The following is a 56,298-nucleotide window of genomic DNA, read 5'->3' on the forward strand; positions in this document are numbered from 1 at the left end:
TCGGACCTGCCGCACCCGAGCTGGTCGTAGAAGACGACGGCACGCCCGTCGCCGTCGGCGAGCGCCGCGAGATCCTCCAGGTAGTCGTGCGGCAGGCCGGGGCCGCCGTGCACGACGAGGAGCGGCAGCTTCCCGTCGGGAGCGGGCAGCCTGCCGACGACCTGGTACCAGGTGTGGAAGCCGCGGAACGGCACGGTGCCTTCGGTGACGGCCATGGCGCCTCCTGGGGAGATCCGGCGTTCCCTCCCATGATGGGCAGGCCCGGGAGGGGGCGCCACGCGATGGGCCGCCGCCCGGCGCCGGTCTCCGACGGGAGCGGGCCGACCGGGTGGCGTCGGTCAGCCGGCCGGTTCCGCGGCCGCGCGCAGGGCGTCGAGCACCGGGCTGATCAGGGGGTGGTCCTCGGCCCCTCGCCGTACCGCCGCGAAGACACGGCGGGTGGGGGCGACGCCGTCGACCGGCCGGATCACCGCCGCGTCGGGTGCCATGCCGCTCAGCGCCGAGCGCGGTACGAGCGCCACGCCCGCCCCCGCGGAGGCGAGGGCGACCACGGCCCGGAAGTCGTCGGAAGAGTGCTCGAGGCGGGGTGCGAAGCCCGCGTACTCGCAGGCCAGGACGGTCACGTCGTGGCAGGGGTTGCCGGCGGACTGCCCGATCCAGGCGTCCTTGGCGAGGTCGGCGAGCGCGACCCGGTCGCCCGCCGCCAGCGGGTGCCCGGGCGGCAGGACGGCGTCGAAGGGTTCCGCGTACAGCGGCACGCGGGTGAGCCGGGCATCGTCCTCGCCGGGCGCGCCCCGGTACTCGACCGCGACGGCCACGTCGACCTGCCGGTCCAGGACCATCAGCAGGCTCTCGTCGCCCTCGGCGTCCCGTACCCGTACCCGGATGCCGGGCGAGGTGCGGGCGAGGCCGGTGATCGCCGGCGCGACGACCAGGCCGATGCCGGTGGCGAAGGCCGCCACCGTGACCGTGCCGGCCTCGCCGGAGCCGTAGGCGGCGAGCTCGGACTCGGCGCGCTCCAGCTGGGCGAGGACGGCGTTGGCGTGACTGAGCAGGATCTCGCCGGCCGGGGTGAGCCGCGCCCCGCGGGCGTTGCGCTCGACGAGCCGGTGGCCGGTCTCCTGTTCCAGGGCCGCGAGCTGCTGGGAGACCGCGGAGGGGGTGAGATAGAGCGCGGCGGCAGCCGCCGTGACCGTGCGGTGGTCGGCCACCGCACGGAGGATGTGCAGCCGCCGCGCTTCGATCATGCCCCTAGTGTCGCAGGCTGCGGGACTAGCTCCGCAGGGCTGCGCGGGCGTCGACGAAGGCGTCCACAGCGCGGTTCACGTCCTCGGTGGAGTGGGCCGCCGAGAGCTGGACGCGGATGCGGGCCTGGCCCTGCGGAACGACGGGGTACGAGAAGCCGATCACGTAGACCCCGCGCTCCAGGAGCAGCTCCGCCATCCGGCCCGCCTCGGACGCGTCGCCGATCATGACGGGCGCGATGGCGTGGTCGCCGGGGAGGATGTCGAAGCCCTCCGCGGCCATCCGGGTACGGAACAGTTCGGTGTTGGCGCGCAGCCGGTCGCGCAGGTCACCGGCCGACTCCAGCAGGTCGAGGACCTTGAGGGAGGCGGCGGCGATGACCGGGGCGAGGGTGTTCGAGAACAGGTACGGGCGCGAGCGCTGGCGCAGCAGGGCGACGATCTCGGCGCGGGCGGCGACGTATCCGCCGGAGGCGCCGCCGAGGGCCTTGCCGAGGGTGCCGGTGATGATGTCGACGCGGTCCATGACGCCGTGCAGCTCGGGCGTGCCGCGGCCGCCGGGGCCGACGAAGCCGACGGCGTGCGAGTCGTCGACCATGACCATGGCGTCGTAGCGCTCGGCGAGGTCGCAGATCTCCTCGAGCGGGGCGACGTAGCCGTCCATGGAGAACACTCCGTCGGTGACGACGAGCTTGCGGCGGGCGCCGCCCTCCGTGGCCTCCTTGAGCTGCTGCTCCAGGTCGGCCATGTCACGGTTGGCGTACCGGAAGCGGCGGGCCTTGGAGAGGCGGATGCCGTCGATGATGGAGGCGTGGTTGAGGGCGTCGGAGATGACGGCGTCCTCGGGGCCGAGGAGCGTCTCGAAGACGCCGCCGTTGGCGTCGAAGCAGGAGGAGTAGAGGATCGTGTCCTCCTGGCCGAGGAACGAGGACAGTCGCGCCTCCAGCTCCTTGTGTACCTCCTGCGTGCCGCAGATGAAGCGCACGGACGCCATGCCGTAGCCCCAGCGGTCGAGCGCCTCGTGAGCGGAGGCGATCACCTCGGGGTGGTCGGCGAGGCCGAGGTAGTTGTTGGCGCAGAAGTTGAGGACCTCACCTGGCCGGCCCCCGGCGGTGACGGCGACGGTGGCGGACTGGGGCGTGCCGATGACGCGCTCGGGCTTGTGCAGTCCGGCGGCGCGGATCTCGTCGAGGGTGGTGCGGAGGTCGTCGCGTACAGAATCGAACATGTTCAGGCTCCAGTGGTCCAGTCGAGGATGATCTTGCCGCCCTTGCCCGACGCGGCGTCGTCGAAGGCGGCCTCGAAGTCGGTGTACGCGTAGCGGCCGGTGATCACCGGGGCGAGGTCGAGCCCGCCCTCCAGGAGCACGGACATGGCGTACCAGGTCTCGAACATCTCGCGGCCGTAGATGCCCTTGATGGTGATCATGGAGGTGACGATCTTCGCCCAGTCGACGGAGAAGTCCTCGCTGGGCAGGCCCAGCATGGCGATCTTGCCACCGTTGGTCATGTTCGCGACCATGTCGCGCATGGCGCGCGGGTTGCCGGACATCTCGAGGCCGACGTCGAAGCCCTCCTTGAGGCCCAGCGTGCGCTGGCCGTCGGCGATGGTCTGCTCGGCGACGTTCAGGGCGAGCGAGACGCCCGTCTTGCGGGCGAGGGCGAGGCGCTCCTCGCTGACGTCGGTGATGACGACGTTGCGCGCGCCGGCGTGCTTGGCGACCGCTGCCGCCATGATGCCGATCGGGCCCGCGCCGGTGACGAGGACGTCCTCGCCGACCAGCGGGAACGACAGCGCGGTGTGCACGGCGTTGCCGAAGGGGTCGAAGATCGCGGCGACGTCGAGGTCGACCGGGACGCGGTGGACCCACACGTTGGACGCCGGCAGGGCGACGTACTCGGCGAACGCGCCGTCGCGGCCCACACCGAGGCCGACGGTGGCGCGGCAGAGGTGGCGGCGGCCGGCCAGGCAGTTGCGGCACTTGCCGCAGACGAGGTGGCCCTCGCCGCTGACCAGGTCGCCGACCACGATGTCCGCGACGTCACGACCGATCTCGACGACCTCGCCCACGAACTCGTGGCCGAGGGTCAGCGGCGTGGCGATGGTCTTCTGTGCCCAGCCGTCCCAGGAGCGGATGTGGAGGTCCGTACCGCAGATTCCGGTGCGCTTGACCTTGATCAGTACCTCTCCGCTGCCGATCTCCGGCTCCGGTACGTCCGTGAGCCAGAGTCCCGGCTCCGCCTTCTGCTTGACCAGCGCCTTCAATGCCTTGGCTCCCGACGTGCGTGTCCTGTGACCTACGGGGTTCGGGCACGGGTTCGCGCCCAAGATCCTCGAAGAGAATCTTCCGTATGTCCTGCATCGGGGTCCATCGAGGTTTTCTTAAGCGCGGCCACAGGTGAGCTTCACGCCACAGGCGGGGACGGCCCGGGCGACCCCTCTCATCGTCCCAGCACCGCCATCGCCGCGTTGTGGCCGGGGATGCCGCTGACTCCGCCGCCCCTGACGGCACCCGCGCCGCAGAGCAGGACGTTGGCGTGCGCGGTCTCGACGCCCCAGCGGCCGGTGCCTTCCTCCCCGTAGGGGAAGGAGAGGTCCCGGTGGAAGATGTGGCCGCCGGGCAGCCGCAGATCGCGTTCGAGGTCGAGCGGGGTCTTCGCCTCGATGCAGGGTCGGCCCTCCGCGTCGACGGCGAGGCAGTCGGCGAGCGGCTCGTCGAGTACGGCGTCGAGTTCGGCGAGTGTCGCCTTGAGGAGCGTGGAGCGCGCGGTGTCGTTGTCGGCGGCGAACAGCCGGGCGGGGGTGTGCAGACCGAAGAGCGTGAGGGTCTGGTAGCCGCGCTCGGCGAGCTCCGGGCCGAGGATGCTCGGATCGGTCAGCGAGTGGCAGTAGATCTCGGAGGGCGGCGCGCTCGGCAGCCGGCCGGCGGCGGCTTCGGCGTACGCCGTGGCCAACTGCCCGTACCCCTCGGCGATGTGGAAGGTGCCCGCGAAGGCCTCGCGCGGGTCGACGGACCGGTCCCGGAGCTTCGGGAGCCGGGTGAGGAGCATGTTGACCTTGAGCTGGGCCCCTTCGGCGGGCGGTGGCGGAGTGTCGCCGAGCAGGGCGGCGAGCGCCTGCGGGGAGGCGTTCACCAGTGCGTGGTCCGCCGCGACCACGCCTTCGCCCTCCGCCGTGCGGTAGGTGATCTCGGCGCGGGTGCCGTCGGTCTCGATCCGGGTGACCTCGTGCCCGGTGCGGATCTCCGCGCCCGCCGCGCGGGCGGCCGCCGCGAGGGCGTCGGTGAGTGCTCCCATGCCGCCGACGGGGACGTCCCAGTCGCCCGTGCCGCCGCCGATGACGTGGTAGAGGAAGCAGCGGTTCTGGAGCAGCGAGGGGTCGTGGGCGTCGGCGAAGGTGCCGATGAGCGCGTCGGTGAGGACGACACCGCGGACGAGGTCGTCGGTGAAGTTCTCCTCGACACCGACGCCGATGGGCTGCTCGAAGAGCATCCGCCAGGCGGTCTCGTCGGCCACCCGGGCGCGCAGCTCCTCGCGGGTCGGCAGCGGCTCCGTGAGCGTGGGGAAGACGCGCTCGGCGACCTGCCCCGTACGGCCGTAGAACGCCTGCCACGCCTCGTACTCCCGGTCGGAGCCGGTGAGCGCGGCGAAGGAGGCGCGGGTGCGGTCGGGGCCACCGCCGACGAGCAGTCCGCTGTCGCCCTTCGGGGTGTACGAGGAAATGGACCGCTTGCGCACGGCGAACTTCAGCCCCAGCTCACGCACGATCTTCGGCGGCAGGAGCGAGACAAGGTACGAGTACCGGGAGAGCCGGGCGTCGACCCCGTCGAAGGGCCGCGTGGAGACGGCCGCGCCACCGGTGGAGCCGAGGCGTTCCAGGACGAGGACGGTGCGTCCGGCGCGGGCCAGGTAGGCGGCGGCGACCAGTCCGTTGTGGCCACCGCCGACGATGACGGCGTCGTACGAGCGCTGTGGGGTCATGCCTCTTGCTAACACGCGAAGATCGCCCGCGGAACCCCGCGTCTAGGACGTGTTCCGCTCTCCGTCCGTCCGGCGGAGTGCGGCGACGCGCCGGTAGAGGTCGACGGCCTCCGCGTGGCGGCCGAGCTGTTCCAGACAGTGGGCCTCGTCATGGCGGCTGGCCAGGGTGTCGGCGTGGTCGGCACCGAGAACGCGCTCACGGGCGTCGGCGACCTGGCGGTAGACCGAGAGAGCGGCGGTCCAGTCGGCCAGCCAGCCGAGACCGACGGCGATCTCGCGGCGGCTGACGAGCGTGTCGGGATGATCTGCGCCGAGAACCCGCTCGCGGATCGCGCACACCTCCCGGGCCTCCTCGACGGCCTCCTCCCAGCGGGAGAGCCGGCCGAGGTTGACGCCGAGGCCGTGGCGGGCGCGCAGCGTCTCGGGGTCGTCGGGGCCGTGCACACGGGTGCGCGCGTCCACCAGGTCGCGGTAGAGCTCCAGGGCCTCGGCGCTCCGGCCGAGCCGGCCCAGACTGATACCCACCTCGTAGCGGGCCGCGAGGGTGTCGGGGTGGTCGGGACCGAGCACGGAACCACGCGCGGAGGCGACGTCCCGGTACGTCGCGAGCGCCTCCGGCCACCGCTCCAACTGCCCGAGGGTGTACGCCACTTCGTAGCGGGTCACCAGCGTGTCGGGGTGCTCGTCACCGAGCAGCCGGGTGCGCGCCTCGGCCACCTCCCGGGCCATCCGGTACGACTCGTCCAGGCGCCCGAGCCGTCCCAGGTTGAACGCCAGGTTGTGGCGGCAGCGCAGGGTGTCGGGGTGGTCCGGTCCCATGGTGCGCTCGCGCGAGGCGAGCACCGCCGCGTACACCTGGTGCGCCTCGAAATGCCGCCCGAGGCGCCCGAGCACGTACGCCGTCTCCTGGCGGGCGGCCAGGGTGTCGGCGTGGTCGGGCCCGAGGACGCGCTCGCGGGCCTCGGCGACCCGGGCGAAGGCGCGCAGGGCGTCGGCGGGGCGGGAGAGCCGGCTGAGCGTGAAGCCGAGCTCGTACCGGCTGGTGAGGGTCTCCGGGTGGTCGGGTCCGAGGACCCGCTCGCGGTCCTCGGCGACGGACCGGTGCACGTCCTCCGCCTCCTCCCAGCGGCCGAGCCGGCCGAGACTGAGCCCGGCCCTGTGCCGGCTGGCGAGTACGGCGAGCAGTTCGGGGGACGGGGTGGACCTCGGGACGACGCCCCGTGCGGGCGATTCGGGGGACGGGGCGGGCCCCGGGACGCCCCGGTCCGGCGCGGGAAGGGCGCGGGAGTCGGTCGTCCACTCCCCCGTGAGCCCGGCGGCCGGGTCGAAGGGCACGGTCCGCAGCGCGCGGGAGGCGCCCGTGGCCCGGTGGCCGTGGGTCATCCGGCCGGCCCAGGAGGGGAGCCGGGGCGCGGCCGCCTCATGCACCCGTACCTCCGCGGGGATCCGCTGCGGTCCTGTCCGTGCCGAGACGATCCGACGACGCAGGTCGGTCGCGTCAGTGGGCCGCCCCTCCGGCGTCTTGGCGAGGAGATCGAGAACGATCCGGTCCAGGTAGTCGGGGAGTTCGGCGCGGTGCGTGCGCAACGGCTCGGGTGGGGTGTCTCGATGGCCGACGAGGACGGCCCAGGCGTCGTCGAGGTCGAAGGGCGGGGCGCCGGTGGCGATCTCGTACAGGACGCATCCCAGCGAGTACAGATCGCTGCGATGGTCGACCTCACCGCCGCTGATCTGCTCGGGCGACATGTAGTGCGGGGTGCCCATGGCGATGCCGGTGCCGGTGAGGCGGGAGGTGAAACCGATGTCGGCGCCCAGTCGCGCTATCCCGAAGTCGCAGATCTTCACGGCGCCGTCGCCGAGCCGCATGATGTTGGCCGGCTTGAGGTCGCGGTGCACGATCCCCTGCCGGTGGGTGTAGGCGAGGGCGTCGGCGACCTGCTCGGCGATGTCGACGACGTCCGGCACCGGCAGCGGGTGCTGCTTGTTCTCCTCCAGGAGTTGGCTGAGGTTGTGGCCCTCCAGGAGCTCCATGACGAGGAAGAGGACACCGTCGGACTCGCCGAAGTCGTGGACGACGGTGACGCCGCGGTGCTGGAGCGAGGCGGCGACGCGTGCCTCGCGGCGGAAGCGTTCGCGCAGCACCGTCACGAAGTTCGCGTCCTGCTGCGGTCCCAGCGGCTTGAGACACTTGACCGCGACGCGCCGCCCGAGCGACTCGTCGGTGGCACGCCACACCTCGCCCATGCCCCCGCGTCCGATCACGTCGTGCAGCCGGTACCGGCCCTGGATCAGCCTGGTTTCCGCCATCGCGTGCTGTCGCCCCCGTCGATTCGCTGCGCCCTCCCCGGCTCGTCCAGTATGGCCGTCTGGCTGCGGAGTTTGTACGGGGCGGGGCGCGTGGCGGGGCCCAGACGGGCCATCGCGTTCAAGATGTGACCTGGCGGCAGCCGCCAGCGCAGCCGGGCGGGGATGCAGCGCAGCAGATTGGCCGCCACGGTGAGCTGATACGTGACGGTGTCGGGCGGCGGTGCGGGCCGTCCGTACAGCGCGTGGGCGTAGGGAGGCAGCGCGTCGTAGGCGAGTGCGGCCACGCGCCGCCAGATGATCTCGCGCGCCGGACGCAGGGCGGGTTTGACCGGGGGGCGGCGCAGGAACGCGTCGACGGTCCGCGCGTCCTCACCGGCGACGAGCCGCGGCCGTACGGCGTCGAAGTAGCCGGCGAGCTCATCGGCCGTGGCGGGAACCTCGCGCGGGTCGAGCCCGACGAGCCGGGCGGACGTGCGGTGTTCGTCGATGTAGCGGTCGGCCTGCGCGTCGGTGAGCGGGATGCCGGAGCGGCGGACGACGGAGAGGTACGAGTCGACCTCGGCGCAGTGCACCCAGAGCAGGAGTTCGGGGTCGTCGACGCCGAGCAGCCGGTGGATCTTCCGCACGCGGGCGCCTGCCGCCTCGGCGGCGTCGGTGGTGCCGTAGCTGATCGTTCCGACGAAGTTCGCCGTGCGCAGGAGCCTGCCCCAGGCGTCCTTCCTGAAGTCGCTGTTGATCATCACGCCGCGCACGGCGACAGGGTGCAGTGCCTGCAGATAGAGGGCACGGACGCCGGCGATCCACATCACCGGGTCGCCGTGCAGCTGCCAGGTGACGGAATCGGGACCGAAGAGCCCGGGGTCGGCGTCCTGCCTCATGCGCTTCAGGCTACGCGGAGGCCGGCCCCGGGGCACCGGCTCAGCGCCAGATCGTCTGGACCGAGTCGAACTGGACCCAGGTGATGGGGTTTCCGGCGTTGGCGCCGTAGACGCTCACGGATCCGGCGGTGTTGACCTCGAAGCGGCAGGCGTTGATGCCCTGGCTGTTGTTGCGGGGCGTCGCGGCACGCACGTACCAGGTGGGCTTGAGGCCGGCCGGCATGGTGGCGACCTTGGCGTCGGCGGCCAGGTTGCAGGTGATCGCGCCACGTGCCTGGAGGAACGTGGTGTCGGCGATGGTGATGAGGCGGACCTGCGGGGTGGCGCCGGCCTGGGCGGTGACGCCGGGCTCCAGGACGAGGTCGGTCCAGGCATCGGCCACGATGCCGGCCGCTGCGGCCGGGGTGGCGGCGATCAGGTTGCCGGCGGCCGCGGCGGCGGGCACGGCGAGGGCGGCGCCGAGAATGCTGCGGCGGTTGGGGGTCTTGGGCATGGCGGATCGGCTCCTTGGCCAGAAGAGTTGAACGAGGGGAGGAACGAGGGAGGTCAGCGCCAGACGGCGCTGAAGCTGTCCAGCTGCGCCCAGGTGATGACGTTGGTGGTGCGGCCGCCGTAGAGCCGCAGCTCGCGGTCGGTGTCCGCCTCGACGCGGGCGACGCAGTAGCCTCCGGCGTTGTTCCGCGCCACGTTCGCGCGGATCGGCATGCTCGGGGTGAGCGCGTCGGGCAGGGTGCCGATGACGGCGTCGCCGTCGAAGCTGCCCTTGACCCCGCCGCTGAGCTGCAGTGTGGTCGTACCGGCGATGCTGATGAGCCGCCCCTTGGGGGCGTTCTGGTCGGCGGTGACTCCGGCGGCGAGCGTGATCGGCTGCCAGTCGGTGAGCACCTTGACGCCGTCGGTCTCGGGCGCTGCGGAGAGCGACATGATCGTACAGGTGCGCGGGCCGGGATCGCAGGCGTAGCCGAAGTGGAGGTGCGGAACGCCGTTGCGTACGGAGACGGTGATGCCCTCGGGCTCGCGGTGATCCAGACCGGGGCCGGCGGTGATGTGTTGCCGGTCCAGCATGGTGCCGGTGGCCCACTCGAACGCGGTGAGGTAGTTGTCACCCGGCCACGCGACCTTGTTCAGCCCCCAGCCCTGCCAGGTGTAGAGGACGCCGCTGTGGGAGGCGAACCCCTGGAAGGTTCCCGCCGGAAGCGCCGGGGTGAGCCGCTGGATCGGCTCCCAGTCACCTGCTGCCGCCTTGGCCAGGTCGTACCGCTCGTAGTGCGTGCCGCCGTTGAGGGAGAAGCGCAGGACGAGCTCGTTGGCGCTGCGGTCGATGGTGGGGGTGATGAAGCGGGCGGCCGGGTCGGGAGTGTAGGGCGGCGTGTGCAGTGAGGAGCCGTGGTCGAGGACCGTGCCGGTGCGGAACTCGAAGCTGGTCACAGCCTTTCCGAAGCCCTCGGGCGGATTCGCCGAGTTCGGGGTGGAGTCCGTCTCGGTCCACAGCCAGATGGCCCCGTTACGGTTCTCCACACCGAGGTTCACTCCATGTCCGAAGCCACGCAGGTACATGTACCCGGTGATCGAGCCGGACGGGGAGAGCCGGGTGAGGCACAGGTCTCCCCGTTCGGACCGTGTGGCCCCGTTGATCGCCGAGGGCTCGCCGGGGAGCTGAAGTGCGCCCTCCATGAGTTGCAGCGCGAAGATGTCACCGGACACGGGTTCTATGCCGAACGACTGCATGACCGTGGCGTTCTTGAGCGGGCGCCGGTGGAGCAGCTTGCCCACCGGTCCCGCGATGTCTATCTGTCCTGCGACGCTGACGCTCAACGTGTGCCGCTCCTTGTCGTGACCGAGATCGGATCGGCGTCAGTGTGCCAAAGCCCCGCGGCCGGCTGTACGTCGGCCGCAGGTTTCCACGACCGGGGTCACGCCCGGGCGTCGTCGCGCTGTTCGGGATCGTCGGTCCAGGTGAGGGACCGGATGCGCCAGTCCCCTGATGCGTCGGCGGCGAGCTCGAAGTGCTGGCGCCCCCATCCGGCGAAGGGCTTGCCATCGCGGATGCCGCTCTTGTGGTAGAGCGAGGACCGCAGTGCGCGTCCCGCGCCGACGACGGTGGAGAAGCTGACCTCGAACTCCTCGAAGTCGGTCAACTCGGTTCCGTTCAGGTAGGCCTGACGGGGCACCAGGAACTCGTCGACGTTCATCCGGGTCACCTGCCCGTCCTGCGCCGCGTACTCGATCACCGCCTCGGGCGCGAGAACGGCCTTGGCCGCGTCCAGGCTGACCGGCTCGCCGGCGCGGCGGGTGAACGCGGCGAGGAAGACGGAGACCGCCGTGTCGACGGCCCGTTCGTCCGTGGAACGAGGCGGGGTCCTGCGCCACTCGTGGGCGAGGACCGCGAACACCGAGTCGCTGCACCAGGCGTTCTTGAAGAAGGTGCTGTCGCGGAGGACGGATTCGTGGCGCATGCCGATGCGGCGCATCAGGGCGGCGGACCCCTGATTGTGGATGTCGCAGATCCCGATCACACGGTGCCAGCCGAAGGATTCGAAGGCGATGTCGAGCGCGGCCGCGACGGCCTCGGAGGGGATGCCGGTGCGGTGCACGTCCGGGTGGAAGGCGAAGCCCACCTGGCCGGTCTCCGGTTCGTCGGGCTCACGCCGGAGCAGCACCTCACCCACGAGCCGGCCGTCCTCGTTCTCCACGGCCAGGTTGAGCCAATCGCCGGGGTTGGCGAGCGCCTCCCCCGCCATGACGCGCTCGATCATCTCGGCGGTCGCCTCGCGGGTGTGCGGCTCGTGCGGCAGGTAGAGCGCGACCTCGGGCAACGAGCGGTGGGCGTGGATGGCTTCGAGGTCGTCCTTGCGCACGGGTCGCAGCCTCAGCCGCTTCGTCCGGACCGGGTACTCCGGATGCGTCGGGGCGCCGGTACCTGCCGGCCCGGTCGGATCGGTCGGATCGGTCAGGTCGGTCGGGTCGGTCGGGTCGGTCGGGCCGGACATCGAGTCTCCGTTCGCGCGATGGACCCGCACAGTGTGCCGTGCCGCAGCACGCCGAAGCGACCAAGTTCTGTCGGCCCCGACGCAGACGAGCAGCGGTCACCGCTGCATGGCCTCGGCCCGTACGCCCGCCGTTCGCGCCACGGTGGGCCACTCCTTCGGCGGCCCTCGGCGCGCGCGGAACCCGCTGCGGCTCCCATGCTGGTCCGGGGGAGATGACCGCTGTCCGAGGCCGCCGTCGAACCCCGGCTCCCTGGGACCTGGCCGCGGAAGACCGGAGCACTGATGAGGCTTGTCGTCGATCTCAACAGATGCCAGGGATACGCGCAGTGCGCCTTCCTCGCGCCCGAGGTGTTCACGATGCACGGTGACGAGTCCCTCGTGTACGACCCGCATGCCGAGGACGAGCACCGGGAGAAGGTGGCGCGCGCGGTCGCGGCCTGCCCCGTGCAGGCCATCATGGCGGAGGGCCTGGGCGAAGCCGACCACGCCCCCGGGCAGCCCGGGGGGTCCGCTCGCTCCGCTCAGGCCGTTCAGTCCGGGCAGGAGCCGTCCGATGTCCGTTGAGGATTTTCACGAGTGGCTGAGACGCGAGGGCCGGATCGTGATCGTGGGGGCGTCGCTGGCGGGGCTGCGGGCGGCGGAGACCCTGCGAGCCGAAGGCTTCGCCGGTTCGCTCACACTGATCGGAGACGAGCCGTACGAGCCGTACGACCGGCCCCCGCTGTCCAAGGCGGTCCTGCTGCGCAAGGCCTCGCCGGTCCACACCGAGCTGCCCCGGCGCCGGGAGATCGACGCCACCTGGCGGCTCGGCGTCGCCGCGAGCGGTCTCGACGTGGCGGCCAAGCGGGTGCTCCTGGCGGACGGGGACGCGGTGCAGTACGACCGGCTGCTGATCGCGACCGGCGTGCGCGCCCGGCCCTGGCCGGTCGAGGCGGAAGCTCAGCTGGACGGGGTCTTCGCGCTGCGGACCCGTGACGACGCGGTGCGACTGCACGGGCGGATGGAGGCCTCACCCCGTCGGGTCCTGGTCATCGGCGCCGGGTTCACCGGTTCCGAGATCGCCTCGGCCTGCCGGGACCGAGGCATCGAGGTCACCGTGACGGAGCGCGCCGACGCTCCGCTCGTGGGCGCGCTCGGCGGCGTGATCGGCACGGTCGCGGCGGAGATGCACCGCGAGAGCGGCGTGGATCTGCGTACGGGCGTCACGGTCACCGCGCTGGAGGGCGACGCGGCGGGCCGGGTCCGGTCGGCCCAACTCTCCGACGGCAGCGTCGTCGAGGCGGATGTCGTGGTCGTCTCCCTCGGAGCGATCCGTAACACCGAGTGGCTGGCAGGCTCCGGGCTCGGCGCCGGCCCCCGCGGTATCGCCTGCGACGCGGGCTGCCGGGCCTTCGACATCCGGGGCATCGTCACTGACGACATCTACGCCGCCGGTGACGTCGCCCGTTCCCCGAACGCCCTGTTCAACTACCAGTTCCTGTCCTTGGAGCACTGGGGCAACGCCGTGGCACAGGCGGAGATCGCCGCGCACAACATGATCAGCGTCAGCGCGGAGCGCCGCCCCCACATGGGGGTGCCCGCCTTCTGGTCCTCCCAGTTCGGGGTGAACATCAAGTCGGTCGGCGTGCCCTCGATGGGCGACGAGATCATGATCACGCAGGGCTCTCCGGACGAGCGGCGCTTCATCGGGGTGTACGGCCATCAGGGCCGCGTCATCGCGGCCGTCAGCTTCGACAACTCGCGGTGGCTGGACTTCTATCGGCGGCTGATCGAGACGGGCGCGCCTTTCCCCCTGGACTTCCCGACGGTGGACCGGCGGCCCGAGGGCCGCAAGCCGGTCCCGGCCGAGTTCCCCGACCCGTCCCTGCCGACCCACGGCCCGACGGTGACCCTGAGCGGCTACTCGCCGACCGACCAGCAATTGGTCTTCACCCCGGCCCATCGCTGACCGACGCCCCTGCCGCCCCCTCCACCCCCACGGGCCCCGCAGAAGGACACCCCATGACGCATGCCACCCCGCTCCTGCGCCAGATCACCGACTACGCCAATCGCCCGAACCCCTACCCCCTCTACGAGAAGCTCCGCGAGACCCCGGTGCTGCAGGAGGAGGAGGGCGGACCCTTTGTCGTCAGTTCCTACTACGACATCCTCCAGCTGCTCCACGACCCACGGATCAGCTCGGACGCCGCCAACCTCGCCGCGCCGAGCGCCGACGACATGGGCGGTGCGGAGCAGACGGGGCTGCCGCCGAGCTTCATCCGGCTCGACCCGCCCGAGCACGACCGACTGCGACGGATCGCCAACCGCCCCTTCGGGCCGCCACACAGCCCCGACCGGATCGACTCCATGCGCGACGAACTGGCCGAGATCGTGTCCGGGCTGGTCGACGGCCTCGGGGACGCCGGAGAGATCGACCTGGTCGACCAGTTCGCCTACCCGTTTCCCGTGACCGTGATCTGCCGGCTGCTCGGGGTGCCGCGCGAGGACGAGCCGCGATTCCGTTCCTGGGTCGACCCGATCGTGGCAGCTCTGGATCCGGACGCGGGGGGTGACAACACGGAGCGACGGCAGGAGGCGCAGGAGGCACGGCTGCAACTGGGCATGTATCTGGCCGGGTTGGTCGAGCAGCGCAGCAAGGAGCCTCGCGAGGACATGCTGTCCGAGCTGGTGACGAGCCGGGGCGGCGACGGTCCCATGACGACGATGGAGGTGCTCAGCACCGCGGTCCTCCTGCTGATCGCGGGCCACGAGACGACGGTCAACCTCATCACCAACGGCATGCTCACGCTGCTCCGCCACCCGGACGTCCTCGACAGGCTGCGCGACGACCCGGGGCTTGCCGTCAACATCGTGGAGGAGCTGCTGCGTTACGAGCCGCCGGTGCAACTTGTGCCCCAGCGCACCTGTATCGCGGACATCGAGCTGCGCGGGGTCACGATTCCGAAGGGTTCGACGATCTGGCTCGTGCTCGCCTCGGGAAACAGGGACCCGGAGCGCTTCTCGGAGCCCGACCGCTTCGACCCGGACCGCAAGGACATCCAGCACCTCGGCCTGGGCAGCGGCATCCACTCCTGTTTCGGCGCTCCGTTGGCCCGGCTGGAGGCCCAGCTCGCGCTGTCCACGCTCGCCCGTCGCCTCGACAACCCACGACTGCTGGAGGACCCACCGCCGTACCGACACAACGCGGTGCTGCGCGGCCCGCGCCATCTGCGCATCGGGATCGACGGAGTACGTCCCTGAACCGGCACCCCTCAGCTCCGGCTCGGCGGGCGCTGATCGCGCCATCGGAGGATCGGACCTGACGGCCTCGCCGCATGCTGTAGGTGGGTCTTCGCAGTTGAGCGGTACGAAGTCGTCTGCAGGCGAAGGGTGGTGACGCAGCGCATGCGGACGCACTGGTTGCCGTCGAATAACAGTAGTCTTCGGCCATGGCCCTGCGACCTGACGAGTTCTACGCCCACGCACGTACCGCTACGGATGGTGAGCGACGGCTCCCAGTGGCCCGTATGACGGGGTGGGACATCAGTCCGTTCGAGCCGGACGGCCTGCGCGTCGCGCCGCTGCGCCCGCCGGTGCTGCCCGAACCTGCGCGACACGGCGAGGACCCGTCGGACTGCGACGCGTGCCGCAGCCGGGACGAAGGCATCTGGCTCAACGACCGTTGGCGGCTCACCCGGATTACAGGAGTCGGCGTGCCGTTGGTGCTGATGCTGCATCCACGCGATCACTTCGACCTGGCGGACCTGCCCGACGAACTGGCAGCCGAGTTGGGGGTGCTCACCACTCACATCTCCCGCCATGTGCAAGCACTGCCGCACATCGCGCGGGCCCATGTGTATCGCATCGGAGACGGTGGCGCCCATCTGCACATCTGGTTCTTCGCCCGCCCCGAGGGGCAAGCCCAACTGTACGGTTCGTGGATGGTCATCTGGGACGACCTGCTGCCGGAGTACCCCGCGGACGTGGCCGACGCGGACGCGGCGATTGTGGTGGACGCGTTGGTCGCCTCCTACGGAGGCAGTCGGTCGGCCGTCGGTGACCTGCCGCACGTCTGATCCACCGGAGCACGATCCTGAGGGACTTCGAAGTGCGAGCTGTCGGCTTCACGCCACCGCGGACCACACTCCCGTGACGGCCGAGACGCTGCGCATGCCGTACCCCCGGGCTTGGCCGGGCGCGAGGACGCGCTGAGCTCGGGACGAAGAGGAGCAGGCTCTCAGTCGGGCAGACCCCAGAAAGAGCCGTGCAAGCCGACCTCGGCGAAGTAGGCGGCGGCGGAGGCGGGCTCGCGGCGGGTGTATCCCGGGTCCAGGCGTCCGGTGTACCAGTCACTGGCGAAGCGCCACAGGGTGGCCAGATCCATGACGTAGCCGCGCTCCTGGCCGGTTTTGCGCAGCCAGGTGTCGACGCAGTCGGTGGAGCAGAACAGGCGCTGGTTGCCGCAGGTGTGTACGACATCGTCCCAGGCCCGGCTCATGGGAGTGAGGAAATGGGCCACCTGGTCGCCCTTCGGGGGTGCTTCTCGGCCGACCACCCAGGCGTGCGGGGTGTCGCACGCCGGACAGCGGGTGGCGACCAGGACATCGGGCTCGTCCCGGAGCAGGTGGGGCAGGGCGAACGAGTCCCAGGCGCAGCCGCCCCACCACAGGGTGTGGGCCCCCATGACCGAGAAGCCGAGAGGTACGGAGGCGAAGGGATGGGCCATCACGACGTGGTCGTTGTCCCGCGGGTCCAGGACCAGATCACGACTGCCGTGGAGGGTGCGCAGTTCCTGGCGCACCTGGTCGGGCGTGATCCCGGTGAGTGCGCCGAGTTCCGGCACACTCGGGGCCCGTCCGGTGCGCGCGAACCCGTGGTAGACGGCCAGGCGGACCGTCTCCGTCTCGTCGAGGTTCATCGGCGCTGTCGAGACGTTCTCGGGCATTCCTGTGGTTCCTCCGCTGGTTGAGGCGACGAGTCCAGCGTGCGCCTTCGGCGGGCCGGCACTCAGCCGCCATGCCGCGACGCCGTCGGCGCCGGCTGCGCCTACCAGGCCCACCTCACCCGATGGCCCACCCGGCGTCATCCCCGCCGCCTACCACACGGCGTGAAGCACTCCCCCGTACGCAGGACCACGCATACGGCACCGGCTCTGGCAGTAGCGCTGGTCACAAGGTACGGCCAAGGGGTCACATGTCCAGATGCTGTCGAACGAGTACATCGAGTCGACGCCATGCCGGGGACGATGCGTTGACGGTCCCCTGGATGAGGGCGGGGATGTCGGAGTCCGCGTCCACATGTGGCGGGTCCTCGGCACCGTAGCGATCATGGGTCGCCGCGACGATGCGGTGGGCGAGGTCGTCGATGCGGGGATCGTGGGGGTCCAGGTCGTGCGCGCGGTCGTAAGCGAGGAAGAGTTGGCGTAGCCGCGGGTCGGCGAGGCTCTCGGCCTGGTCGTGGAAGAGCGCGCTCGCCTGGTCCGGGTGGGTGGCGATGACCAGAATCCACAGGTCGCGCTGCAGGTCCACCCAGCGCGGGCTGAACCCCCACCCGGCCAAGCGTTCCAGATGGGCGGCGACCTCGTCGGGCACCGGTACCGCCTGCCCGGTGGCGAGCCCGCGCAGGCGGTGCTGTGTTGCCTGCAGGTCGCGGATACGGGCGGTGAGCTCGTCGTCGATCTCGTGGAGCGCCTGCTCGAACTCCTCCGCGTTCGCCGATCTCAGCTCACGGATGCGGGCCAGCGGGACGCCCGCCTCGGCCAGCGTCCGGATCTTGATCAGGTCGATGACGTCGCTCGCGCTGTACCGCCGGTAGCCGGAAGCGTCGCGGTCGGGTTCGGTCAGCAGACCCTTCTCGTGGTACACGCGGACGGTCTTGACCGACACACCGACGTACCTGGCCAGCTGCCCGATGGTGATCACTCGGCCATCGTCCCACTTGACCCTGCCCCTGGGGCAGGGTCGCACGATGGCGTCATGGAGAACATGAACATCGACCGGGAGACCCTGCGTGAGCTGGCCGACGCGGGCAACGAGTCGGCTCTGGACCGGCTGGCCGATCTCGCGGACGAAGCGGGAGACCTGGACGAACTGAGCGAGCTGCTGGACGAGGGTTCCCAGCGTGCGGGGCTCCTGCTCACCCGGCGAGCGGCCGCCGCCCGCGACCTGCGGGAGCTGCAGCGGATCACCGACGCCGGGTACGACGAGGCCGGGAGCGAGCTGGACCGGCTCCTGAAGGGGCACCGTCAAGAACCTTGAGGTGTCCTTTGGGACGCGAGCGGCGCCGACACCCCACGACAGCGCACACGGAACGCCGCGACCATCCGGGCCTCCAGCGACGCCGGTACGGCTCCAGGCACGGGGGTGACCAGGAACCGCCCCCGGCAGCGGCCGTGGGCGACAGGCCGGAACTCGATCCCCTCGTCGGGCCGGCCTTGCCGCTCCAGATCCCAGATCCCGCCCTCGACAAGCAACGTTCCGTCCCACGCGGCCCTCGCTCACGCGGCCCTGACACGGTTCCCTCGCGTCAGGACCGCGTGAAGACTTCGGACGTGCGCGCCTGCTCAAAGGCACACCGGCCTACAGTCGCGTCATGAGCCGATCCGACGGACGTCTGCCCGTCGACCGCCACGTGCGCCGCATGTCGGTGGCGCTCGCCGCCGCGGCCGTGCTCGTCAGCGCTCTCGGGGCCGTCGGTGAGAGCATGTGGGCGCTCGGGGCAGGGGCCTGGCTGCTGATCGCGGCCATTCTCCTGGACCCCGTGTACCGGCCCTGAGGCCCGCGCGCCGGCCAGTAGGTCCGCGGCCCGCGCGACCACCCGGCGGCTGCAGGTCGGCTCTCCCCCTTCAGGCATCCTCGGCCTCAACGTGATCGGCCACTGCAGACGCCGGCCCGTTCCGCGCGTCGGCCTGGGCAGGCCATGAACCCGTTTGTGACAGACCCAAGTTGATGGTCGGCGGAGAGGGGTGGTCCGGTCAGCCAGTACGAACAGCCGTGGACAGGTCCCGGAATTTTGGCTGGCCCAGATTCGCTCCGCCGCCCGTGTCGATGGGCGTCTGCCGCCACACCTCGCTCATGTGCACGACGGGCCGCACCTCTTGGGGTTCGCGGTCCGGCTGGCTGACGGCTAACGCGGCGAGCACGTGCCCGCGTTCGTGGGCGCCGAGCTGGGGTCGTGGGACGCGGGTGCGACAGCTCACTGGAGGGCATGAAATCCACTCAGCCGCAACCTTCCGGAAGTCATGTTTTTCTTCGACTCGCAAATTCACCAGAGGGCACAGAATTCTTCAGTCTGCAAATCCGAATGAGGGCATATTCCTCGTTCAGCCGCAACAGCATTGACAAGAAATTCCAAGGTTGACGGCGTCGCGGAGTTTACTTATGGTCCAGTCGTTCAACTTCCCGCCGATCGAGATCCGAAGGTGTTCATGACCGCGCCTCCAACGTTGCCGAAGCCCAGGCAGCAGATGATTCTTGCCGTTCTTATGATGTGTTCGCTGCTGATTTGGCTAGAAAATACCGTCCTGAGTACTACGCTGGAGACCCTTGCAGACCCGGTCCGCGGACTGGGGGCCAATCCCGGTCAGCTGCAATGGGCGACCGGTTCGTACACTCTGGCCTTCGCCACATTGATGTTCACTGCAGGCGCATTGGGCGATCGGTTCGGTCACCGGACTGTGTTTTCCGTTGGGTTGGTAATCTTCGCCGGGTCCTCACTGTGGGCGGCGTACGCAAGCGATGTGGGCCAGCTGATTGCAGCTCGAGCTGCTATGGGGGTGGGCAGCGCGCTGATCACGCCCGCCATGATGGCCATCCTCATGTGGACCTTTACCGGCCCCGCGCGGGCTGCCGCGATCGGTATTTTCTCGACATCGGCAGGTGTCGGAATGGCTACCGGACCGGTGCTGGCCGGGTTCCTGCTCGATCATTTCTGGTGGGGCTCGGTATTTCTCATCAATGTCCCGGTCGCGGCATTGACGTTGGTCGGGCTCGCCGTGCTGGTTCCGAATTTCCGCAGCCCCGCTCTGCGACCTTTGGACCCCGCTGGAATGCTGTTGTCGATCAGCGGGCTCGTGGCGTTGGCCTACGGGCTGATCCGGGCTGGGCAGGTAGCTGAGTGGAGTCGTACCGACGTCTGGGCTCCGATCGTTGCCGGTCTGGTCCTGCTGACAGTTTTCGTACTCGTCGAATTACGTGTCAAGGTGCCCAGCTTTGATCCGCGACTGCTCGCGCAACGCACATTCGGTGGCGGCAACATGGCGCTCGGATTGCTGCTCTTCGGCGTGGCCGCCATCACCTTCTACAACGCGTTCTATCTGCAAGGCGCGCTCGGATTTTCACCGATGAAGGCAGGTTTGGCCAATATCCCGACCGCATTCGGCGCGCTCGCGGCGGCGCCCCTTGCCTCGCGCCTGGTTCGCCGAATGTCGCTGCGCCTTGTCACCGTGCCGGCCCTGACCGTGGCTGCGCTGACCATGGGCGGGTACGGGTTCCTCGGACTCCACACTCCACTCGTCTGGATCGAGATCCTGTTGTTGATGCAGGGCCTCTCGATCGGCATGGTGATCGGCCCCGTTACGGCCGCACTGCTCAGCAACCTGCCGCTGGAACAGGCCGGTGCAGGATCGGCCGTCACCAACACCGTGCGACAAACCGGCAGTGTGATCGGAATCGCAGTAGGCGGCACGATCATGTCGATCACGTACCGACGTGCGATCGAACCTTCGCTGGAGGGGGCACCCGGTCCGGTGCAGGATCAGGCGCGAGTGTCCGCCGAACAGGCCCGCCACGTCGCCACCGCCATCCACCGGCCCACTCTTGCTCAGGCTGCTGATGATGCGTTCATCCACGCCATGCACGTCGGCGCTGGCTGGATCGCGGTCATCGCACTCCTCGGAGCAGCTGTGCTGTTGATTACCTTGCCCCCTGTCGAAAGAAAAAGGGCCCGATACCGGAGCCGGAGGCACGGGCCACATCCGCCACACCCGAGTCCGCAGCATGAGGCGGTTCACCGGGAGGCCGAGTGGCGACCGAACCCGCTGACTAATACTCCAGCCGTAGATCGCGATCTTGCTGTTCAGGGGCGGTGCGAAGACGGGTACGGCCACCGTCAGGGCCCCTCCCCCCGGCAGAGGTCTCAGGCCGACGACACCAGCTCCTCCAGCTTGTTGAGACTCTGAGTCCAGCCCTCCTCGTGAAGAGCTTGGCGCCCCTCAGTGGCGAAGTCACCCTGGCTGATGACCAACTCGGCCCGTGCACCGCCGATATCGCGAAGCGACAGCGTCACCACCGTCTCCCGATCCTCGGGATCGGGATCCTCCCATCGGAACGTGTAGGACAGGCGTTCCAGAGGGTCGACCTCAACGAATTCCCCCACCAGGTAGAACAGATCGCCCTCCGGAGGCTGCATGGCGATCCGATACCTACCACCTGGCCGAAGGTCGCTTTCCACACTTGGGATGGTGAACCCGTCAGGGCCCCACCACTTGGCCAGTTCCTGCGGTTCGGTCAACGCTCGGAATACGACCGAGCGCGGTGCGCGGAGGACACGCTGCAGATGCAGCCTCAGCCCGCCATCGTGTGTCATCGCGAACCTCCTCCAACCGAAGGCGCCGAGATTGACCAGCATGCTCATCGTAAGTATCCCAGCCGTAGACCGCGATCTAGCTGGCCAGGGGCGGTGTGAGGACAGGTGCGGCCACCGGTGATCATCGCGTGCTGTGTGGACAAACGAAGATCAAGAGCTGGCCGCGGGCCAAAGCGTAGACCTGGCTCGCTGGCGGGACATGTTCGATGCCCTTATGGGCCGGATCGCGGGCCGTTTCACGCGGACCGAGCCCCGACGCCGGGCGCGGTCGCTCGTTGTGGGACTGCTGTCCGGCCTGCCGCGGAAGAACTGCTGGACCATCGCCGAGCATGCCGGGCACGCCACTGTGGCCAGCAGAGGGTGCTCATTCTAGGAGTTGTCCGGCCGATTATGTGCGGAGCGAGATGACGAGGACTGCGGCAGTCGCGCGCTTCCGAGGAAGACGTAGCCGCGCTTCCCATAGCAGCCCGCTGAGCCACCGACGATCCGGCCCCGCCCTTCGTGTACCGGTGCGCCAAGAAGACTTCGTCGATCGGCCACGAGGCTACGAGGCTACGAGGCTACGAGGCTACGAGTGATTGTTGGCATCTCCCCAGGTCGGAGGCATTACCGTGTGCCAACCAGCGCTCGTGGCCACAAGGCGTCAGCGTCGGACGCGGGGCATTCCCAGGCCGATCCAGGAGATGATCTCGCGCTGGATCTCGTTGTTGCCGCCGCCGAAGGTGAAGATGACGGCGGAGCGGTAGCCGCGTTCGAGTTCGCCGTGGAGGACCGTGCCGGCGGAGCCTTCCTTGAGGGCGCCGGCCGCGCCGACGATCTCCATGAGCCAGGCGTAGGCGTCGCGGCGGGCCTCGGAGCCGTAGACCTTGACCGCGGAGGCGTCCTGGGGGGTGAGGGTGCCCTGCTGGACGGCGTTCACCATCTGCCAGTTGAGGAGCTTCATCGCGTCGAGCCTGGTGTGCGTACGGGCGAGGCTGCGGCGCACCCAGCCGAGGTCGATCACGCGGCGGCCGTCGGCGAGCTTGGTGTCCGAGGCCCACCGCTGGACGTCGTGCAGGGCTCGGATCGCCATCGTGCCGTGGGCCGCGAGGGTCACGCGCTCGTGGTTGAGCTGGTTGGTGATCAGCCGCCAGCCCTTGTTCTCCTCGCCGACGCGGTGGGAGACGGGGACGCGGACGTTCTCGTAGTAGCTCGCGGTGGTGTCGTGCGAGGCGAGGGTGTTGATGAGCGTGCAGGAGTAGCCGGGGTCGCTCGTCGGGACGAGCAGCATCGTGATGCCCTTGTGGGCGGGGGCGTCGGGGTCCGTGCGGACGGCGAGCCAGACCCAGTCGGCGGTGTCGCCGTTGGTCGTCCAGATCTTCTGCCCGTTCACGACGTACTCGTCGCCGTCCCTGACCGCGCGGGTCTTGAGGGCGGCGAGGTCGGTGCCCGCGTCGGGCTCGCTGTAGCCGATGGCGAAGTCGATCTCGCCGGACAGGATCTTCGGCAGGAAGTACGCCTTCTGCTCGTCGGTGCCGAACTGCATGATCGTGGGACCGACGGTGTTCAGGGCCATCAGCGGCAGCGGGACGCCCGCCTGGGCGGCCTCGTCGAAGAAGATGAATTGCTCCATCGGGCTCAGTCCCCGCCCGCCGTACTCGGTGGGCCACCCCACCCCGAGCCAGCCGTCGGTGCCGAGCCTGCGCACGGTCTCGCGGTAGAACCGCTTCTGGGCGGCGGGGTCGGCATACCGGGCGTGGACGTCCTCGGGGACGAGCTCGGCGAAGTACGCGCGCAGTTCCGCGCGCAGGCGGTGCTGGGCGGGCGTGTACTCGAGGTGCATGGGGGCCTCCCGTGGCAGCGTCCTTCGTACCGTGCGCGCGACGGCGGCCACGGTAGAACGTGTTCCACAAATGGGGAAGCCCCATGACAGGCACGGACCGCGAGCACGGACCGCCCCGGCCCGGCCGAGCGGCCGGACCGAGGCGGTGATGGCGCGGGGCCGGGGTCCGGTGGGTTCGAGTTCGTTCCCTGAACCCGTGGGACCACGGCCTGCCTGCGCGGTTCAGGGCAGGAGCTCGTCCAGGGAAGCGCGTCCCTTCTCCGCCATTCGGCGCTCCGCCCACGCGAGGCTCTTCGGATTCACGTCACGACCTGAGGCGAGGACCAGGTCCTCCGCCGTGTATTCGCCCTCCGACCCGGCATGCAAGAGGCGGTCGGGCGTCGGGCTCTCCCCCGGAGATGTCTTGTCGGACTCAGCGTTCATGCCGCCTCCTACTAGTTCTTCCGGCACTGGCCATTCTCGTGTCCGGCTCCCGGTCCCGCATCCGGGCCGGACCGGGCGCGGCCGCCGTGTCGGTTCCGTATCGGCGGCGTGTCGGCGGCGTGTCGGCGGGAACGGCGAGGGTGGACGGCCGAGCCACGACACACAGGAGCCCTCGATGCCGCAGCCCCAGTCATTTCCCCTCCGCCGAATCCGGGTCGCCGCCGTCCGGCGGGTCACCCCGCGCATGATCAGGGTCACCTTCGGTGGCGAGGACCTCTCAGGACTCCTGCTCGCCGGGCCCGACCAGCAGGTGAAGCTGTACTTTCCCCGGCCGTACGGCCGGTCCGAGCCCGTGCTGCCCGCTCCGGACCCGGACGGTGACGTGATGCGCTGGTACGCGGCGTACGGCGGCATTCCGGAGGCCGAGCGTCCGTGGATGCGGAGCTACACCCTCCGGTCCCACGATCCGGCCGAGGCCACGGTGGACATCGACTTCTTCGTCCACGGCGAGGCCGCCGAGGCCGGCGAAGGCGGCCCGTACGGGCCCGCGACACGCTGGGCGCTGGGCGCGCGGCCCGGCGACACGCTGGGGATGTTCGGGCCCTCGGCGTACTTCGCGAAGCCGGTCGTCCTCGGGGCGGCGGAGTGGACACTGCTCGTCGCCGACGGGTGCTCCCTCCCGGCGCTCGCCACCATCGTCGAGGCGCTGCCGCCGGGCCACCGCGCCCTCGCCTTCGTCCAGGTCCCCGACGCGGCGGAGGAGCAACCGCTGGAGACGGCCGGCGAACTGACCGTGCACTGGCTGCACGGGAACGCGTCGGTCGTGGACGCCGTGCGGGAGTCCGCGCTCCCGTCCGGCGCACCGTACGCGTGGCTCGGCAGCGAGGCCGGGGCCGTACGGGCTCTACGGCGACACCTGGTCGAGGACCGCGGGTACGACCGCCGCGCGGTCGACTTCGCCGGCTACTGGCGCCGCCGCCTCACCCAGGACGACGCGCCCACGCCGGAGGACCTGGCGGAGGCCCGGGAGCGGTTGGAGGAGGCGGGTGGAGGCACCGGGGCCTGAGGCACTGGCCGCTCGGCGGCTCGTGCGCGGGCTTCGGCCCTGGCGCGGGAGGCCTCGCACCGATCACCGATTCTTCAGGTCCCCGTGCGGGGGGCTTCAGCCCTGACCGGGGACAGCTCGCACCGATTCCTCAGGCCCCCGTACGAGGTCCGCCGCCTCCCTCACCGTCAAGGTGCCGCCCTCCTCGTAGCTGCGTGTGTACGCCTCCGGGGTCAGGGCCGCCCGGAGCGCCCGTTCCGCCTGTTCCCGTACCGACGCCTCGGTCTGTCCCGTGAACGGGCGGAAGCCGGCGCCTCCGGCGTCTGCTCGGTGCGTGTCGTACGCGCCCAGGAGCCGGGCGCCGTCCTCGGCATCGCGCCCCGAGTCCCGCCCCGCCCTCGCCCAGGCCGCCGTCACGAACTGGCAGACGACCAGGTACGGCGCCACGAGGTACGCGAGGGTCTCGACGTCCCGAACGGCACCGGCCAGGTGCGCCACGGCCTCGTCGTACGCCCCGTCGAGGCAGTCCAGCCAGCCGCGCAGTCCGCCCGTCAGACCGGCGAACAGGTCGGGCGCGTTGCCTGGGAACTCACCCTCGATGCGATGGAGTTGCTCCCGCGCCAGAGCCGTGCGCCCGGTGTGCGCGTAGTGCTGGGCGAGCAGCAGCCGGGCCGTGCCGACGGGCTCGCCGGTCGGTGCGCCGGTCTCCTCGGCGGCTTCGACCAGCAGGCGTTCGGCCTCCTTCCGTGCCGTCGCGTCGGTGGCCGGAAGGCGTAGCCGTACGGCGGCGAGGCGGGCCGTGAAGACCGGGACCTGAGAGCGGGCACCGAGGCGGGCCGAGGCCTGCGCGGCGCGCTCGAAGTCGACGGCTGCCTCGGAGAGACGGCCTGCCCGTTCGTACGCCTCTCCCCGCGCGCAGAGGGACTCGGCGACGGCCCATGGGTCCCGCTCCTGCTCGAAGAGCGCGAGCGCCCGCTCGGCGTCGTCGAGGCGGTCGCCGAGGAGCTTGGCCCGCAGGAGGATGGCGAGGGCGAGATCCCAGCGGGCGCCGTGGGCGCGGCAGGCGGAGACGACGGCCGCCAGTGTGTCGTCGAGGCTGTGGAACTCGCCGGTCATCAGGCGGGCGAAGTACCACATCAAGCCGGGCTGGCGACAGTTCTGCGGCATGCCGGGGTGGTACGCGGAGACGATGGCGGCCAGCCGGGCGCGGGTCTCGGGCCGCTCCATGGCCGTCGCGCCATCACCGCCTTCCGCCGCGAGGACCAGCATTCGGCAGCCACGCCGGGCCTCCCACAGCTGCTCCTCGCTCCACGGCGGCGGCGTGTCGGTGCATGGCGCTGCCGATGGCACGGCGCGCCGAACGGGCGACTCGAACGGGTCGGGGCCGAGGGCGGCCGCCGCCAGGGACCATGCGCGGGCGTCGGCCTGCCGGGCCCGGAGCTGCCAGAACCAGCTCATGGACAGGACGAGGCAGAGCGCCTCCTGCTCCTCGCCGCGGTCGACGGCGGTCCGCAGTGCCGCCGTCACGTTGTCGTGCTCGCTCTCGAAACGACGCAGCCACATGTCCTGTTCGGGCCCCCGGAGCGCGGCTTCTCCGGCGCGGGCGAGTTCCCGGTAGTGGACGAGGTGACGTCGCTCGGCCGCGGCGCGGTCCCCGCTCTCGTCGAGACGTTCGGCGGCGTACTCGGCGACGGTCTCGAGGAGGCTGTAGCGCATGGCCGCGTCGTGGTCGGCCGGGGCGGGAACGGCGACGACGAGCGACTTGTCGACAAGCGAGCCGAGGAGGCCGAGGACGTGAGCGGCCGGCACGGCCACGGTCACGTGCCCACCTGCACCGGCCACAGCTGCCCCGTCCCGGCCCGCACCGGCCCCATCCGCGCCGTCGCCGCCCGGACCGGCCACAGCCGGTCCCTCCCGACCTGCACCGTCGCTCTCGACAGCCGTCGCGCAGACCGCTTCCGCCGCCGCCAGGTCGCAGCCACCCGAGAAGACCGACAGTCGACGCAGAACGGTCCGTTCGCTCCCGTCCAGAAGGTCCCAGGACCAGTCCACCACCGCGCGCAGCGTCTGCTGCCTGGGCAGCACCGTCCGGGCCCCGGTGGTCAGCAACGGGAAGCGGTCGTCGAGCCGGTCCGCGATCTGACGCGGGGCGAGCAGCCTCAGGCGCGCCGCCGCCAGCTCGATCGCCAGCGGCAGACCGTCGAGGCGGCGGCAGATCTCCGCGCACGCCTCGGGGTCGTCCACCGGGTCGAAGCCGGCCCGCGCGGCCGCCCCGCGCTCCGCCAGCAGACGCAGCGCGCCGTCCGGCGGCAGCGGCTCCACCAGGCGTACGAACTCTCCCGGCACCCCCAGCGGCTCACGGCTGGTGGCGAGCACGGTGACACCCGGACAGCGGACGAGCAGCCGCTCCACCAGCTCCGCCGCCGCGCCCACCACGTGCTCGCAGTTGTCGAGGACCAGTAGCAGACGGCGCGAGGCGCAGTGCTCCACGAGCCGGGTGAGCGTGTCCCGCGCGCTCGGCTCGACGACCGTGGCCCCGCTCCACAGCTGCGTCTCCCGGGCGCCGAGCGCGGTGAGTACGGCGGAGGGAACGTCGGACTCCGAGCGTACGGAGGCGAGTTCGGCGACACGCACGCCTTCCTGCCGGCGCGGCGCGCCGCGTTCGGCGGCCTCCAGAGCCAGCCGCGTCTTGCCGACCCCGCCGGTGCCGAGCAGGGTGACGAGACGCTGCTCCCCCAACTCGGCGACGAGGGAGTCCAATTCGGTCTCGCGCCCGACGAAGGACGTGAGCCGTGCGGGGACGTGGGGGCGTTCCGGCGCGGGGGTGTCACCCGCCAGCAACTCGGCGTGCAGTTCCCTCAGTTCAGGCCCTGGATCCGCGCCGAGGCGGTTCGCGAGGACGGCGCGGACCTCGGCGTACGCCTGCAGCGCCTCGGCGGGCCGGCCCGCTGCCCGCAGGGCCCGGATGCGGAGGGCCTGGAGCGGCTCGTCCAGCGGCTGCTCGGCGGCCAGGGCCGCGAGCGGGGCGAGCGCGGTCGCCGCCTGCCCCAGGGCCACGTCGGCGGCGAGGCGGTCCTGGTGGGCCTGCGCGTGGCGTCGGTCGGTCCGTACGACGACAGGGTCAGCGTCCCGGCCCGGGAGGTCGGCGAGGGCGGGCCCGCTCCACAGCCCGAGCGCGTCGTCGAGGAGCCGGGCCGCTCGTGCCGGGTCCCCCGCCGCGAGTGCGCCGGACCCCTCGGTGGCCAGCCGCTCGAACACATGGAGGTCGATGTCCTCGGGGCCGGCGGCGAGCCGGTACCCGCCGGCCGTGGAGGCGACGGCCTCCCTGCCGAGCGCCCGCCGCAGCCGCCCGACCAGAGCCTGCAGGGCCGCGGTGGGCTCCTCGGGCGGCTCGTCCTCCCAGATCAGGTCGATCAGCTCGGCCACTCCGACCTCGCGCCCGCCGGTGGCGGCCAGGGCGGCCAGCAGGGCCCGGAGCCGGGCGCCGCTGAGCGCGACCGGGCCGCCGTCGGCCCGGAGGGCACGGCTCGGGCCGAGGACGCGATAGCGGAGGATCACCGGCCCATTCTCCCCCGGTCGGTCACAACTCCAGTACGCCGCGTGTCGCCGCCATGGCGTTGAGGGGGTGCGGGTTCGACAATGGTGACGATGACCGATGACGACCGGGGCACGCACACTGGCGAGATCGGGCCCACCGAGCGGCTCGCCATGAATCGGACCGGCAGCTTCGACTGGGACCTCGACACGGGCACCATCGACGTCGACGAGGCCGGGCTGCTGGTCTTCGGGCTGGAATCGGGCGGGTTCGACGGGCGCCCGACCTCGCTGATCCAACGGCTCGACCCTGAGGAGCGGGCTCGGCTCGACACGGTGATCCACCAGGCGATCACCAGTGGCGAGACCTCGTACTCAGCGCACTTCCGGACGGAGGACGAGGACGGTACACCCCAGTGGACGCATGTCCAGGCACGAATTCTGCGGACGCCCGACGGCATGGCCCACCGGATCGTCGGGATCGTCCGGGACACCACCACCGAGGTCGCGCACTCCGAGATCGTCCTGGAGCTGGAGAAGCGCCGCGAGGTGCAGACCAGCATCGTCGAGCGGACCACGCACGCGCTGTCGCGGGCCGTGACGGTCGACGACGTGACGGCCGCGATGACGGGCCCGGGCGGGCTCGCCCGGCTCGGCGCGGACGGTCTCGCGCTCGGTCTGGTGGAGAACGGCTCGCTGAACATCATCGCGCTGAGCGGCGAGTCCCTGGACGCCCTGAACGACTTCCGTTCGCGCCGCCTGGACCGGGGCCTGCCGCTCGCCGAGACGGTGCTGAGGGGGCGGCCCCGGTTCGTGCCCGCGTTCACCTCGCTCGGCCGGGACTTCCCGGAACTCGCTCCGTACATCGATCGGCTGAGGTTCAAGTCCGCCTGCTATCTGCCTCTGGTCGCGCAGGCCCGCTCGCTCGGCGGTATGGCGCTGTTCTACCGACGCCGTTCGTCCTTCAACGCCGACGAACGCAACCTGCTGCTCGGCCTCGCCGCGATCGTCGCGCAGTCCCTCCAGCGCGCCCTCCTCTTCGACGAGGAGCGTGAGCTCGCCACCGGGCTGCAGGAGACGATGCTTCCCCGCCGGATTCCGGCGATCTCCGGCGGCGAGATCGCGGTGCGGTACCACGCGGCGTGGAGCGGGCGGCAGGTAGGCGGTGACTGGTACGACGTGATCCCGCTACCCCGCGGCCGCGTCGGGGTCGTGGTCGGCGACGTCCAGGGCCACGACACCCACGCGGCCGCGATCATGGGGCAGTTGAGGATCGCGCTCAGGGCGTACGCGGGTGAGGGCCACGCGCCCTCGACCGTGCTGGCCCGGGCCTCGCGCTTCCTCGCCGAGCTCGACACGAACCGCTTCGCGACCTGCACCTACGCCCAGGTGGACCTGGGCACGGGCGCGGTGCGCGCGGTGCGCGCCGGGCATCTGGGGCCGCTGATCCGGCACACCGACGGCCGGGTCGGGCAGCCGAAGCTCCGCGGCGGGCTTCCGCTCGGCCTGGCGACCGTGTTCGGGGACGAGGAGTTCCCGGAGACGCGGCTCGACCTGGTTCCGGGCGAGACGCTGGTACTCTGCACGGACGGCCTGGTCGAACAGCCGGGCTCGGACATCGAGTCCGGCCTGGAGGCGCTGTCGGCGGCGATGAGCAGTGGTCCGCCGCAGGCGGAGGCGCTCGCGGACCATCTGTCGGAACAGCTGTGGGAGCGGTGGGGCGCGGGTGACGACGTGGCACTGCTGGTGCTGCGGCGCAGTCCCGACCCGGGGACGCCACGGGCGCCGCGCATCCATCAGTACATCCACCAGGCTGATCCGCAGGGGCTCTCGGACGCACGGGCGGCGGTGGGTCAGGCGCTACGGGACTGGAGCATGCCCGAACTCGCAGACGATGCGGAGCTGTTGACGGGCGAGCTGCTGGTGAACGTACTGCTGCACACCGAGGGCGGCGCGGTGCTCACGCTGGAGGTGCTGCCGGAGCCGGTGCGGCGGGTACGGCTCTCGGTGCAGGACCGTTCGAGTGCGTGGCCCCGTCGGCGTACACCGGGCGAGGCGGCGACCTCGGGGCGCGGGCTGCTGCTCCTGGACGCGCTGGCGTCGCGGTGGGGTGTGGAGCCACGCGGCGAGGGCAAGGCCGTGTGGTGCGAGATCGGCCCGACGCAGGTGCCGGCCGCGGCTGCCGAGTCAACGAGCCGAGGGTGAGGTGCGGCGATGGATCCCGTGGCGGCGCTGGACCGGATCGCCTTCCTGCTCGAACGGTCCCAGGCACCGACGTACCGGGTCAGGGCGTTCCGTACCGCCTCCGCGGCGGTCGCGGCGATGGCGGACGGCGAGGCGCAGCGGCGGGCGACGGCCGGCACGCTCGAGTCGGTCAAGGGCATCGGGCCGAAGACGGCGGCGGTGATCCGGGAGGCGATCGAGGGCCGGGTTCCGGAGTATCTGGAGCGCCTGGAGGCCGAGATCCCCGTGCCGGAGGTCAGCGGCGGGGAGACGCTGCGGGCGGCGTTGCGCGGGGACTGCCATCTGCACTCCGAGTGGTCGGACGGCGGGAGCACGATCGAGGACATGGGCCGCACGGCGGCGCGGATCGGCCACGAGTGGGCGGTCCTGACGGACCACTCACCGAGCCTGAAGGTCGCGCGCGGGCTTTCGCCGGATCGGCTGCGTGAGCAACTGGACGTGGTGGCACGGCTGAACGAGGAGTGGGCGCCGTTCCGGCTGCTGACCGGAATCGAGTGCGACATCCTGGAGGACGGTTCGCTGGACCAGGAGCCGGAGCTGCTCGACCGGCTGGACGTCGTGGTCGGCTCGGTGCACTCGAAGCTGCGGATGGAAGCGCCGGCGATGACACGGCGGATGGAGAAGGCGGTCCGCAACCCCCTGATGGACGTCCTCGGACACTGCACGGGGCGGCTCGTGAGCGGGGGGCGGCTGCGGCCGGAGTCGACCTTCGACGCGGACCGGGTGTTCGCGGCGTGCGTCGAGTCCGGGACGGCGGTGGAGATCAACAGCCGCCCGGAGCGGCTCGATCCGCCGCGGCGGCTGCTGCAGCAGGCGGTGGAGGCCGGGGTGTGGTTCGCCGTGGACACGGACGCGCACGCGCCGGGGCAGCTGGAGTGGCAGATCTTCGGTTGCGCGCGGGCTGAGGAGTGCGGGGTGCCGGTGGAGCGGGTGATCAACGCGTGGTCGGCGGAGGAGCTGCTGCGCTGGACGCAGGAGCGATAGCGCAATCTGTGCCGCCAGCTATGGCGGTTTCCGAATCGACGGCAGATCAGGCGCGCTGCCAGACCGTCGTCGCATTGCAGAACTCACGGATGCCGTGGCCGGAGAGTTCACGGCCGTAGCCGGACCGCTTCACGCCCCCGAACGGGAGCGCCGGATGGGACGCGGTCATGCCGTTGACGAAGACGCCGCCGGCCTCCAAGTCCCGTACGAAGAAGGCGATGTCCTCGTCGTTGCGGGTCCAGACGTTCGAACTGAGGCCGAAGGGCGAGTCGTTGGCGACGGCCACGGCCTCCTCGATGTCGGACACCGGGTAGAGGGTGGCGACCGGGCCGAACGCCTCTTCCTGGTGGATGCGCATCTGGGGGGTGATGCCGGTGAGCACGGTGACCTTGTAGAACCAGCCGCGGGACCGGTTCTCGGGGCGGCCTCCGCCGCACAGGACGGTCGCGCCCTTCTGTACGGCGTCGTCGACCAGCTCCTCGAGGTCGGCACGGCCCTGCTCGGTGGCGAGGGGGCCGACGTCGGTGGATTCGTCGAGGGGGTCTCCGACGGTCAGCGCGTTCATGGCGGCGGTGAACCGTTCGGCGAAGTCGTCGTAGACGTCGTTGTGGATGATGAAGCGCTTGGCCGCGATGCAGGACTGCCCGTTGTTCTGGACGCGTGCCGTGACGGCGGTCTTGACGGCCCGTGGGAGATCGGCGGAGGGCATGACGATGTACGGGTCGCTGCCGCCGAGCTCCAGGACCGTCTTCTTGACCTCGTCGCCCGCGATGGAGGCGACCGAGCGCCCGGCGGGCTCGCTGCCGGTGAGCGTGGCGGCGACGATCCGGCTGTCGCGCAGCACGGCCTCGACGGCCGAGGAGCCGATGAGGAGGGTCTGGAAACAGCCTTCGGGGAATCCGGCACGGCGGAAGAGATCGCCGAGGTAGAGGGCGGTCCTGGGCACGTTGGAGGCGTGCTTGAGGAGCCCGGTGTTGCCGGCCATGAGGGCGGGCGCGGCGAACCGGACGACCTGCCAGAGCGGGAAGTTCCAGGGCATGACGGCGAGGATGGGGCCGAGAGGGCGGTAGTGGACGCGGGCGGTGTCGGCCCCGGAGTCGTGGACGTCGGCCTGGGCGGGCTGCTCGTCGGCGAGCAGGGCCTCGGCATGATCGGCGTACCAGCGCATGGCCTTGGCGCACTTGGCGGCCTCGGCACGGGCGGCGATGATCGGCTTGCCCATCTCGGTGGTCATCGTGTGGGCGATGTCCTCGGCGTCCTCGTCGAGGAGGTCGGCGGCCCGCCGCAGGAGGCGGGCGCGCTCGGCGAAGGAGGTGTTGCGGTACTGCCGGAAGGTCTCGTGCGCGGCGGCGATCCGCCGCTCGACCTCGTCGTGCCCGTGGGCGTCGTAGGTCCGCAGCGTCTCACCGGTCGCGGGGTTCACTGTGGCGATACCCATGTCATCTCCTCTACGCATCCGCCCCACAGGCACCCTCCCGCGCCCTCCCCATGCCCGCAATCGGGGAGGGGGCGCGGGAGTGACGTGGCCTCGGGCGGCCGGCGGGGGTGGGGGTGGGGGGCCGATGGCTTCGGCGACGTGGCCGGGGCCGGGAGCGCGGAAGCCCGATGCGGGGGGGGTGAACCCGGACGCGGGCCCGAGGGCACGGGCGGGTCGCCGGGGGCGGGATGCGCGCCGGAGCCGACCGGCGGCTGCGAGCGCCCGGCCAGGGGCGGACCCGGCGGCGGGACGAGGCGGCGGTTTCAGGAGGCCCGACACCGGCGGTCGCCGGAGGCGGGATGCCCGCGGACCCGACCGACGCCTTCGAGCACCCGGCCAAGGGCGGACCCGGCGGCGGCGCGAAGCGGCGGCTTCAGGGGCCAGCACGGGCGGTCGCTGGAGGCGGGGCCCCGCGAAGCCGACCGGCGGCTTCGAGTGCCCGGCCGGGGGCGGGAGGCGGCCTCGGCCGGGCAGCCGGGCGCCGCAGGGTTTCCGGCCTCCCGGTGGGCGGTGGCGCCCGAGGCGGGGCCTCGAGCGGCTCACCCCCTCGCCGCGGGGCGGAGCCGCGGTCTCGTCAGAGTTTCGGGGAGGGGTGGGGTGGGGGAGATTCCCCGGCCGCGACCCAGCGGAGCGCCCCCGTCAGGTGCGCCCTGAACGTGGCGTCCCGGTAGGCCGACTCCGCGTGGCCCAGCGCCGTGAAGAAGACCCGGCCCCCGGCCGCCTCGCGGCACCACACCAAAGGGTGGTCCGAGCCGAGCGTCCCGCCCCGGTATGTCGACTCGTCCGCGCGGGCCAGCACGCGCACCCCGGTCCCCCGCGGGTTCGACGTGAAGTTGTACCACTCGTCCGTCCACTCCCACCGCCCCGGCAGCGGCGCCGTCCCCGGGTGGTCGTGGGCGTCCACGCACACCACGCCCGGCTGCATCTCCGGGTGGCCGTCGAAGCGGGTGCCGAGGAGGTCCCCGTAGAAGGGCCAGTCGGGCTCCGCGTTGGCCGCCGCGTGGATCGCGAGGAAGCCCCCGCCCCCACGGACGTACGCCTCGAAGGCAGCCCGTCCCGGCGGCGTCAGGACCGTGCCGGTCGTCGACAGGAAGACCACCGCCGCGCACCGCCCCAGCCTCTCGGCCGTGATATCCGCCGGATCCTCGGTCGTCCCGGCCGCGAACCCCATCGCCCCCGCGAGCTCCACGAGCGCCGCCGCTCCCGCCGGAATCGAGTCGTGGCGGAAGCCCGCGGTGCGGGTGTAGATCAGGACGTCCGGCTTCGGCACGAGTCAGCTCCCTGCGAGTAAGCGCTTTCTCCGCGCGACCGTAGCCATCCTCCGCTTGCTCCCGCAAGACCGTTCCGCTCGATCCATTGGCGCATCGGATACATCTCTGTATCTTTTGGCGGGCACCAGGTCCCGCCCGCCGTGAGGAGCACCCATGAGCACTCTCCCGCCCGCCCTGACCGCCGCCGTAGGCCCCATGCCCGAGGGCGTCACCATCCCCCTGCCGCCCACCTTCGACACCGTCGAGGAGGAACGTCAGTACCGCAAGGAGCAACTCGCCGCCGGCTTCCGCCTCTTCGGGAAGTTCGGGTTCTCCGAGGGCGTCGCCGGGCACATCACCGTCCGCGACCCCGAGAACCCGCACGCCTTCTGGGTCAACCCGTTCGGGATGAGCTTCAGTCAGATCAAGGCCTCCGACCTGATCCTCGTGGACCAGGACGGCACCCTGCTCTCCGGCAACCGTCCCGTGAACCGGGCCGCGTTCGTCATCCACTCGCAGGTCCACGCCGCCCGCCCCGACGCGGTCGCCGCCGCGCACTCGCACTCGCTGCACGGCAAGGCGTTCTCCAGCCTCGGCATCCCCCTGGATCCGATCACCCAGGACGCCTGCGCCTTCTTCGAGGACCATGGCATCTACGACGACTACCGGGGCGTGGTCAACGAACTCGACGAGGGCGAGCGCGTCGCGAAGGCGCTCGGAGAACACAAGGCGGTCATTCTCAAGAACCACGGGCTGCTCACGGTCGGACACTCCGTGGCCGAGGCCGTCTGGTGGTTCATCACCATGGAACGCTCCTGCCAGGCCCAGCTGTTGGCGATGGCCGCGGGCACACCGCAGCTCATCGACCGCGAGACGGCACTGATCACCCGCGGGCAGGTCGGCACCCACCTCGCCGGCTGGTTCCAGGCCCGCCCGCTGTGGGATCAGATCACCGCGTCGGACCCGGATCTGTTCGACTGACCGACACCTCCGGCGCGTCTTCCCGCGCCATCTCCCGCCCGTCCCCCGGCGTGATCTCACGCGTCGACGCCGCCAACAGCGGTACGAGGAACTCCCGTTCGAGGCTGCCGGGCGGGAGCTCCGCGGGTTCGACGTAGCTCTGCGCGAGTCCGCCCTCTCGCAGGGCGATCAGCATCCGGGCGAACCGGTCGGCGTCCACGGTGAGTTCCCGTCCCGCGCGGCGCAGTACGGACGTCAGCCCGCGGGCGATCTCGGCCCGCAGCCGGGCGTCGTGCCGGGCGAGCACCCACGCCGCCTGCGGGTCGCGGATGGCGTGCAGGGTGAACTCGGTGGTGACGAGGTACCAGTCCCGCTCGTCCGGCTCCACACGGGAGGCCAGCTCGGCCAGCCTCTCCAGCGTGTACTCCTCGGCGGTCAACGCGTCGATCGCCTCCGCCAGTCGGCGCACGGTCCGCTCACTGTGCTCGTCGAAGAGCGCGAGGAACAGCTCTTCCTTGCTGGCGAAGTTGGAGTAGTAGGCGCCTCGTGTGTAGCCGGCCCGCTCACAGATCTGCTCGATGGAGGTGGCGTGGAAACCGTGCTCCGCGAAGGTCTCCAGAGCGGCCTTCAGCAGGGCGGCCCGGGTCCGGGGCCGACGCTTGGTGACACCTTTCGGCACGGGTGGCCCTCCTTCGTCCACGATCGGGGCACCCCTCGTCCACGACCGGGCGACCACGATACCGGCGTCTCTCGCAGGCACGGATCCGCCCCGGAAGATAAAATTCACGCATGGGAGAGCGGCCCGTCGCGCCTGCCGCACCCGAGCTCGTCCTCGAGATCAATGGGGACGCGACCGTGATGAGTCCGAGCCGGGTCTACCGCATCGGGCGCGACCCCACCAGCGATATCGTCCTCGTGGACGACCGGACGTCCTGGCACCACGCGGTCCTGCGGGCCGTCGCGGGGCACTGGACGCTCGAGGACGAGGGCAGCACGAACGGCACCTACGCGGACAGCCACCGTGTCGCGGTGCGCGAGGTCGGCCCGGGTACGGTCATACGGTTCGGGCATCCCGGGGACGGCCCCTGCGCCGTACTCTCCGGAACCGCACCACCGGCCGTACGCGAGCCCGGCACCGAACCCACGTCCGTCCGTGCCCCCGGCGCCGAACCGACGGTCGTGCACGACTCCGGCACCGAGCCCACGCCCGTACACGAACCCGGCGCCGAACCGCCCGCCCTGCACGGGACCGGCACCGAACCGCCCGCCCCGCACGGGACCGGCACCGAACCGCCCGCCCCGCACGGGACCGGCACCGAACCGCCCGCCCCGCACGGGACCGGCACCGAACCCACGGCCGTACAGGAACCCGGCACCGAACCGGCGCCACCGCACGAAGCCGACTCCGCGGCGACGCAGCTGCACCGGCCCATACCCCCGGCCCCCGCGCCTTCCGCGCCGGCGCCCGCCCCGACACCACCGCCGGAGCCCGCGCCTTCCGCGCCCGCCCCGACACCACCGCACGAGCCCGGCCCGTCCACCCCGGCGCCACCGCCCGTACCGGCCCCCGAGCCGCCGAAGCCCGCGCCGCCCCCCGTACCGACCCCGGAACCGCCCGCCCCCGCGCCGCCGCGGACCCCGCCGCGGCCCTCCTCCGTGTCCCATCCGGCCGCCACCGGCACCTTCCGGCAGCCCACCTCGGTGAGGCCGCTGCCCACCAGGACCGTGCGCATCGGCCGGGGTCCCGACAACGATCTGGTCGTCGACGACCTCGTGGTCTCGAGGCGCCATGCCGAACTGCTGGCCAAGCCGGACGGCACGTACTGGATCCACGACCTCGGCAGTCACAACGGCACCTTCCTCAACGGCCATCCCGTGGACAGCGCCCGTGTGACCCCGGACGACATCGTCGGCATCGGCCACTCCGCGTTCTGCCTCATCGGTGGGCAGCTCGTCGAGTACACCGACACCGGCGAGGTCTCGCTCGACGTGCAGGATCTGGCGGTCACCGTCGACCGCGGCCGGAAGACCCTCCTCGAAGACGTCTCCTTCCCCGTCGGGCAGAAGTGTCTCCTCGCCGTCGTCGGGCCGTCCGGCGCCGGCAAGTCCACCCTGCTCGGCGCGCTCACCGGCCAGCGCCCCGCCGACCGTGGCACGGTGCTGTACGACGGGCGGGACCTCTACCGGGACTACGCGGAGCTGCGCCAGCGCATCGGGCTCGTCCCGCAGGACGACATCCTGCACCTCCAGCTCACCGTAAGGCGGGCCCTCGGATACGCCGCCGAGCTGCGCTTCCCCGAGGACACCGCGGCGGACGAGCGCCGGGCCCGGGTCGACGAGGTCATCGGTGAACTCGGCCTCGGCGAACGGGCGGAACAGCCCATCCACAGTCTCTCCGGCGGTCAGCGCAAGCGGGTCAGCGTGGCCCTGGAGCTGCTCACGAAGCCGTCGCTGCTCTTCCTGGACGAGCCGACCTCGGGCCTCGACCCGGGGATGGACCGCTCGGTGATGCACATGCTGCGCGGGCTCGCCGACGACGGCCGTACGGTCATCGTCGTCACGCACAGTGTGCTGAGTCTGGACGTCTGCGACCGGCTGCTCGTGCTCGCGCCCGGCGGCCGGGTGGCGTACTACGGGCCGCCGGACGACACACTGGAGTTCTTCGGGTTCGAGCAGTGGCCGGAGGCGTTCGAGGCCTTCGAGAAGGAGCGCGGCCGCGACTGGGCGGGCCAGTACCGCTCCTCCCGCTTCCACCGGCGGTACATCGCCGACGCGATGGACCGGACGAGCCTGCCGAGTTCCGGTGCGGCACCGGAGATCGGAGCGCCGCCCAAGGCGCAGAGCTGGGGCTCCCAGCTCCGTACGCTGGTGCGCCGCTATGTCGCCGCCCTGGCCGCCGACCGGATGTTCCTGGCCATCATGATCGCCCTGCCGTTCGTGATGGGTGCGATGGCCCGGGCCCTTTCGGAGGGCAGCCTCAACCCCGAGTCGACGCTGAACGTCCTGCTCATCCTCTGTGTCGGCGGCGTTCTGACGGGTGCCGCCAACGCGGTGCGCGAGCTGGTGAAGGAACGCACGATCTACCGACGGGAGAGAGCCGTCGGCCTGTCACGCTCCGCGTATCTCATGTCGAAGGTCGTGGTGCTCGGTCTGATCACGGTCGTCCAGGCGGTGGTCCTGACCCTGGTCGCGCTGATCGGCGTGCCCCTGAACGTGCCGGACGGCAAAGGCGTGCTCCTCCCGCCGCTCGTGGAACTCACGCTCGCGGTCGCGCTGCTGTCCTTCACGGCGATGATGCTCGGTCTGTTCGTCTCCGCCCTGGTGCGCAAGGAGGAGATGACCATGCCGTTGCTCGTCCTCCTCGCCATCGTCCAGGTGGTGTTCTGCGGGGCGCTGCTGAAGGTCACCGGGACACCGGTCCTCGAACAGCTGGCGTGGCTGGTGCCGTCGCGGTGGGCGTTCGCGGCGATGGGCGCGACCATCGACATCGGGACGACCGCGCCGAGCGACAAGACGACAGATCCGCTCATGGACCACACCCTGGAAGCCTGGCTGTTCGACATGGGGATGCTGGTCGTGCTCTGTCTCGTCCTCGGCTTCGTCGTCGCGCGGCTGTTGCGGCGGCAAGAGCCGGTGATCATGCGCAAGTGAGCAGAGAGGCAGGCGGTTCATGGGTGTCCCGGCCACTCCCCCGGTGCCGGAGTACGTACCGGACTTCCGGCCGACGCATGTCGTGCCGCGCGACGGGCTGCCCGCCTGGGAGGCCCCCGATCCGGGGCTGCCCACCGTGCCGCTCGACGCGTTCCTGCCCGTGGAGCTCCTGCAGCGGGTCGGCGACTGGGGGCAGATCCTCTGCTCGAACGGCTGGGCCGCCTGGGTCGACGCCCGGCTGCTCGTCTCCGTGCCCGTGGACCCGCCGGAGGCCCGTAAGCCGCTCGCCAGGACCGCCGACCCACGCCCTCTGATCGCCCGGGCGGAGGAGTCGCTGGGTCGCTTCCGGCGGGCCTCGGAGGAGTTGGCGGCGGGCCGGGCGGACCGGGACACCTTCCGGCGGCGCACGTTCGGGCTGCGGGTCGGGATGGTGGTCGACGGCGAGTCGCTGTGGCTGTACGACGGGGAGCACGAGCGCTGGGTGTACTGCGACGGGACCGGGCTCAGTACGTACGCCGCCTCGTCCGCGCCGTCCACGGCGGCTGCCGTGCCCACGGGCGAGGAGACCGGCGCCGATCACCAGCCGACGCGCGTGGTGCCGCAGCTCGATGAGAGCGACGAAGGCGAGCAAGGCACGGCGGAGGACCACCGGAGGCCGCCGGCCGGTCCGCCGCCCACCCAGGCCATGGACGCGTCGAACCCGCCGGGTGAGGAGGACGGCCGGAAGCCGCCGGCCGGTCCGCATCCGCCCACTCAAGTCGTGGACGCGTCGAACCTGCCGGATGAGAAGGACCGCCGGAAGCCGCCGGCCGGTCGGCCACCGCCCACCCGGGTCGTGGACGCGTCGAACCTGCCGGGTGAGGACTGATGACCGACGCGTCCCGGGACATGGATCTCCCCGTCGGCCGGGATTCCGGGCTCGTCGGCAAGCACATCGCGAGCTACGTGGTGGATGCCGAGATCGGGCGCGGCGGGATGGCGGTCGTCTACCGGGCGCGCGATCTGCGCCTCGACCGGATGGTGGCCCTGAAGCTCCTCGCCCCCGAACTGGCCCGCAACGACACCTTCCGCAAGCGGTTCGCGCACGAGTCGCGGGTGGCTGCGGCGATCGACCATCCGCACATCGTGCCGGTCTTCGAGGCGGGCGAGACGGAGGGGGTGCTGTACATCGCGATGCGGTACGTCGCCGGGCAGGACCTGCGGGCGCTCCTGGACCGCGAGGGCGCGCTGCCGCCGGAGAAGGCGGGGCGGATCGCCGTCCAGGTGGCGTCCGCGCTCGACGCGGCGCACGCGCACGACCTGGTGCACAGGGATGTGAAGCCGGGCAACATCCTGGTCGCCGAAGGAACCGACCGCGACCATCCGGAGCATGTGTACCTCACGGACTTCGGGCTCACGAAGAAGTCGTTGTCGCTGACCGGTCTGACGACGGTGGGGCAGTTCGTGGGCACCCTCGACTACGTGGCGCCGGAGCAGATCTCGGGGAAGCCGGTGGACGGCCGGTGCGACGTGTACAGCCTGGCCTGCGTGGTCTACGAGACGCTCACCGGGGCGCCGCCGTTCCGCCGCGACGACGACATGGCGCTGCTCTGGGCGCATCAGTACGATCCGCCGCCACCGCTCTCCTCGGAGCGGCCGGAGCTGCCGGAGGCCGGGGACGAGGTGCTCGCGAAGGCGTTGGCCAAGGCACCGGAGGAACGGTACGGGACGTGTCTGGAGTTCGTCGGCGCGCTGCGGGCCGCGCTGGAGCGGGGCGGCAAGGGCCCGGGCGAGCATGGTGGAACACGCCGCCACCCGAAGCCGCCGACCCCGCCGCCCCCGCCGCCGACCTGGGCGCGGCCGGTGTTCCGTGATGCGCCCTGACCAGCAGGTGTCGGTTGCGCGTGCAGGAACCTCAGCAGCAGGTGTCGAATGTGCGTGAGCGGCAGGTGTTCGACCGTGCGTGGGTGAACGTCAGCGGGTTCGCGTGTCCTTCTGGCTCGCGTCCACTTCGCCGCGGCGATGGACCGGTTTGGCGAGCAGTCCGCCGAGGAAGCCCGCGACGAGCCCCCAGAGGACGGCGAGGCCGGCCATCTTCCAGACGGCGGGCCGCAGCACCACCTGGCCGCCCAGTGATTCGAGTTCGCCGATCCCGAGGATGGAGAGTCCGAATCGCGCCTCGACGAGCGTGACGGGGGTGATGACCAGCATGGTCAGGCCGAAGGCGATCCCCATGCGGAGGGCGTGCTGCCAGAGACGTGTGCGGGCCGACGAGCGGACGGCCGCGAGGAAGGCCACGGCCAGCACCAGGACGGCGGCGACGGGGAGCATCCACCAGGCCCGGGAGTCGTACGAGGTGAGCGAGGACAGGTCCACGGTGGAGAGGCCGGCGGTGTCGGTGCGCAGCACGGCGTCGAGGATCGGGGGCATGGGCAACCCGAACGGCCCCTCGACCGTGCCCTCCCAGGAGCCTCCGATGCCGACGCCGAGGGCGAGCCAGCTGACGTTGGGCAGGCCGAGCAGGATCACGGCCCAGGTCTCGGCGGCGTGGCCCCTGGTGGTGGCCACGACGATGCCGATGACCAGACCGACGACGACGTACGCGAGCACCAGCAGCAACATGGCGTGCGCTGCCGGCCGTACGGCCTCCTGGTGGCGGACGAGCCGGGGTGGCAGCGGGGTGCTGCGGGAGACCAGCAGCGCCATCAGCAGGACGCCGAGGATCCACAGGAGACCGAAGCCGAGGGTGGCACCGAGGTCGGTGCGGAAGCCGACGGTGGGATCGGCCGCGTCGAGGAGTTCACCGAAGAGGTCGGACACCGTGTCCTCGGTCTCGCCGCCGCCGATCGAGACGGGGAAGTCGTGCTGGGCGACGGCGGAGAGACAGGCCAGGGCGGCCAGCCACAGCACGACGGTGCGGGCGGCCCGCGCGAGGAGGTCTCGGGTCCTGGCGACGGCGTGGTGGCGGAGGGGGAGCAGGAAGCAGATACCGGTGACCAATGCGCCCACGAGGGTGACGGTGAGCGGCATGGCGGTGAGTTCGGCGTTCGTACCGGCGAGCGCGCCGGCATCGCCGGAGAGGTCGATCTGTCCGCCCGCGGCCATGACGACGACCGCGGCGACGACGTTGACGAAGCCTCCTGGCAGGTCGGCGGCGCCTGCTGCCCAGAGGCCGAGTGCGGCGACGACGGCCATCGCGAGGAAACCGGCGAGGACGGCGGCCAGGGCTTCGCCCCAGTGGCGGGCGAGTTGCCGGACGCCGGGCGCCGGTCGGGACGAGGTGGGCTGCTGACGGCTCACGCTGTCCACGCTAGTACCGGCGGGTGCCCTCCGCTTGCGGGCGGGACCGGTTCGGCGCACACAATGGGCGCGGAACGGAAGAAAGGGAAAAACGTGACTTCCCACCCGCCGTCCGGCCGCCCCTCGGTTCCCCCCTCAGGTCCGCCTTCGGGTCCCCTCTCGGGCCCGAGCAGCAGTCCAGGGGCCGCCGGTCCACCACCGCCCCCCGATCGACCGCACGACGGCTCGGGGGGCGGCTCGGGCGGTTCCGGTGGCCCGGGCGGCCCTGGCGGCCCCGGCGACGGAGGCGGCGGAGGGGGTACGAGCGGCGGTGCGGGCGGTGGTTCGGGCGGCCCCTGGTGGCGTTCCGTCCCCAAGGTCGCCTCGATCACCGCCATCCTGGTGGCCGCCATCGCCCTGGTCGTCGTCCTCACCCGCCCCGACGGCAACGGTGGCGACAGCGGTGCGGGCGGCGGCGAGGTGTTCCTGCAGAACGCCTCCGCGACCGGCCCCGACCCGTTCACCAAGTCCACGGCCCGCACCCCCACCGCCTCACCGACGGCCGCGCCGCTGCCCAGCGCGACACAGACGGCGGATGCCAACGCCGTGCGCACCTACAGCGGTTCCGCGGCCGGCCTCTACGGCGGCACGCGTAACGTGGCGAGCTGTGACGTCGAGCAGCAGGTCCGCTATCTGACCGACGAGCCGGCCAAGAACGCGGCCTTCGCCTCGGTCCAGAAGATCTCCGCCAACGAAGTCCCCCGGTACCTGCGCTCCCTGACCCCCCTTCAGCTACGCGTCGACACCCGCGTGACCAACCACGGCTACCGGGGCGGCGCCGCCACCCCGTACCAGGCGGTGCTCCAGGCCGGCACAGCGGTGCTGGTCGACGACCGAGGGGTGCCCCGGGTGCGCTGCGCCTGCGGCAATCCGCTGACGACTCCGGTCCCCCAGAAGGCACCGAAGACGACCGGTACCGCCTGGCCGGGCTATCAGCCGTCCCAGGTGGTCGTCGTGGCGCCCTCGGTGCAGGTCGTGGACGTCTTCGTCGTCTACGACCCCGAGGACGACGGCTATTTCGCCCGCAAGCCCGGCGACCACAAGGGGAAGCAGGACAAGCCGACCACAAGGCCGACGGCTCCCCCTTCACCGACCGTCACCGGCTCCCCTTCGACGTCCGAATCCACCCCGGCGACCTGCGTGACGCCGAGGGGTGGCGAGACCGGGAAGCCCTGCCCCTCGGACACCCCCACCACGACCGCACCGACCACCGAGGGGCCCGTCACGCCGCCGAAGTCGGATCCGGCGACGGACGGGACGACCACGGACGAGACAACGACCACGGAGGAGACCACGAACGGCCCGACCGACGGCACGACCGACGGGACGACCGGGTCGGCCTCGGCGGAGAACCCCGAGACCTCCGTCAGCAGCCCGGTCGCCCCCGGGTCGGAGACCGGCCTGTCCTCCGCACCGGCCCCGCAACCCGGGCCGGAGGTTCATCCGATCGCGTGACCGGCCGTTCCCGGCGGTCGAGGCCGGCCTCGCCGAGGCGTGACCGGCCGCACCGACCGCGACCCCGACCCCGTACCGGCGCCGTCCGGTACGGGGTCGTCGGCGCTGAACCGCAGCGCCCGCACCACTGCTTGCCGCAGTACGGGCCCCGGCACGGTCACGACGGCTCGCAGGCGTGGAGCCGGGTCGCGGCACGCCGTCCGGTCTCCCGGCGGCGGGTCATCGCCGCCCCGAGCCCGCGGATCCAGGCACCGATCGGCAGGGGCTCCGCCACCCGCTCCTCGGCCCGCCGCTGCCACGTCCTCTCGTCACGGTCGGTGAGGTGTCCGGACATCGCTCGTCTCTCCTCTCAGTTCCCCTCCGCCCCTTTCGGGGCGCGGTGACCAGGCCACTGAGCAGGAGTCTGTAGGCTTATTGGTCTGGACAGCAGAGCCAATGAGGAGTGATTGGCATGGCAGAGGCTCGAGTGGTCCGCACTGCGGACCGCACATTGACGGGCCGCCAGCTGGCGGCGCTGCTCACCCGGCCGCCGGAGGGCAGGTTCGGCTACCGGGAGCTGGCGCGCGCCATCCGGGAGACGCTTCTCGACGGACGGGTCGCGCTGCGGATGAGGCTGCCCGCCGAGCGGGAGCTGGCCACGGCACTGACAGTGAGTCGCACGACCGTCACCGGCGCCTACGACCTGCTGCGGGAGAGCGGGTACGCGCACAGCCGGCGGGGCGCGGGCACCTGGACGGCGCTCCCGGACAGTCAGGCGCCGATCAGCCTGACCACGCTCCACGGCCACTCCGACGCGGCGATCGACCTCGCGCTCGCCGCACCCGAGGCCCCGGTCGACGAACTCGCCGAAGCGCTCGCCGTGGCCTCGGCCGAGCTGCCGCGCTACGCACGCACCCAGGGGTATCACCCGTTCGGGCTACCGGAGCTGCGCGCTGCCATCGCCGACCGCTACACGCGGCGCGGGCTGCCCACCCGCCCGGAGCAGATCCTCGTCACGACCGGGGCCCAGCAGGCGGTGTCCCTCGCCCTGGCGCTGCTCGGCGGTCCCGGCGACCGGGCGCTCGCCGAGAACCCTTCGTACACCAACGCCCTGGACGCCATGCGCGGCCGGCGGCTGCGCATCACTCCCGTACCGGTCACGGAGTCCGGCTGGGACAGCGGGCTGATCGAGGCGGCGCTGCGCCAGACGGCGCCCCGACTCGCCTATCTCATCCCCGACTTCCACAATCCGACCGGACATCTGATGCCCGAGGCGCAGCGTCGTGAGGTGGCGCGTTCGGCACACGGCACCGGCACCTGGCTCGTCGTCGACGAGACGCTCGCCGACATCGCCCTGGACGTGCCGGCCCCGCGGCCCTTCGCGGCGGTCGCGGGGCCCGGACACGGCGAGCAGATCATCAGCGTCGGTTCGCTCAGCAAGGGCTGCTGGGGCGGGCTGCGGGTCGGCTGGGCCCGGGCGTCGGCGCGGGTGGTCACCGAGCTGGCGCGGGTCCGCATCACCGCCGATCTGGCGGGTTCGGTCCTCGACCAGCTGGTCGCCGCCGAGCTGATCGACCGTCTGGACACCATCCTGCCGCGCCGCGCGGGGGAGCTGCGCAGGCGCCGCGAGGCGCTGACGACGGCGCTGGCGCGCCATGTCCCGGAGTGGCACTGGACCCTGCCGACCGGCGGGCTGTGCCTATGGATCGATCTGGGCCGTCCGATCGCTTCCTCGCTGTCGGCACGGGCACTGCGGCACGGGGTACGGGTGGAGGGCGGATCCCGGTTCGGGGTGGATCCGGGCACGCACGAGCACAGGCTGCGCATCCCCTTCGCGCTCCCTGTCGACGTCTACGACACGGCGGCCGAGCGGCTTGCGGCGGCCTTGTCGGGCGCCCCGGCGCGGATCTCGGACCCGGACCTGCCGGACTGGGTGGCCTGAGGGGATCTGAGGAGACCCGGAAGGGGTCGGGGAGGCGGCCGGCGGGGCGGTGGAGGGCGGGGCGAAATCCGGATGCCCCGCCCCGCGGGGTCCGTGTACGGTCCACCGAGTGGAACCTCTCACCGACCAACAGATCCGCTCGTCGTTCGTGAACTGCACGAAGGGCGAGGCAAGCCGACTCAGACTGCCGCTCGACTTCGCCGAACTCCCGTGGCAGGACCTCGACTTCCTCGGCTGGGTCGACCCCGGCGCCCCGCTGCGCGCCCATCTCGTCGTCCCCCGTGAGGGCGGCGCGCTCGGCATCACGCTGCGGGTGCCCGCGACGAGCCGTACCAGCGCGGTCAAGTCCAGTCTCTGCCAGGTCTGTCTGACGGGGCACGCCTCCTCGGGCGTGACCCTGCTCGCGGCGCCGCTCGCCGGCACCCGGGGCCGTGAGGGGAACACGGTCGGCATCTACGTCTGCGCCGACCTGGCGTGTTCCCTCTACGTCCGCGGCAAGCGGCAGCCCAAGCTGAGAGCCGGGCGCCACGAGGAGTCGCTGACCGTCGAGGGGCGGATCGAGCGGATGACCGCGAACCTGGACGCCTTCCTGGGGAAGGTCACGGCAGGCTAGGTCGAGCGTCAAGAGTGGATCTTGGCGTGAAGCGATCTTGATCCGTGACGCGTGGAGAATCACGGACGGGCAGTGGGCGGTGCAGCAGCCGCTGTCGCCGAAGGATTGCACGGGTCGACAGGTTCGCCTGACCTGCGGCGGGAGCGCCTTGTGCACGTGTGCGGCCGAATCGCATCGGCCGCACACGTGTCGTGCGCACGGAGTCAGCCAGGGACGTGGACGGCGGCATTCGTGCCGAAGCGATCCGTCACGACCAGCCGGAAATGGGCGCACTGGGTGAAGTCCTCGTGATTGCAGCCGAGGGCGCATTCGATGAGGTCGAGGGACGCCTGCGCAGCCGCGATACGGGAGCGAAGCGCCTTGGCCTCTGCGCGCAGGATGTCCCGACGTTTCTCGGCATCGGTGGTAGCGGTCAGCGAGCGGATGCCCAGCGTGCGCGGGCGGAGGCCGACCGCCTCTTCCTGGCACTGCCGATGTTCGTGGCAGCGGCGACCAGACCGCGCTGAGGCATCGATCACCTGACCAGGCGGGGGCCGGCGCCGCGCGTCGAGGCCCGCCCCCGGCGCCGCGGATCAGCGGAAGGCCTGCTCGCCCGTGAGCGCCTTGCCGATGACCAGGGAGTGGACCTCGCTGGTGCCCTCGTAGGTGAGCACCGACTCCAGGTTGTTGGCGTGGCGCATCACCGGGTACTCCAGCGTGATGCCGTTCGCACCCAGGATCGTCCGGCACTCGCGGGCGATGGCGATGGCCTCTCGTACGTTGTTCAGCTTGCCCACACTCACCTGCTCCGGAGTGAGGGTCCCCGCGTCCTTGAGGCGTCCCAGGTGCAGTGCGAGCAGCATGCCCTTGCCGAGTTCCAGGGACATGTCCGCGAGCTTCGCCTGGGTCAGCTGGTAGGAGGCGAGGGGCCGTTCGAAGACGATGCGGTCGCCCGCGTACGAGATCGCCGTCTCCAGGCAGTCGCGAGCCGCTCCGAGGGCGCCGAAGACGATTCCGAACCGGGCCTCGTTCAGACAGCCGAGCGGCCCCGACAGGCCCCGCGCCTCCGGCAGCATCGCCTCCGCCGGCAGCCGTACGTCCTCCAGGACCAGTTCGCTGGTCACGCTCGCCCGCAGGGACAGCTTCTGCTTGATCTCCGGCGCGCTGAAACCGGGGGTGCCGGCGGGCACCAGGAAGCCACGAACGCCTTCGTCGGTGCGGGCCCAGACGACCGCGACATCGGCGACCGAGCCGTTCGTGATCCACATCTTGGTGCCGTTGAGCACCCAGTCGCCACCGTCCCGCTTGGCGCGGGTGCGCATGGATCCGGGATCCGACCCCGCGTCCGGCTCGGTGAGCCCGAAGCATCCGATGTACTCGCCGGCCGCCATCCCGGGCAGCCACTGCTGCTTCTGCTCCTCCGAGCCGTACTTCCAGATCGCGTACATGGCGAGCGAGCCCTGGACGGACACCAGGCTGCGCAGACCCGAGTCGACGGCCTCCAGCTCCAGGCAGGCCAGACCGTACGCGACGGCGTTGGTGCCGGCGCAGCCGTAGCCCTCCAGGTGCATGCCGAGCACACCGATACCGCCCAGCTTCCGGGCGAGTTCGCGGGCGGGGATGGCGCCCTGCTCGAACCATTCGGCCAGGTGCGGGCGCAGCTCGCGGTCCGCCATCGCGCGGACGGTCCGACGGATCTCCCGCTCCTCGTCCGTCAGCAGTCCGTCGATCGCGAACAGATCGAAGGGGTGGACGGGGGACGACTTCGACGCGTTCGACGACTGCGGCGACGGCTTCACGGACGGCCTCCAGGCGGGTGCGGCTACTCGGCGTGCCGAAGCGTAGCGGGAGATCGGATTTTGGATCCAGTATTGAATATCTGATCTCCGATCCGTACGTTCCCCCTGGATCCGGATGCCGGGCGGAGGAGAGCGATATGCACGCAGACCACCAGGGGGCGCCCGTTGCGGGCGCCCTGTCCGGGATCGTCGTCGCCGACTTCGGCCGGGTACTGGCGGGCCCGTACATGACGATGCTTCTGGCCGACCTCGGCGCCGACGTGATCAAGATCGAGCGGCCCGGCTCCGGGGACGACACGCGCGCGTGGGGTCCCCCCTTCGCCGACGACGAGGCCACGTACTTCCTCGGGGTGAACCGGAACAAGCGCTCCGTCGCCCTCGACCTGACCGACCCGGCGGACCGGGAGGCGGCACGGGCGATCGTCGACCGCGCCGACGTCCTGGTGGAGAACTTCCGCCCCGGCACGATGGAGAAGCTCGGCCTCGGGTACGAGGACGTACGGACATCGAACCCCGGGCTCGTCTACTGCTCAGTGACCGGCTTCGGCGCGGCCGAGGGCGCCCGTCTGCCCGGCTACGACCTTCTCGTCCAGGCCATGGGCGGGCTGATGAGCGTCACCGGCGAGCCCGGCGGGCAGGGCACGAAGGCGGGGGTGGCACTGGTCGACGTGATCACCGGGCTCCACGCGGGCCTCGGCGTCCTCGCCGCCCTGCGCCACCGGGAACGTACCGGAGAGGGCCAGCGTGTCGAGGTCTCGCTGCTCACCTCGCTGCTGTCCGCGCTCACCAACCAGTCGGCCGCGTACCTCGGCGCGGGGGTCGTTCCCCGCGCCATGGGCAACCGGCACCCCAGCATCGCCCCGTACGAGGTGTTCGAGGCGCAGGACCGGCCGCTCGTGCTCGCCGTGGGCAACGACCGCCAGTTCCGGACGCTCTGCGCACGGCTCGGGATCGCCGATCTCGCCGAGGACGCCCGGTTCGCCACCAACGCCGCTCGAGTCGCCCACCGCGAGGAGCTGCTCCGGGCCCTGGCGGGTCCGCTCGCCGAGCGGACCGCCGACAGCTGGTTCGAGGAGTTCACGGCGGCCGGCGTGCCCTGCGGGCCGATCAACGATCTCGCTGCCGCGTTCGACCTGGCGGAGCGTCTCGGCCTGGAACCCCGCGTCCCCGTCGAGGCGGCCGGCCCGGGCCAGGTCGTCAATCCGATCGCGTTCGGCACGACCCCGCCCGTCTACCGCGCCGCTCCCCCGCGCCTGGGTGAGCACACCGAGTCCCTCCTCACCGAGCTGGGACTTCTCCCCCGCAAGCCATAGGAAGATGTACGGATCCGGCGCCGCGGGACCGCGCGCCGGTCAGGGAAACGAAGAAGGGGGCACAGGCGATGAGCAGCGCGGTGCAGAAGCGGCGGCCGCCGACCGCCCAGCAGTTCGTCCTCGAGGAGCTGCGGCGCGCCATCACCACCGGCGAGCTGCGGCCCGGCGGCCAGATCCGCCAGGACGCGCTCGCCGCCCGGCTCGACGTCAGCCGGGTGCCGCTGCGCGAGGCCCTGAAGACCCTGGAGGCCGAGGGTCTCGTCGTGCACCACGTCCACCGGGGGTACTTCGTTGCCGAGTTGTCCCTCGCGGATCTGGAGGAGATCTACCGGATCCGGGAGCTGCTCGAGACGGAGGCGGTGCGGCTGGCCGTCGTCCGCGGCGAGGACGGACTGGTCGCCACGCTGGAGAGGATCCAGCGGGAGGTGGAACGGGCGGCCGACGAGGGGGACGTGACGGCGATGGCGGCGGCCAACCGCCGCTTCCACTTCACCCTGATCGAAGCGTCCGGAATGCCGCGCCTGGTCCGGCTCATCGGCACACTGTGGGACGCCACCGACGCCTACCGCTCGCTGTACTACACGGAGGTGCAGAACCGGGAGCTGGCCGTGCGCGAGCACCGGGCGGTCATCTCTGCGGTGCGCCACGGAGACGAGAGCGCCGCGGTGCGCGAGCTGAGCGATCACCGGGCGCACGCCGTGGCGGCTCTGCGGGAGGTCCTGGACCTGGAGTGAGACGGTGGCCCGGGGTGAGGCCGACTCGCCCGGGCAGACCGTGGTGGCCACCGGGCGGAAATCCGGATGACCGCTCCGTACCGTCCCTCTAGCCTCGACGTCATGGACCACGAACGCCTGTTGAACATCGTCGACGTCGAGGCGACCTGTTGGGAGGGGAAGCGACCGCCCGGAGCGGTGAGCGAGATCATCGAGATCGGTCTCACCGTCGTCGATCTGGACGCGGGCGAACGCATCGGCCGGCACCGCGTGCTGGTCAAGCCCGCGCGTTCGACGGTCAGTTCGTTCTGCACGGAGCTGACCGGTCTCACGCAGGCGGAGGTGGACACCGGTCTGGACTTCGCCGCCGCCTGCCGGCTGCTGGCCGTCGAGCACGCCGGCGGGGCCCGCCCGTGGGCCAGTTGGGGCGACTACGACCGCAATCAGTTCACGCACCAGTGCCGGGTGACGGGCACGGAGTACCCCTTCGGGCACCGTCACACCAATGCCAAGGCGGTCTTCACGGAGGCGAACGGCCTGGCCAGACGCCCTGGCATGGCCCGTGCGTTGGAGATCGCGGGGATCCCGCTGGAGGGCCGCCACCACCGGGGCGAGGACGACGCCTGGAACATCGCAGCCCTCGTTCTGCAGTTGAACGAGCGCGGCTCCTGGCCCGCCTGAACCGTTCAGAAGGTTGACAGGGCCATCACATCCTCACCATTCTGAGAGCGCTCTCAGCTTCCTCATGACCCCCACCCAGAGGAGCCCTCCCATGCCTTCCCGCCATCGACGCAGGCTTGCGCTGCTCGCACCGGTCACCGCCGCCGCCCTCATCGGCACCGCAGTGGCCGTCGCGGGGCCCTCCCCCACGGTCCAGGCGGCCGGCGCCGACCCCGCCGCCGCGCCGGCCGCCGTCCCCGCCACGATCCCCCTCACCTTCACGAACAACTCGCGCCGCGGCGAGCAGGTGTACGTGTACAACCTCGGCACCGAGCTCTCCACCGGCCGCCAGGGCTGGGCCGATGCGAACGGCACCTTCCACCCCTGGCCCGCCGGGGGATCCGTCCCCGTCCCCGCGCCCGACGCGTCCATCGCCGGCCCGGCGAACGGCGGGTCCATGACGATCCGTCTGCCGAAGTTCTCCGGACGGATCTACTTCAGCTACGGCCAGAAGCTCGTCTTCAAGCTCGCGACGGGCGGCCTCGTCCAGCCCGCCGTACAGAACCCGAGCGACCCCAACCGGAGCATCCTGTTCAACTGGTCCGAGTACACGCTCAACGACTCCGGACTCTGGATCAACAGCACCCAGGTCGACATGGTCTCGGCCCCGTACGCCGTCGGCGTCAAGCGTCCCGACGGGAGCGTCGCCACGACGGGCCGGCTCAAGCCCGGTGGCTACAAAGGCTTCTTCGACGCACTCAGGGGCCAACCCGGCGGCTGGGCGGGCCTCGTCCAGACCCGGAGCGACGGGACCGTCCTGCGGGCCCTCGCCCCCGGCCACGGCATCGAGGCCGGCGCACTCCCGGCCGGTGTCATGGACGACTACATCAACCGTGTCTGGACCAAGTACGCCGGCTCGACACTGACCGTGACCCCCTTCGCGAACCAGCCGTCGGTGAAGTACTACGGCCGGGTCTCCGGGAACGTCATGAACTTTACGAACAGCGCGGGGGCCGTCGTCACCTCCTTCCAGAAGCCCGACTCGGACAGCGTCTTCGGCTGCTACAAGCGGCTCGACGCCCCGAACGACCAGGTCCGGGGCCCCATCTCCCGTACCCTCTGCGCCGGATACAACCGCTCCACCCTGCTCACCAACCCCAACCAGCCGGACACCTCGTCCGCCGGCTTCTACCAGGACGCGGTGACCAACCACTACTCGCGCAAGATCCACGCGCAGATGACGGACGGCAAGGCGTACGGCTTCGCCTTCGACGACGTCGGCGCGCACGAGTCCCTGGTGCACGACGGCGACCCGCGACAGGCGTACGTGACACTCGACCCGTTCGACTGACGTCACGCCGTCCCGGGCTCCTGCGCCTGCTCCCGCTCCGCGTGAGGGATCATGGACGAAGGAGCCAAGAAGGGACGGAACCGACCATGCGGAACCGCAGTGTGGCCGACCTGATGACGCCGACCGCGGTGGCCGTGCAGCCGGGGACGTCGTTCAAGGAGATCGCGCGACTGCTCGACGAGTACGGCATCACCGCGGTGCCGGTGGTCGACGAGGACAATCGGCCGGTCGGTGTGGTGTCCGAGGCGGATCTGCTGCGTCGCCACACCGCCAAGGGCGGGCCGAGCACCGCGGGGGCGATGATGTCCAGCCCCGTGGTGGTGGCCCGCCCTTCCTGGACGGCGATCGAGGCGGCCCGGCTCATGGAGCGGCACCGGGTGAAGCGGCTGCCGGTGGTGGACGCCGGCGGGCAGCTCATCGGAGTGCTGAGCCGGAGCGATCTGCTCCAGCTGTTCCTGAGGCGCGACCGTGCCATCCAGGAGGAGATCCTGGAGGACGTGGTCATGCGGATCCTGGAGATCTCCCCCGCCGCGCTCCACATCGACGTCGACGAGGGTCGCGTGACGCTCAGCGGCACGCTGGAGCGCAAGAGCATCGCGCCGGTCCTCGTCCGGCTCTGCGAGAGCGTGGACGGCGTCGTGGAGGTCGTGGACCGGCTGTCCTACGAGGACGAGGACGACGATCAGGACAGGAGCGACCGCGATGCTCCGGTGGCCGAGGCCGGGAGCGAGGCGCCACGCCTTCCCTGACAGCGGAGCGGGCCCGTCGGCAGGACTCCGACGGGCCCGGTCCTGCGGCGGTCCCGCTAGGAGACCGCCTCGGGCCAGCCGTATCCGGGACCGGTGTGCTGGGGTACCGTCCCCGCGCCCACCGCCTCCATCTCACGGTTGGCCTCTCGCATCAGCTGGCCTGCCAGGTCCTTCATGGCCCGGCTGGCGGCGAGCTCGTCGCCGATGGCCGGAACATCCACGTCCGACGGGTTGCACCGTGCGCTGCCGTGGCCGGTGAGGGTCGACGTGCCAGTGTTCAGATGCGCCTCGGCCTTGGTCCTGCCGTCCTCTTCGACCAGTTCCAGGCCGACCGTCCACTCAAGGGTCCGTGTCATGGTCTGCCTCCTCGCACCGTCGGGACGCGTGAGACCGCCGTGCGTCCCTTCCTACTCCCAGGATCCATCCACGCGCGCGTGGGCGCGCGGCGACGGCCGCTCGATCACGTCAGCTCTTGATGCGAACGCGGTTCAGCGGCGCCGGGGAGATCGTCCTGTGGGCCCTGAGGTAGTCCACGAAGCTCTCGTGATCGGCACCGTTGCGGACCGGGGCGGTGTGGCCGGCGAAGGCGCTGTAGCCGTCGGCTCCGATGACCGTGTACGCGAGGGCGGCGACCCGGTAGGTGCGCGCGGGATCCAGCGGCCGGCCGTTGATCAGCACGTCGCGGGGTGAGACGCGGTCGCCGACCGGGCGCGCCGGATCGTACGTGTACGAGACGTTGCGGGAGACGGCGAGCGGGGCGTACTTCACCGACCCGTCGGCCTGCTTCTGCCACTGCTGCTCAAGGATCGCGTCCAGCTGACGTCCCTTCACTCCGACGGTGAGAACCGGGTTCCCGTAGCCGTAGACGTTCCAGGACTCACCGAACAGGACGCGGCCGTCCGCGTCGCCCGGGAGGTTCCCCTTGGCGTACGGCAGGTCGCCTCGGACGGCGCTGCTGCCCTTGGCGGGGCGCGCCGCGATCAGTGCAAGGTCGGCCTGCCCCTGACGGGTGCGGTTGGCGTTCCAGTACTGCACGTCGGCGTACAGGTCGGCTGCGGTGCTCTCCCCCGCGGCGTTGGGCGTACGGGTGAAGGAGCCGGTCTGCTTGGCGAGCGGTTCGGCGGAGCGCTGGGCTCCGCGCGCGGCCCAGTGGTCGACGATCTTCTGGACGTCGCGGTCCGGCGCCACGTCGCGCGTCACGGCGTGGTTGACGGACCGGGTGCGGTTCCTCAGGACCTCGCCCGTCCTCGGATCGAGGGCCAGGTTGATCTCGCTGATCAGTGCGCCGTGGTTGCCCGCTTCCACGACCGGGCGCGGCACGCCGGCCGGGTCGGGCACCATGCAGTTGAAGCGGGAGTGCCAATCCCCCGTGACGACCGCGTCGATCTCGGGGGTGACCTCCTTCGCCAGCTCGATCACCGGCCCGTAGGCGGAGTCGCACTCGTCGTAGCCGGAGGTCGCGGCGGACTTGGGCGAACCTCCTTCGTGCACGTTGAGGACGATGGCCTCGACTCCGCGGCGCTGGAGCTCCTCGGCGTAGCGATCGATCGTCCGTGCCTGGTCGAGTGCGCGCAGTTGCGGCTGGTAGGACGTCGAGCCCGTGACGGCGCCCTCCATCGTGGTGCTGATGAAACCGACCGGGACACGCTTGTCGGCGCCGGCGGGGAACCACTCGATGCGGTACGGATCCACCACCGGGCGACCGGTCTGCGCGGAGACGATGTTGCCGGACTGGAAGTCGAAGTCGGCACCGTGGAAGCGGCGTCCGGTGGAGTCCGTGAAGCAGCTGTCCACGCCGATCCTGCCGAAGCACCGGCCCTCTTCCATGTGCTCGACCAGGAAGTCCGGGGACACGTCCAGTTCGTGGTTGCCCACTGCCGAGAAGCGCAGCCCCAGCTTGTTGAGGACCTCGATGGTCGGTTCGTCCTGGAAGGCGTCCACCTCGAAGGGCCAGCCGGCGAAGCTGTCCCCGGTGGAGAAGAAGACGGAGTTGGGGTGGCCCGATCGCAACCGCTTGAGGTGGGTCGCGAGATAGGCGGCGCCGCCGACGGTGACCGAGGTGCCGCGGCCCGCGGGAATCGTTCCGCCCTGCCCGGCGGTGGGCGGCTGCAGATAGCCGTGGAAGTCGGTGATGCTGAGGAGTTGAACATCGACGGTGTCGTCTGCGGCGGCCGGTGAGACGGAGAGCGTGCCGCCGAGGAGGGCGGTGCCCGCGGCGATGACGCCGATCCGGCGAAGGACGTTTCTCAAGGCGATGACTCCTTCGGAGTGGGACGAGCACACTCATCTCAGTTCCGTCCGATGTCATGGCCATGAACGTCGTACTGCGCTCCAAGGCATGGGGAATGACCGCTTCAGCGAGGCGGGGTCCTGGGTGTGGAGGACGGGAACGCAGGTTGGCCGGAGGCCCAACTGCTGTGGTCTCAGGCCCCGAACCGGGTCTCGTCGACGGCTGGTGGTTCGTCCACGCGCGCGTGAGCACGCGGTGGCGGCAGGGACGAGAGAGCCGACTCCACGTCGTCGAGCGCGCGCCGGGCCGCGGTGATCCGGTCCCGCAGGCGCGCCGCGTGGACGGCCCCGTCGACCGCCCCTTCGGCCGCCTTGGCGTCGTCGCGCAGCGCCTCGGCCGCTTCGTCCTTCTCCGTCTCCGCCTTCTCGATCTCGCGGGCCTCCTCCAGCGAGTTGATGACGACGCCGATCAGCACGTTCACGAGGACGAAGGAGGCGATGAGGACGTACGACACGTAGTAGAGGAAGCTCCAGCGGGAGATCTGCAGGCCCGCGTGGACCGCGTCGCCGAGCCCGTCGAGCGTCATCAGGAGGAAGAGGGTGAGAACGGCCCGTCCGATGGATCCGAAGTGCTGGGGGTCGTGCCCGGCGAAGAAGAGCCAGCCGACCATCGCGTACACATAGAGCAGCAGCGCGCCGACCAGCAGGAAGCTGACGGTGCCGGGCAGGCTGCGGCCGACGGCGACCAGGACGATCCGGAGCTGGGGCAGGAACCGGGCGGCGCGCAGCACGCGGGCGAGCCGCAGCAGGCGCAGGACCGTGGAGTTCTCGCGCGCCGCGGGGACGAACGCGGTCAGGACCACGACGAGGTCGAAGACGTTCCAGGGGTCGCGGAAGAAGTCCCGTGGCCGGACCGCGTGGACACCGAAGCGCAGGAGCATCTCCGTCGTGAAGGCCGCCAGGAAGAGGTGCTCGACCAGTTGCAGCTCGGCGTGGAACCGGGCGGTGACGCCCGCGTACGTCTCCACCCCGAGCACCGCGGCGTTGCCGAGGATGAGGAGGAAGACCGCGGTGGCGAACCAGCGGGCCTCGGTGATCTCACGACACCGTTCCGCCACGCGGACCCGGTGGCTGCGGCCCGCCACGGCGGACTGATCGGACATGCCGACGCTCCTCGATTCGTTGAACCATGCTCATGAGTTCCAACGGCGAGGAGGCGTAACGGTTCTGGGTTCGGGGGCGGCACCCCCGTTCCGGGTCAGGGGGCGGTGAAGAGGCGGGGGAAGCGGGGCCCGAGCCAGGGCTTGCGTCCCCAGCTGAGCGCCCGGCCGGTGGCGATGACGCCCCAGGGATCGGTCCGTCCGAGGCCGAGCAACAGGAAGGCGACCGGCTCGGTGAGGATCGTGCAGTCCGGCCGTGCCGGCGGCTCGGCCGTGACCCGCACCGCGTTGTCGGCGACGGTCACTCCGAAACGGGCACCGCCCCACAGACGCACGGTGAAGCGGGCGGTGAGACCGTCCACGGCGGCGGGGTCGACGACCCGGGGCATGGCGGTGATCATGAACGGCAGCGTCAGCTCGACCCGGGCCCGGTCGAGCATATGGGGCCTGCCGAGGGCCAGCGCGAGGTCGTAGCCGTGACCCAGCATGTGGGTGAGCAGGTACGAGCCGAGCACGGCGGGTCCCATCGGGCCCAGCGGCGTGTCGAGCACCTGATCGGGGGAACGATCCTCGATCGCCGTGAGAAAGGCCTCCGCCTGGTCGGTGATCATCTCGGCAAGGGGCCGGGCCGCCCGCTCGTCGAAGGCGGCGAGGACCACTTCGTTGGCCGCGGCCAGGCTCTGCG

49 protein-coding genes and 1 pseudogene (2 of these 50 cut by a window edge) are annotated in these 56,298 nt (G+C 71.3%); 24 read left to right on the forward strand and 26 right to left on the reverse strand.

Translation table 11 applies throughout. From position 1 onward, the window contains the following. From ACFC0D_RS01490 to ACFC0D_RS01535, 10 genes are all read right to left on the reverse strand, one after another. Positions 1–215 carry the 5' portion of a proline iminopeptidase-family hydrolase gene (locus ACFC0D_RS01490; RefSeq protein ID WP_376430419.1) on the reverse strand. It extends 694 nt beyond the left edge of the window, so only the first 215 of its 909 coding nucleotides appear in the window; the start codon lies at positions 213–215; its stop codon lies beyond the left edge, outside the window. Between the two features lie 123 nt (positions 216–338). Then, a complete protein-coding gene (locus ACFC0D_RS01495) occupies positions 339–1,247 on the reverse strand; it encodes a LysR family transcriptional regulator (protein ID WP_376430420.1) in 909 nt (302 codons plus the stop codon). A 25-nt stretch (positions 1,248–1,272) separates the two neighbouring features. Further along, the gene (locus ACFC0D_RS01500) at positions 1,273–2,472 is read right to left on the reverse strand and encodes a glycine C-acetyltransferase (protein WP_376430421.1); all 1,200 of its coding nucleotides are present in this window, start codon (positions 2,470–2,472) and stop codon (positions 1,273–1,275) included. A 2-nt stretch (positions 2,473–2,474) separates the two neighbouring features. After that, a complete protein-coding gene (gene tdh, locus ACFC0D_RS01505) occupies positions 2,475–3,509 on the reverse strand; it encodes an L-threonine 3-dehydrogenase (RefSeq protein ID WP_376430422.1) in 1,035 nt (344 codons plus the stop codon). A 176-nt stretch (positions 3,510–3,685) separates the two neighbouring features. Then, positions 3,686–5,224, reverse strand: a complete 1,539-nt coding sequence (locus tag ACFC0D_RS01510) for a phytoene desaturase family protein (RefSeq protein WP_376430423.1) — start codon at positions 5,222–5,224, stop codon at positions 3,686–3,688. 42 nt (positions 5,225–5,266) lie between these two features. Continuing rightward, positions 5,267–7,531, reverse strand: coding sequence for a tetratricopeptide repeat protein (locus ACFC0D_RS01515; RefSeq protein ID WP_376430424.1), 2,265 nt, complete (start codon positions 7,529–7,531; stop codon positions 5,267–5,269). Continuing rightward, on the reverse strand, positions 7,513–8,409 hold the full coding sequence (locus tag ACFC0D_RS01520) for an oxygenase MpaB family protein (RefSeq protein ID WP_376430425.1): 897 nt from the start codon (positions 8,407–8,409) through the stop codon (positions 7,513–7,515). The genes ACFC0D_RS01515 and ACFC0D_RS01520 overlap by 19 nt, the downstream gene beginning before the upstream one ends. Positions 8,410–8,449: 40 nt before the next feature. After that, entirely contained in the window at positions 8,450–8,902 is a 453-nt protein-coding gene (locus tag ACFC0D_RS01525; RefSeq protein ID WP_376430426.1) for a hypothetical protein, read from the reverse strand. Positions 8,903–8,955: 53 nt separating this feature from the next. Then, on the reverse strand, positions 8,956–10,224 hold the full coding sequence (locus tag ACFC0D_RS01530) for a hypothetical protein (protein ID WP_376430427.1): 1,269 nt from the start codon (positions 10,222–10,224) through the stop codon (positions 8,956–8,958). 98 nt (positions 10,225–10,322) lie between these two features. Continuing rightward, on the reverse strand, positions 10,323–11,399 hold the full coding sequence (locus ACFC0D_RS01535; protein ID WP_376430428.1) for a GNAT family N-acetyltransferase: 1,077 nt from the start codon (positions 11,397–11,399) through the stop codon (positions 10,323–10,325). 282 nt (positions 11,400–11,681) lie between these two features. On the opposite strand from ACFC0D_RS01535, the gene ACFC0D_RS01540 reads away from it, so the two are divergent. The 4 genes from ACFC0D_RS01540 to ACFC0D_RS01555 all read left to right on the forward strand — a co-directional run bounded on the left by ACFC0D_RS01540 (position 11,682) and on the right by ACFC0D_RS01555 (position 15,454). Next, positions 11,682–11,963: a ferredoxin gene (locus ACFC0D_RS01540; RefSeq protein WP_376430429.1), complete on the forward strand. Its 282-nt coding sequence runs from the start codon at positions 11,682–11,684 to the stop codon at positions 11,961–11,963. Then, positions 11,953–13,347, forward strand: a complete 1,395-nt coding sequence (locus ACFC0D_RS01545; protein ID WP_376430430.1) for an NAD(P)/FAD-dependent oxidoreductase — start codon at positions 11,953–11,955, stop codon at positions 13,345–13,347. The genes ACFC0D_RS01540 and ACFC0D_RS01545 overlap by 11 nt, the downstream gene beginning before the upstream one ends. A 53-nt stretch (positions 13,348–13,400) precedes the next feature. Then, the gene (locus tag ACFC0D_RS01550; protein ID WP_376430431.1) at positions 13,401–14,639 is read left to right on the forward strand and encodes a cytochrome P450; all 1,239 of its coding nucleotides are present in this window, start codon (positions 13,401–13,403) and stop codon (positions 14,637–14,639) included. Between the two features lie 188 nt (positions 14,640–14,827). Then, complete coding sequence (locus ACFC0D_RS01555) at positions 14,828–15,454, forward strand: hypothetical protein (protein WP_376430432.1); 627 nt, start codon at positions 14,828–14,830, stop codon at positions 15,452–15,454. Between the two features lie 161 nt (positions 15,455–15,615). Here ACFC0D_RS01555 and merB read toward each other — a convergent pair whose 3' ends face one another. Both merB and ACFC0D_RS01565 read right to left on the reverse strand, forming a co-directional pair. Beyond that, a complete protein-coding gene (gene merB, locus ACFC0D_RS01560) occupies positions 15,616–16,323 on the reverse strand; it encodes an organomercurial lyase (RefSeq protein WP_376430433.1) in 708 nt (235 codons plus the stop codon). 244 nt (positions 16,324–16,567) lie between these two features. Further along, the gene (locus tag ACFC0D_RS01565; RefSeq protein ID WP_376430434.1) at positions 16,568–17,299 is read right to left on the reverse strand and encodes a MerR family transcriptional regulator; all 732 of its coding nucleotides are present in this window, start codon (positions 17,297–17,299) and stop codon (positions 16,568–16,570) included. 54 nt (positions 17,300–17,353) lie between these two features. On the opposite strand from ACFC0D_RS01565, the gene ACFC0D_RS01570 reads away from it, so the two are divergent. The 3 genes from ACFC0D_RS01570 to ACFC0D_RS01580 all read left to right on the forward strand — a co-directional run bounded on the left by ACFC0D_RS01570 (position 17,354) and on the right by ACFC0D_RS01580 (position 20,556). Continuing rightward, positions 17,354–17,635, forward strand: coding sequence for a hypothetical protein (locus ACFC0D_RS01570; protein WP_376430435.1), 282 nt, complete (start codon positions 17,354–17,356; stop codon positions 17,633–17,635). A gap of 334 nt (positions 17,636–17,969) precedes the next feature. Continuing rightward, positions 17,970–18,152, forward strand: coding sequence for a hypothetical protein (locus ACFC0D_RS01575; RefSeq protein WP_376430436.1), 183 nt, complete (start codon positions 17,970–17,972; stop codon positions 18,150–18,152). Positions 18,153–18,804: 652 nt separating this feature from the next. After that, positions 18,805–20,556 (forward strand): MFS transporter, encoded by a 1,752-nt coding sequence (locus ACFC0D_RS01580; protein ID WP_376430437.1) that lies wholly within the window; start codon positions 18,805–18,807, stop codon positions 20,554–20,556. Here ACFC0D_RS01580 and ACFC0D_RS01585 read toward each other — a convergent pair. Next, positions 20,514–21,011, reverse strand: a complete 498-nt coding sequence (locus ACFC0D_RS01585; protein ID WP_376430438.1) for an SRPBCC domain-containing protein — start codon at positions 21,009–21,011, stop codon at positions 20,514–20,516. The genes ACFC0D_RS01580 and ACFC0D_RS01585 overlap by 43 nt on opposite strands. 166 nt (positions 21,012–21,177) lie before the next feature. On the opposite strand from ACFC0D_RS01585, the pseudogene ACFC0D_RS01590 reads away from it, so the two are divergent. Continuing rightward, positions 21,178–21,309, forward strand: a pseudogene (locus tag ACFC0D_RS01590) (IS701 family transposase); the annotation flags it as partial. A gap of 297 nt (positions 21,310–21,606) precedes the next feature. On the opposite strand, the gene ACFC0D_RS01595 reads toward ACFC0D_RS01590, so the two are convergent. Both ACFC0D_RS01595 and ACFC0D_RS01600 read right to left on the reverse strand, forming a co-directional pair. Continuing rightward, entirely contained in the window at positions 21,607–22,785 is a 1,179-nt protein-coding gene (locus tag ACFC0D_RS01595) for an acyl-CoA dehydrogenase family protein (RefSeq protein ID WP_376430439.1), read from the reverse strand. A gap of 222 nt (positions 22,786–23,007) precedes the next feature. Further along, positions 23,008–23,208, reverse strand: coding sequence for a hypothetical protein (locus ACFC0D_RS01600; RefSeq protein ID WP_147981931.1), 201 nt, complete (start codon positions 23,206–23,208; stop codon positions 23,008–23,010). 175 nt (positions 23,209–23,383) lie between these two features. Between ACFC0D_RS01600 and ACFC0D_RS01605 the strand changes: the two genes are divergently transcribed. Continuing rightward, a complete protein-coding gene (locus tag ACFC0D_RS01605; RefSeq protein ID WP_376430440.1) occupies positions 23,384–24,274 on the forward strand; it encodes a siderophore-interacting protein in 891 nt (296 codons plus the stop codon). 96 nt (positions 24,275–24,370) lie between these two features. Here the strand turns inward: ACFC0D_RS01605 and ACFC0D_RS01610 are convergent, their stop codons facing one another. Next, a complete protein-coding gene (locus ACFC0D_RS01610; protein WP_376430441.1) occupies positions 24,371–27,811 on the reverse strand; it encodes a BTAD domain-containing putative transcriptional regulator in 3,441 nt (1,146 codons plus the stop codon). 90 nt (positions 27,812–27,901) lie between these two features. Here ACFC0D_RS01610 and ACFC0D_RS01615 point away from each other — a divergent pair, with 90 nt between their 5' ends. Together ACFC0D_RS01615 and ACFC0D_RS01620 are read left to right on the forward strand one after the other, a co-directional pair. After that, entirely contained in the window at positions 27,902–29,992 is a 2,091-nt protein-coding gene (locus ACFC0D_RS01615) for a SpoIIE family protein phosphatase (protein WP_376430442.1), read from the forward strand. A 9-nt stretch (positions 29,993–30,001) separates the two neighbouring features. After that, positions 30,002–31,015 (forward strand): PHP domain-containing protein, encoded by a 1,014-nt coding sequence (locus ACFC0D_RS01620; RefSeq protein WP_376430443.1) that lies wholly within the window; start codon positions 30,002–30,004, stop codon positions 31,013–31,015. Positions 31,016–31,061: 46 nt separating this feature from the next. On the opposite strand, the gene ACFC0D_RS01625 is transcribed toward ACFC0D_RS01620, so the two are convergent. Then, complete coding sequence (locus ACFC0D_RS01625; RefSeq protein ID WP_376430444.1) at positions 31,062–32,453, reverse strand: NADP-dependent succinic semialdehyde dehydrogenase; 1,392 nt, start codon at positions 32,451–32,453, stop codon at positions 31,062–31,064. A gap of 613 nt (positions 32,454–33,066) precedes the next feature. Further along, positions 33,067–33,762 (reverse strand): ThuA domain-containing protein, encoded by a 696-nt coding sequence (locus ACFC0D_RS01630; RefSeq protein ID WP_376430445.1) that lies wholly within the window; start codon positions 33,760–33,762, stop codon positions 33,067–33,069. A 154-nt stretch (positions 33,763–33,916) separates the two neighbouring features. Between ACFC0D_RS01630 and ACFC0D_RS01635 the strand changes: the two genes are divergently transcribed. Beyond that, a complete protein-coding gene (locus ACFC0D_RS01635) occupies positions 33,917–34,723 on the forward strand; it encodes a class II aldolase/adducin family protein (protein WP_376430446.1) in 807 nt (268 codons plus the stop codon). Here the strand turns inward: ACFC0D_RS01635 and ACFC0D_RS01640 are convergent. After that, positions 34,692–35,381, reverse strand: a complete 690-nt coding sequence (locus ACFC0D_RS01640; protein ID WP_376430447.1) for a TetR/AcrR family transcriptional regulator — start codon at positions 35,379–35,381, stop codon at positions 34,692–34,694. The two genes, ACFC0D_RS01635 and ACFC0D_RS01640, sit on opposite strands and share 32 nt — an antisense overlap. A 110-nt stretch (positions 35,382–35,491) precedes the next feature. Between ACFC0D_RS01640 and ACFC0D_RS01645 the strand changes: the two genes are divergently transcribed. From ACFC0D_RS01645 to ACFC0D_RS01655, 3 genes are read left to right on the forward strand one after another with little or no spacing between them, the layout of a single operon-like run. Further along, positions 35,492–38,353, forward strand: a complete 2,862-nt coding sequence (locus tag ACFC0D_RS01645; RefSeq protein WP_376430448.1) for an FHA domain-containing protein — start codon at positions 35,492–35,494, stop codon at positions 38,351–38,353. A 19-nt stretch (positions 38,354–38,372) separates the two neighbouring features. Then, positions 38,373–39,221 carry a hypothetical protein gene (locus ACFC0D_RS01650; protein WP_376430449.1) on the forward strand — a complete coding sequence of 283 codons (849 nt, stop codon included), beginning with the start codon at positions 38,373–38,375 and terminating at the stop codon, positions 39,219–39,221. Next, a complete protein-coding gene (locus tag ACFC0D_RS01655) occupies positions 39,221–40,216 on the forward strand; it encodes a serine/threonine-protein kinase (protein ID WP_376430450.1) in 996 nt (331 codons plus the stop codon). The genes ACFC0D_RS01650 and ACFC0D_RS01655 overlap by 1 nt, the downstream gene beginning before the upstream one ends. A 90-nt stretch (positions 40,217–40,306) precedes the next feature. Here the strand turns inward: ACFC0D_RS01655 and ACFC0D_RS01660 are convergent, their stop codons facing one another. Further along, the gene (locus ACFC0D_RS01660; RefSeq protein WP_376430451.1) at positions 40,307–41,632 is read right to left on the reverse strand and encodes a streptophobe family protein; all 1,326 of its coding nucleotides are present in this window, start codon (positions 41,630–41,632) and stop codon (positions 40,307–40,309) included. A 93-nt stretch (positions 41,633–41,725) separates the two neighbouring features. On the opposite strand from ACFC0D_RS01660, the gene ACFC0D_RS01665 reads away from it, so the two are divergent. Next, on the forward strand, positions 41,726–43,126 hold the full coding sequence (locus ACFC0D_RS01665) for a DUF6777 domain-containing protein (protein ID WP_376430452.1): 1,401 nt from the start codon (positions 41,726–41,728) through the stop codon (positions 43,124–43,126). A gap of 157 nt (positions 43,127–43,283) precedes the next feature. Here the strand turns inward: ACFC0D_RS01665 and ACFC0D_RS01670 are convergent, their stop codons facing one another. Further along, entirely contained in the window at positions 43,284–43,460 is a 177-nt protein-coding gene (locus ACFC0D_RS01670; protein ID WP_376430453.1) for a hypothetical protein, read from the reverse strand. A gap of 117 nt (positions 43,461–43,577) precedes the next feature. Here ACFC0D_RS01670 and ACFC0D_RS01675 point away from each other — a divergent pair, with 117 nt between their 5' ends. The 3 genes from ACFC0D_RS01675 to ACFC0D_RS01685 all read left to right on the forward strand — a co-directional run bounded on the left by ACFC0D_RS01675 (position 43,578) and on the right by ACFC0D_RS01685 (position 46,166). After that, positions 43,578–45,047, forward strand: coding sequence for a PLP-dependent aminotransferase family protein (locus ACFC0D_RS01675; RefSeq protein WP_376430454.1), 1,470 nt, complete (start codon positions 43,578–43,580; stop codon positions 45,045–45,047). 109 nt (positions 45,048–45,156) lie between these two features. Continuing rightward, the gene (locus tag ACFC0D_RS01680; protein WP_376430455.1) at positions 45,157–45,660 is read left to right on the forward strand and encodes an FBP domain-containing protein; all 504 of its coding nucleotides are present in this window, start codon (positions 45,157–45,159) and stop codon (positions 45,658–45,660) included. Between the two features lie 215 nt (positions 45,661–45,875). Next, positions 45,876–46,166, forward strand: a complete 291-nt coding sequence (locus ACFC0D_RS01685; protein ID WP_376430456.1) for a hypothetical protein — start codon at positions 45,876–45,878, stop codon at positions 46,164–46,166. 66 nt (positions 46,167–46,232) lie between these two features. On the opposite strand, the gene ACFC0D_RS01690 is transcribed toward ACFC0D_RS01685, so the two are convergent. Next, positions 46,233–47,438, reverse strand: coding sequence for an acyl-CoA dehydrogenase family protein (locus ACFC0D_RS01690; protein ID WP_376430457.1), 1,206 nt, complete (start codon positions 47,436–47,438; stop codon positions 46,233–46,235). A 137-nt stretch (positions 47,439–47,575) separates the two neighbouring features. On the opposite strand from ACFC0D_RS01690, the gene ACFC0D_RS01695 reads away from it, so the two are divergent. The 5 genes from ACFC0D_RS01695 to ACFC0D_RS01715 all read left to right on the forward strand — a co-directional run bounded on the left by ACFC0D_RS01695 (position 47,576) and on the right by ACFC0D_RS01715 (position 52,224). Further along, positions 47,576–48,751: a CaiB/BaiF CoA transferase family protein gene (locus tag ACFC0D_RS01695; protein WP_376430458.1), complete on the forward strand. Its 1,176-nt coding sequence runs from the start codon at positions 47,576–47,578 to the stop codon at positions 48,749–48,751. A 68-nt stretch (positions 48,752–48,819) separates the two neighbouring features. After that, positions 48,820–49,485 carry a GntR family transcriptional regulator gene (locus ACFC0D_RS01700; protein ID WP_376430459.1) on the forward strand — a complete coding sequence of 222 codons (666 nt, stop codon included), beginning with the start codon at positions 48,820–48,822 and terminating at the stop codon, positions 49,483–49,485. 102 nt (positions 49,486–49,587) lie between these two features. Continuing rightward, a complete protein-coding gene (locus tag ACFC0D_RS01705) occupies positions 49,588–50,145 on the forward strand; it encodes an exonuclease domain-containing protein (RefSeq protein ID WP_376430460.1) in 558 nt (185 codons plus the stop codon). A 91-nt stretch (positions 50,146–50,236) separates the two neighbouring features. Beyond that, on the forward strand, positions 50,237–51,475 hold the full coding sequence (locus ACFC0D_RS01710) for a glycoside hydrolase family 64 protein (protein WP_376430461.1): 1,239 nt from the start codon (positions 50,237–50,239) through the stop codon (positions 51,473–51,475). A gap of 86 nt (positions 51,476–51,561) precedes the next feature. Further along, positions 51,562–52,224 (forward strand): CBS domain-containing protein, encoded by a 663-nt coding sequence (locus ACFC0D_RS01715; protein ID WP_376430462.1) that lies wholly within the window; start codon positions 51,562–51,564, stop codon positions 52,222–52,224. A 56-nt stretch (positions 52,225–52,280) separates the two neighbouring features. On the opposite strand, the gene ACFC0D_RS01720 is transcribed toward ACFC0D_RS01715, so the two are convergent. From ACFC0D_RS01720 to ACFC0D_RS01735, 4 genes are all read right to left on the reverse strand, one after another. Next, complete coding sequence (locus tag ACFC0D_RS01720) at positions 52,281–52,580, reverse strand: DUF1876 domain-containing protein (RefSeq protein WP_362016706.1); 300 nt, start codon at positions 52,578–52,580, stop codon at positions 52,281–52,283. A 109-nt stretch (positions 52,581–52,689) separates the two neighbouring features. Further along, a complete protein-coding gene (locus ACFC0D_RS01725) occupies positions 52,690–54,474 on the reverse strand; it encodes a bifunctional metallophosphatase/5'-nucleotidase (RefSeq protein ID WP_376430463.1) in 1,785 nt (594 codons plus the stop codon). Between the two features lie 173 nt (positions 54,475–54,647). Continuing rightward, positions 54,648–55,616: an ion transporter gene (locus ACFC0D_RS01730; protein WP_376430464.1), complete on the reverse strand. Its 969-nt coding sequence runs from the start codon at positions 55,614–55,616 to the stop codon at positions 54,648–54,650. 95 nt (positions 55,617–55,711) lie between these two features. Further along, positions 55,712–56,298, reverse strand: partial view of a maleylpyruvate isomerase family mycothiol-dependent enzyme gene (locus tag ACFC0D_RS01735; protein WP_376430465.1) — the 3' portion only. It continues 235 nt past the right edge of the window; 587 of the gene's 822 nt are visible here — the last part of the coding sequence; its start codon lies off the right edge, out of view — the gene reads right to left on this strand; its stop codon occupies positions 55,712–55,714.

Origin of the sequence: Streptomyces sp. NPDC056222 (genome assembly GCF_042264065.1) — a bacterium.
In the GTDB taxonomy this organism is placed as follows: Bacteria; Actinomycetota; Actinomycetes; order Streptomycetales; family Streptomycetaceae; genus Streptomyces.

Excerpts from the sequence above, each read along its gene's own strand:
- ACFC0D_RS01495 (WP_376430420.1), bottom strand. The coding sequence starts at position 1,247 with ATGATCGAAGCGCGGCGGCTGCACATCCTCCGTGCGGTGGCCGACCAC.
- ACFC0D_RS01500 (WP_376430421.1), bottom strand. The coding sequence starts at position 2,472 with ATGTTCGATTCTGTACGCGACGACCTCCGCACCACCCTCGACGAGATC.
- ACFC0D_RS01510 (WP_376430423.1), bottom strand. The coding sequence starts at position 5,224 with ATGACCCCACAGCGCTCGTACGACGCCGTCATCGTCGGCGGTGGCCAC.
- ACFC0D_RS01515 (WP_376430424.1), bottom strand. The coding sequence starts at position 7,531 with ATGGCGGAAACCAGGCTGATCCAGGGCCGGTACCGGCTGCACGACGTG.
- ACFC0D_RS01520 (WP_376430425.1), bottom strand. The coding sequence starts at position 8,409 with ATGAGGCAGGACGCCGACCCCGGGCTCTTCGGTCCCGATTCCGTCACC.
- ACFC0D_RS01525 (WP_376430426.1), bottom strand. The coding sequence starts at position 8,902 with ATGCCCAAGACCCCCAACCGCCGCAGCATTCTCGGCGCCGCCCTCGCC.
- ACFC0D_RS01535 (WP_376430428.1), bottom strand. The coding sequence starts at position 11,399 with ATGTCCGGCCCGACCGACCCGACCGACCCGACCGACCTGACCGATCCG.
- ACFC0D_RS01540 (WP_376430429.1), top strand. The coding sequence starts at position 11,682 with ATGAGGCTTGTCGTCGATCTCAACAGATGCCAGGGATACGCGCAGTGC.
- ACFC0D_RS01545 (WP_376430430.1), top strand. The coding sequence starts at position 11,953 with ATGTCCGTTGAGGATTTTCACGAGTGGCTGAGACGCGAGGGCCGGATC.
- ACFC0D_RS01550 (WP_376430431.1), top strand. The coding sequence starts at position 13,401 with ATGACGCATGCCACCCCGCTCCTGCGCCAGATCACCGACTACGCCAAT.
- ACFC0D_RS01555 (WP_376430432.1), top strand. The coding sequence starts at position 14,828 with ATGGCCCTGCGACCTGACGAGTTCTACGCCCACGCACGTACCGCTACG.
- merB (WP_376430433.1), bottom strand. The coding sequence starts at position 16,323 with ATGCCCGAGAACGTCTCGACAGCGCCGATGAACCTCGACGAGACGGAG.
- ACFC0D_RS01570 (WP_376430435.1), top strand. The coding sequence starts at position 17,354 with ATGGAGAACATGAACATCGACCGGGAGACCCTGCGTGAGCTGGCCGAC.
- ACFC0D_RS01575 (WP_376430436.1), top strand. The coding sequence starts at position 17,970 with ATGAGCCGATCCGACGGACGTCTGCCCGTCGACCGCCACGTGCGCCGC.
- ACFC0D_RS01580 (WP_376430437.1), top strand. The coding sequence starts at position 18,805 with ATGACCGCGCCTCCAACGTTGCCGAAGCCCAGGCAGCAGATGATTCTT.
- ACFC0D_RS01585 (WP_376430438.1), bottom strand. The coding sequence starts at position 21,011 with ATGAGCATGCTGGTCAATCTCGGCGCCTTCGGTTGGAGGAGGTTCGCG.
- ACFC0D_RS01595 (WP_376430439.1), bottom strand. The coding sequence starts at position 22,785 with ATGCACCTCGAGTACACGCCCGCCCAGCACCGCCTGCGCGCGGAACTG.
- ACFC0D_RS01600 (WP_147981931.1), bottom strand. The coding sequence starts at position 23,208 with ATGAACGCTGAGTCCGACAAGACATCTCCGGGGGAGAGCCCGACGCCC.
- ACFC0D_RS01605 (WP_376430440.1), top strand. The coding sequence starts at position 23,384 with ATGCCGCAGCCCCAGTCATTTCCCCTCCGCCGAATCCGGGTCGCCGCC.
- ACFC0D_RS01615 (WP_376430442.1), top strand. The coding sequence starts at position 27,902 with ATGACCGATGACGACCGGGGCACGCACACTGGCGAGATCGGGCCCACC.
- ACFC0D_RS01620 (WP_376430443.1), top strand. The coding sequence starts at position 30,002 with ATGGATCCCGTGGCGGCGCTGGACCGGATCGCCTTCCTGCTCGAACGG.
- ACFC0D_RS01625 (WP_376430444.1), bottom strand. The coding sequence starts at position 32,453 with ATGGGTATCGCCACAGTGAACCCCGCGACCGGTGAGACGCTGCGGACC.
- ACFC0D_RS01635 (WP_376430446.1), top strand. The coding sequence starts at position 33,917 with ATGAGCACTCTCCCGCCCGCCCTGACCGCCGCCGTAGGCCCCATGCCC.
- ACFC0D_RS01645 (WP_376430448.1), top strand. The coding sequence starts at position 35,492 with ATGGGAGAGCGGCCCGTCGCGCCTGCCGCACCCGAGCTCGTCCTCGAG.
- ACFC0D_RS01650 (WP_376430449.1), top strand. The coding sequence starts at position 38,373 with ATGGGTGTCCCGGCCACTCCCCCGGTGCCGGAGTACGTACCGGACTTC.
- ACFC0D_RS01655 (WP_376430450.1), top strand. The coding sequence starts at position 39,221 with ATGACCGACGCGTCCCGGGACATGGATCTCCCCGTCGGCCGGGATTCC.
- ACFC0D_RS01670 (WP_376430453.1), bottom strand. The coding sequence starts at position 43,460 with ATGTCCGGACACCTCACCGACCGTGACGAGAGGACGTGGCAGCGGCGG.
- ACFC0D_RS01675 (WP_376430454.1), top strand. The coding sequence starts at position 43,578 with ATGGCAGAGGCTCGAGTGGTCCGCACTGCGGACCGCACATTGACGGGC.
- ACFC0D_RS01695 (WP_376430458.1), top strand. The coding sequence starts at position 47,576 with ATGCACGCAGACCACCAGGGGGCGCCCGTTGCGGGCGCCCTGTCCGGG.
- ACFC0D_RS01700 (WP_376430459.1), top strand. The coding sequence starts at position 48,820 with ATGAGCAGCGCGGTGCAGAAGCGGCGGCCGCCGACCGCCCAGCAGTTC.
- ACFC0D_RS01705 (WP_376430460.1), top strand. The coding sequence starts at position 49,588 with ATGGACCACGAACGCCTGTTGAACATCGTCGACGTCGAGGCGACCTGT.
- ACFC0D_RS01710 (WP_376430461.1), top strand. The coding sequence starts at position 50,237 with ATGCCTTCCCGCCATCGACGCAGGCTTGCGCTGCTCGCACCGGTCACC.
- ACFC0D_RS01715 (WP_376430462.1), top strand. The coding sequence starts at position 51,562 with ATGCGGAACCGCAGTGTGGCCGACCTGATGACGCCGACCGCGGTGGCC.
- ACFC0D_RS01720 (WP_362016706.1), bottom strand. The coding sequence starts at position 52,580 with ATGACACGGACCCTTGAGTGGACGGTCGGCCTGGAACTGGTCGAAGAG.
- ACFC0D_RS01730 (WP_376430464.1), bottom strand. The coding sequence starts at position 55,616 with ATGTCCGATCAGTCCGCCGTGGCGGGCCGCAGCCACCGGGTCCGCGTG.